Here is a 49,174-nt window from a genome sequence, read left to right as displayed (position 1 = left end):
GTCGCCGTGTGCTAGCGAGCACTCGGCGTCCGAGCCCAACGGGCGAGGCAGCGCCATCGGCGCTGTGGACGGATCCGCCCTGGATTGGGCCGCCCTGGACGGGGGTACCGGTTCGGCCGCGAGGGTTCAGATCCTTCGGCTCTCACCAGCAAGTCGCCGTGTGCTAGCGAGCACTCGGCGTCCGAGCCCAACGGGCGAGGCAGCGGTGAAAGCCGCTGAGGACGGGGGTGAGCCCGCACGACCTGTGCGTGCGGGCCGGGCCGCGTAGGCGAGGGGGGCGCCTTTAGCCCCCCTCGGAAAACAGCACGCGGCTTCCAGCCGCGTGCTAGAAGATGTAGAGGTTGCGGTCCACCTCGTGCTCGAACTTCCACTCGTAGGTGTAGCCCGGGAACTCGGCGGGAATCATGTAGGAAGCTCGCATCTGGATGCGGTCTCCGATGCGCTTCACCACCAGGTTCTTCTTGTCGAGGGGAATATCGAGCTCGGCGGCCTTGCGCAGGATGCGGCGCTTGATGTTCTCTTCCGAGCGATCGTTGGTGGCGATCGCCGCCTGATCGATCATGTAGTCGTAGAACTCGGCAGTGCGGATCTTGATGGGAACCATTTCCCAGGCCACGATCACCGCAATTCCCAGCAGAAGACTCCAAAATAGACAGCCGATTCGGCCCTCTCCACGTTCGCCGGCTCGCTTGTACACGACGAAGCTCCTTTCCCACAAAAAACAAAGAACGGTTATCGCACGACACGGAAGCTACGATCCCAGCGGATCCTCTCCCAGATCCGGCCGAAGACGGAAGATTCCTCGATTCCGACCATTTCTGCCGGTTCCAAAGACCAGTAGATCATGAAAGCCCGGCCACGCACGAATCCCTGCGGTACGGACTCCCAAACTCGCGAGTCGTTGGAGTTGTCGCGATTGTCGCCGAGGCAGAAATAGCCCGCGGCGGGTACCAAATAGGGGCCGTAGTTGTCGCGGAAGCGACGGCTCTCCGGGAGAAACCGTGACGCCGGGTAGACCCTGGGATCGGTGAACAGGGTGTAGCGCGACTCGTCGACCTCGGTCTCGTTGACGAACAAACGCTTATCGACCAGCTCGACGCGGTCCCCCGGAAGGGCGACGCAGCGCTTGATGAAGTCGCGACTCGGGTCCTGCGGGAACTTGAACACGGTGACGTCGCCGCGCTCCAGCGGCCTCACCGGCAGGAGCTTGCGCTCGAGGGCGGTCGGGCTCGGTCCGTAGATGAACTTGTTGACCAGGATGTGATCTCCGACCAGGAGATTCTGCTCCATCGAGCCGGACGGGATCTTGAACGCCTGGACGACGAAGGTCTTGGCGAAGGTGGCGAAGACCAACGCGATCAGAATCGCTTCGACCGCATCGAGAACGCCTGCGAAACGCCGCGCCACGACCTACCGGATGAGGTGAAAGGTGCGCTCCCATCGGGTCCGACTGAAGAAGCCGACCGCGGTGCGACCGAGTTGAGCGAGCTTGCCCCGGAGGCCGGGCCAGCTCTGGGGGGGCGGCTCGCCTCCGTAGGACCAGTAGACGACCACCGCTCGGCCCTTCACCAGGTGTGCCGGCAAGGTTCCCCAGTAGCGCGAGTCGTAGGAGAAGTCGCGGTTGTCCCCCATGCAGAAGTACTCGCCATCGGGCACGACGAGTGGCTTCATGAAGTCTCGGATCGGCCGCATGCGACCGTCGCGATGGCTCGTGTAGGAGGAATCGTCGACCGGTTCGCCGTTGATCCAGAGCTGCTTGCGCACCACCTCGATGCGATCGCCGGGAATCCCCACGCAGCGCTTGACCACATCGGTCTTCTTGTCTTCCGGAGAGCGGAAGACGACGATGTCGCCGCGCTCGATCGGGCGCTGCGGGAACAGGCTGTTCTCGACGCCGGTGGCGGTGGGGCCGTAGAGAAAGCGGTTGACGAACAGGTGGTCCCCGATCAGCAGCGTTTCTTCCATCGAGCCGCTGGGAATGTAGAAAGTCTGCACCACGAAGGTGTTGGCGAAGCGCAGGAAGATGGCGGCGATCAAGATCGCCTCGGAGTACTCCCGAAACAGGCCGAGAAACGAGCGGTTCTTCGCCATGACCGCTCGAATCTACAGCAAGACCCCGACGATTCCAACGCGCTCCAGGTCGGTCGAAGACCGCTGCTGCCGCCCTGGCCGCGGCAGATGTCCAAAGATTTTCCCGCCGTCCAAATCACTGGACATGGTTTTCGAGACCGATGCTCCCTGGTGATTCGACCGGGTCGCGGCCCTTTTTCGGCCCTCGGGCGCAAAGTTCTTTGACCGAACGGAATCTTTTCCAGCTTCGCCAGAATCTCTCAAGTGGTTGAAAAATAAAACTTTATTCCATCTTTGGATGGTGGCAGGGGCCTTGTAGTACCTCCATCCCGTAACCAAGAACGGGAGAAAGGGGGTGTCGGGGAAAGAAGGATGAAGTCACACCGACAAGGCACGAAGGGAGGCCGGGCGGAAGAGCCCGGCCGACCCGATCCCGGGGTCATCGGCCCCGACCAATGAACCATCCATGACCAAGGAGAATACCCATGTTCAAGATTTCCAACCTGCTCATCCAGTTGCTCGCCCTTTCGTTCTTCGCCTGCCTGATGCCGGCCGTCGCGGTGGCCGATTCGGGAGTCGTCAACATCAATCAGGCTGACGCCCAGGAGCTCGCTCTGCTGCCGCGCGTCGGGCCGGCCGTCTCCCAGCGGATCGTCGACTTCCGCGCCGAGAACGGTGAGTTCCGCAGCCTCGAGGAGTTGATGTTGGTTCGCGGAATCGGCGAGAAGACCTTCGAGCAGCTCGCGCCCTACATCACTCTCGAGGGCGAAACCACTCTGGCCACCAAGGTGCGAACTTCGCGGTCGGCCGAGAAGCCCGCGGACGAAGGCTGATCCTCGGGGCCGGGGCGGCAGCCCCGGCCTTTCCCTGCGGTTCGAATACCGCCATCCAGCGAAAGCAGTCGATCCGGTGCCGTCCGGCGCCCAAGGGGGATCTGTGGGCTCTCAGCGTGGTTTCCAGTTGCTCGATGTGGTCATCTCATCGGCCTTGTTGATGGTCCTGCTCACCCTCTCCGTGCCGCCCTTGCTGCGGGCGGTGGCGGGAGCTCGAGTGCGAGCCGGCGCCGCCGAGGTGGCCGGAATCTTTCAGCTCGCCAAGTCCTATGCGGTGCGCTACAGCGCCCATGTCGGGGTGCGTTTTCAGGACGGCTCGCCGGCCTTCTGGCGGCTGTACTACGACGGCGACGGCGACGGCATTCGGGCCGACGACATCGCCGCCGGGATCGATCCCGAGTTCCTCGGCAAACCCCTCGGCCATCTCGGTCCGGCGGCACGATTCGGGTTTCCTCCGGGGCCGGCGCCGCGCGACCCCGGGAATCTCGGCCGTCGCCTCGATCGCCTCGAAGATCCGATTCGCTTCAATCGCTCGAACATCGCCTCCTTCGGGCCCCTCGGCACCGCGACGCCGGGTACCGTCTACCTGACCGATGGCCGGTCACGCCTGTCGGCGGTGCGGGTCACCGGCACCACCGGCCGCATCCGAATCCTGGTCTACGACGAGCGCCGAGAACGCTGGCGCTGAGGGCGCTGGCAGGCTGCTGAAAAGTCGCGTGACGACTTTTTGAGCGCCTGCTAGGGGCCGGCGGAAATTGACTCCCCGGAATCGACTGCAGTATGGTCTCGCCGATGGGTGCAATCGTCGTCGTCACCACCGCCGGAACGGAAGAACAGGCCAATCTCATTGCTCGCGAGCTGGTGGCGCGTCGCAGAGCCGCCTGCGTCAATATCGTTCCAGGAATTCGGTCGATCTATCGCTGGCAGGGGAAGATCTGCACCGACGGCGAGATGATGCTGGTGATCAAGACCGTCGCGGCCGAGTTCGAGGCCGTCGCCAACACCATCCGCGAGCTCCACAACTACGAGCTGCCCGAGATCCTCTCTTTCTCGGTCCAGAAGGGCGATGCCTCCTTCTTGCAGTGGATCGGCGAGAGTGTCGACAAAGACGCCGACTTCGTCGATGAAGAAGAGCGGGTGGCCTTCGCCAACCCCGACGACACCGACTTCTAAGCAGGGCGCCTCTAGCCCCCCTGAGACAAACAGCTAGCAGCGTTGGAAAAGTCGCGAAGCAGACTTTTTGAGCAGCCTGCTTCCGGGACCGGAAGGGCCCGGCGGCGGGGCAGCCGCCGCGACGGGAGAGGAGGCCCAAGAACCGCGCTTCTTGGGCCGGAGAGGGGCGCGTAGCCCCTCTCCGGAAAAATCAGCAGCCTGCTAGTCGTCCAGGGCTTGGCTCAGGTCTTCGACCAGGTCCTCGACGTCTTCGAGGCCGACGGAGATGCGCACCAGGCTGTCGCTCAGGCCGATGGCGGCGCGGCGCTCCGGTGGCACCGAGGCGTGGGTCATCGAGGCGGGATGCGAGATCAGGGTCTCGACGCCGCCGAGGCTCTCCGCCAGGCTCATCACCCGCACCCGGTCGAGGATCTGCTTGGCGACCTCGTAGGAGCCGACCTCGAAGCTCACCATGGCGCCGAAGCCGGAGGCCTGACGCTGCTGGAGGGCATGACCCGGGTGATCCGGCAGGCCGGGATAGAGCACCGACTCGACTCGCGGGTGGGCGGTGAGCAGCTCGACGATGCGGCGGGTGTTGCTCTCGTGGCGATCCATGCGCACCGGCAGGGTCTTGATACCGCGCAGGATGAGGAAGCTGTCGAAGGGCGAGAGGATGCCGCCGGCGGACTTCTGGACGAAGTCGAGCCACTCGCCGAGCTCAGTCCGCGCCGTCGCCACCACACCGCCGATGGAATCGCTGTGACCGTTGAGGAACTTGGTCGTCGAGTGCACCACCAGATCGGCACCGTGCTCGATTGGGCGCTGCAGGTAGGGTGACAGGAAGGTGTTGTCGACGGTGAGCAGGGCCTGGCGCCGATGGGCGATCTCGGCGATGCCGGCGAGGTCGGCGATCTCCATCAGCGGATTGGTCGGCGTCTCGACGAAGACCATGCGGGTGCGGTCCGTCATCGCCCCTTCGACCGCCGCCAGGTCGCTGGTGTCGACCCAGGTGAAGGTCAATCCCTGGCGCTCGAGCATCTGGTGAAAGTAGCGATAGGTGCCGCCGTAGACGTTCTGGGAGACCACGGCGTGGTCGCCGGACTCCAGGAAGGTCATGAGCGCACCGATCGCCGCCATGCCGGAAGCGAAAGCGTGGCCGGTGGCGCCGGACTCGAGCGAAGCGATGTTCTCTTCGAGGGCTTCGCGGGTCGGATTCTGCACCCGGGCATACTCGTAGGTCGGTTCGTGGCCGAGCTCCGGCTGCACGTAGGTCGACGTCTGGTAGATGGGAACGGCCACCGCGCCGGTGCGCGGATCCGGCGCCTGGCCGGCGTGGATGGCGCGGGTGGAAAACCCGCGACCTCGAGTGTCGCCCTTCATGTCGATTCCTCCCCTTCCGCAGAGCAGTGGCGGGCCTCCCCCGGAGACCTGCCGAGAGCATTGGCGACCGATTGTAGCCCTTTCTTCGCAAGCCGGTCACGGCTCCTGGCTCGGGCTTGATTTGCAGTGTTTTTCGCCGCCACCGGGGGGCCGCGTAGAAGCCCGATCGCACGTCGGAGGAGGCTCGCAGGCGACCTCCGATCCGCTAGGATCTCAACCCATGACCGACAGCTCCCATTCCCGCGAAGACTTCTCTCCCATCCGCTGGTCCGAAAGGGGTTTCCTAGAGCTCCTCGATCAAACCCGCCTGCCGGCGGAAGAAATCTGGCTCGAGTGCCGTCGGGTGGAGGATGTCGCCGGCGCCATCCGGCGACTTTCGGTGCGTGGGGCACCGGCCATCGGGGTCACCGCCGCCTACGGTCTGGTGGTCGCCCTCGACGAGTGCGCCGGCGAGGATTGGGCGGACTGCTTTGATCGCCAGGCCGAGCTTCTCGGCGCCACCCGGCCGACGGCCGTCAACCTGCGCTGGGCCCTGCGTCAGGGGCGCGAGCTCTGGGTGCGGCATCGCTCGGCGGGGCGCGAGGCGGTGCGGACGGAGCTCCTTGCCTGGGCCCGGCGGCTGCATCGCGAAGACATCGCCGCCAACCGTCGAATCGGCAGCCATGGAGCCGGCCTGTTCGCCGCCGAGGAGCGGGTCTTGACCCATTGCAACACCGGGGCCTTGGCCACCGCCGGCTACGGCACCGCGCTGGGAGTGATCCGGTCGGCTTGGGACGACGGCAAGGTTTCGCTGGTGTGGGTCGACGAGACGCGGCCGCTGCTGCAGGGCGCCCGGCTCACCGCCTGGGAGCTCGCCGGCCTCGGCATTCCCCATCGGTTGGTCACCGACTCGAGCGCCGGAACCCTGCTCGCCCGCGGCATGGTGGACCGGGTGGTGGTGGGGGCGGACCGCATCGCCGCCAACGGCGATGCCGCCAACAAGATCGGCACCTATCCACTGGCCGTCCTGGCGGCGCGCCACGGAGTGCCCTTCTATGTCGCCGCTCCGCTCTCGACCATCGATCGCGAAACGGCTTCGGGGGATGCGATTCCGATCGAGGAGCGAGCGTCCGGCGAGGTCACGGAGATCCTCGGCCAGACGGCGGCGCCGCGGCAAACGGAAGCGATGAACTTCGCCTTCGACGTCACCCCGGCGGAGCTCATCGCGGCGATCATCACCGATGCCGGTGTGCTCGAAGCGCCCTATGAAGAGAGCATTCGCCGCGCCTTCGAGGCGGTTGAAGAGTAGGGATCTATCAGGAAAGACTGGCGGATGGTGGAGGCGGCGGGAATTGAACCCGCGTCCGAGAAACGCGTTCCGGCGGCTTCTACGTGCGTATCCTTCGTTTTAGGGGATCTCGCCAATCGCGCTTTGGAAGAAGGCCTCCGGCGCGGTGGCCAGCCTCACTGAGTAATCCGGAATCGGCACGAGGCCGACCGATTCCTTAGATCCGCATTAGCGTCGCACCGGCCGGGCGCCGCGGATCAGGCTCCCGGTGGCACGCGCGGCCTCTAGGCCGCGAGAGCGAAGTTGTCGTTCGCAGTTACTTTTTTCTTTTTACGAGAGAAACTCGACACGCTACCGTCGGCCCGCTCTGTTCCCCGTCGAATCCAGTACGCCCCCATCAGTTGCCAAAGAACTCGCAGTCTACAACGGCCGCCCGAGCCTGGAAATTCCGTCTCAGGAGTTTTCGGCTCGAAGGGCGTCTTCGTCCGGTGCTTGTTCATCGGTCGCCATTTCCCGCACCAGGCCGAAGAAATCCTCCGGGGTATTGGTCTGCAACCGGCTGACCACCAGGAACCAACCTCCGAGGGCGAGGATGGCGCCCACCGGTGCCATCGGCAGCAGGCTGGGGAAGAACGGCCAGAGCACCGTCAGCGAGGCCCCGAAGGCGGAGAAGATCAAGATCATGACCGCCGGGGTCTGCAGCCGGTACTGGGTCTCCTCCGCGTCGAATCGTAGGACCGAGGAGTCGCCCGACGCCTGCACCGAGACCTCTCCGCGAGCGAAGCCGACGCGGATTCCGGCGAGCAGGGGAATCACCAGGCGACCGCCGGTGCCGTGACGCTGCCACTCCGCCCCCCAGGCATCGGCGGCGTCGGAAACCGCTCCCAAAACGCGCTCGCGCTCGCTTGCGATGTCGTAAGTCTGGGCCAAAGAAACCGCCTCAGGCCGCCTGCTCGACGGCGATCCGTTCGAAGTGCCGACGCACCGCCGCCATCACCGCCGGTGCGTCGTCCAGCCCGCTGAGCTGTCGCCTCAGGCTCAGACCTTCGGGCAGGCCGTGGCTGTACCAGTTGGTGAAGCCGCGCAGCTTGTGGAGGGCATAGACCGGGTCTTCGCGTTCGATGACGGCGCTGAAGTGATCGAGCATCAAGCGCCGTCGTTCGGCGAGGGTCGGCTCGGGCCAGCGCTCGCCAGCGAGGCGGCAAGCGGTCTGTCGAAAAATCCACGGGTTGCGCGTCGCGCCACGGCCAATCATGACGGCGTCGCAGCCGGTGGTGCGGAGCATCTCGAGGGCATCGTCGGCGGTGCGCACGTCGCCGTTGCCGAAGACCGGGATGTCGAGGCTGTCTTTGAGGCGGGCGATCGGTGACCAGTCGGCCTGGCCGCGGAACATTTCCTTGGCGGTGCGCCCGTGCATGGCGACGCCGTCGACGCCTTCTCCTTGGCAGATTCGCCCGAGCTCGAGGTAGTTGGCGCTTTCGGCGTCGAGGCCGAGGCGGAACTTGACCGTCAGCGGAATGGTCAAGACCTGGCGAACCTGGCGAATGATGCGCTGAGCGAGCTCGAGGTCCCCCATCAAGGCGGCCCCGGCGCAACCCTTCAAGACCTTGTTGGCGGGGCAGCCCATGTTGATGTCGCAGACGTCGGCTCCCATCGCCTCGACCCGGCGCGCCGCCTCCGCCATGGTGTCCGCATCGGAGCCATAGATCTGGATCGAAAGGGGCCGCTCTTCCTCACAGAAATGGAGCAGGCGGAGAACCCGCGGATCCTTGCCGACGAGACCCTTCGACGACAGAAACTCCATGGTGACGATGCCGACGCCTCCGATCCGGCGCACGATGCGGCGGAAGTCACGATCGGTGACTCCTGCCATTGGCGCGAGAATCAGCGGTGGATCGACGGGAACGGTGCCGAGGTGCAGCATGGGCTGATTCTACAGATCTCGAAGCCGCCCTGGATGGGGCCGCCCTGGAGGGGGGTGAAGGCGCACGACCTGTGCGTCGCCGGGCCGCGCAGGCCTGAGGGGGGCACGAGCCCGCCTGAAACTACGACGGCTCGCGGTACTTCAGGGTGGGGTCCTGACGGGCGCGGTCGAGGTAGTCGAGCACCTCCTTCGCCATCGCGATGTTGACCACCTCTTGGCGCGCCGCCTCCTGGAAGAGGATGAGGGCCGCCATCGCTTCCCGGTGGACGTCCTCGGCCTCGAAGATCGGCATCATCTCTTCGGCGAGCTGGCGGATCGGCCTGGCCTGCCCCTGCTGGGCGTAGAGCACGGCGAGGTCGAGGGAGGCCATGGCGGCGTCGTACCCGGAGCCGGCGGCGATGAAGCCCTCCCGAACTTCGAGGAGAGCGCTCTCGGCGGTCTCGGCGTCGTCCAGGTCGCGAGCGATCTTGCCCTCCAGCCAGCGCAGCCGGAGCTGGGTCCAATCGTCGCCGAACTCAACCGCCAGGCGGTGGGCTCGGCGCAGGGTGGCGGCGGCATCGGACTGCTCGCCGGCCTCGTTCTGATAGACCGCGAGGTTGTAGTGGGCCATCAGGAGAAGGCGCGAGTTGTCGCTGCCGGCCAAGGAGGTCAGGGCATCCTTGATCGAGGCGATGGCCTTGTCGAGCTTCTGTTGGTAGTAGTTCAGGTTGGCGAGCTGCAGCAGGGTGCTGGCGACCTTCTCGTCGTCGCGCGCCAAGCGGTAGTGCATGGTGGCCCGGCGCAGCAGCATGTCGGCCTGACGGTAGCGGCGCTGATCGGTTCTCAAAGAGCCTTCGAAGCTGTCGATCTCGGCATAGACGAGCTTGTCCGTGACGCCCTTGGTGCGCATCAGGGAGCGCGCCTGACCGAACAGCTCGTGGGCCTTCTGGGGGTTGCCGAGACAGCGCTGGGCATTGGCCTGGTTGGCGAGAGCCCGCACTTGGCTCTCGGTGCCGAGGGCGGTCGACGGACAGCGGCAGGCGACCAGCTCGGCGAGCTCGGCGAAATGCAGCGCGTGGGCCGGGTCGGCCGGTATTCCCTCCCGGCTCGCAGTCAGGAGGAGGTCGGCGAGGAGGTGGCTGCGGAAGCGCTTGTGGGCCTGAAGGATCTTGTCGCCGCGCTCCGCTGGCGGGACTTTCTGCAGCTCGTCGAAGTCCTGCTGCGCCTCGAGCCGCTCGTCTTCGATGCGTTCCGTCTGGTCCCGGACGCCGGCGATCAGGCGATCGAAAACGCTGCCGTAGTCGGGGTTTTCGCCGGTCGGGTTCTCGCGCCAAGCCTCGATCTCGGTGCGGCACGCGGGGCAAGCCTGGAGCAAGTGCTCGACGATGACCTCGACGAGGGCCGAGGGGTGAATTTCCCCCCGCGTGATGGCTTGTAGCAACTCTCGATTTATATGTACATCAGACAATGAATCAACCCTCCTCTGAATAGGATAACCGATCCTGTCGTCTCTCGAGATGTCGCGGGAGATAATTGTGGGAATTTGAAAGTTTGACTTATTTTAATAGATGAAATTTGAGGACGAGCCTCTGACGGCAATCGAACGCCGTTTCTTTCGACATCGGCCTCCGCCGCGGCGTCGAAGGCGCGCCGCCGACCCTCGACGGGACGACGGGCTGGCCTCGATGTTCGAAGGCGGCCCGGCCTCAGCGGTAGGCGACGCCGTTCGGGTCCATGGTCGGGCCGCGGTCCTGGGTCAGGGTGCGCTGAGCTGGGTGGTCGGAGCTCGGCTGCTGGCCCGGCAAGAGCGCCGAGACGACTCCGTTCCAGGCCTCCTCGAGCCAAGAGACGACCTGTTCGAGCGGGCCGTGAGCGACGTCCTCGGTCGCCGGCGCAGCGGCCACCGGCAGGGCCAGCAGCGTGGTCAAGAGGATCAGAGCCAGGAAGCGGGGCGAGGGGAGCGCATGAAGCATGGAGAATCTCCTATCGGATAAAAGGTCTTCGCGAGGTGCGTCGGCGGTACCGTGACCTCGCCTTCCTCCAATAGAAGTGCTCTCCAAAGGCATCACGGGTCGTCGGAAGGCAATTTCTTGGATTTCTCGCGCCATCCGGTGGCGACGAAGGCACGCTATGATCCGTCCCCATGGCCTGGTATAGAGAATGGTTTGGCCAGGACTACCTGGCGCTCTATTCCCATCGCGACGAACAAGAAGCCGAAAAGAACGTCGACTTCGTCGAGCGTCACTTCGGGCCCACAAAACCGCGGGCGGTGCTCGATCTGGCCTGCGGTGCCGGCCGCCACACGGAGGCGCTGCGGCGGCGTGGCATTCGGGCTCTCGGGGTCGACCTCTCCCTGACTCTTCTCTCGCGCCGACCGGAGCTTCCCAGGGTGCGGGCCGACATGAAGGAGCTGCCCTTTGCGGCCGACTCCTTCGACTGGGTGTTGAATTTCTTCACCTCCTTCGGATACTTCGAGAGTGAACGCGAGAATTTCCGCGTCCTCGAAGAGGTTGTCCGGATCCTGGCCCCTGGGGGCCGTTTCTTGATCGACCTGATGAACCGCGATCGGGTTCTCGATCAGCTGCGCCCCCGGGAGAGTCGCCAGGAGGAGGGCCGTCGGGTCGACATCGAGCGTTGGTATGACCCGGCAACTTGCCGGATCAACAAACGGATCACGCTTCGTCCCGTGGGCGCCGCGCCGCGTACCTATCTCGAGAGTGTGCGCGCCTATGCGCCCGAGGAGGTCACCGTCGGTCTGCGCTGGGCGGGCCTCGAGGTGGCCGAGGTGTTCGGGAACTTCCAGGGAGAACCATTCGATCGTGACAGCGAACGCCTCATCCTTCTCTGCGACAAGCCGCTCTGACGGCCTGCGCGTCGAGCTCGCCGGCAGTGGTCTGCTGCCGGCGATGCCGCGAGCCTTTCTCGAAGGTCGGGAGCGCGACCTGTTGGCGCCGTTGCGCTTTCTGCCGCCGGGCGAGCTGCCCGCGCCGCGCCCACAGCCGGCACCGGATCGCCGCGCCCTGGCGGAAGCCCTGAGGGTTGCCAATCGGGCCTACGGCAATCGCCGCGCCGACGAACTGGCGGATCTCTTGGCGAGGCCCGAGACCCGCGTCGTGGTCACCGGCCAGCAGCCGGGAATTCTCGGCGGTCCCCTCTACACCCTGTCGAAAGCGGTGGCCGCGGCGCGCTGGGCGGCGGCTCTCGAAGCGGCCGGCCAGCCGGCCGTCGCGGTTTTCTGGGTGGCCACCGAAGATCACGACTTTCGCGAGGTCTCGGCCCTCACGGTGCTCGCCCGAGGTGGGTCCCGGAAGCTCTCCCTGGGTGAGGATCCGGAACCGCTGGCGCCGGTCGGAATGCGCACCCTCGGTCGCGGCATCGAGGCCGTTCTCGCCGAGCTCGCGGAGCTCATGCCCGGCGACCGCTATGGCCGTTGGCTCGACGAGATCCGCCACTGGTATCGCCCGGAGGCGCGCTTCGGCGAAGCTTTCTGCCGCCTGATGAGCGGTCTTCTGGGGGACTACAGCCCGCTTTTTCTCGATGCGATGGATGCCGACATCAAGCGGCTCCAGCGCCCCTGGCTCGAGAAGATCGTCGAGCGCCGGGCCGAGGTTGCGGCCGCCAGCGCCGCTGCCGACGAGCGCATCGTGGAGCGTGGCTTTGCGCTCCAGGTCTCGCCCCAGCCGGGGACCTCGCCGCTGTTCTTGTTGCATCGCGGCGAGCGCCGGCGGATCGAGTGGACCGCCGAAGGCTATCGCCTGCGCGGCGGCGACGATGCCGGCGGCTCGATCGCCGAGCTGCTCGAGATCGTGCGCGATAATCCCGCCGTGGTGAGCCCGGGGGTGCTCGCCCGGCCGGCGATTCAAGACGCTTTGCTGGCCAGTGATCTGCAGCTCCTCGGACCCGGCGAGCTGTCCTACATGCCGCAGGTGGCGGCGCTTTATCCGGTGCTCGGGATCACCGCCCCCTGGACGACTCTGCGGCCGCAGGCGATGGTGGTCGAAGGCCATCAGCTCGAGCACCTCGAAGAGCTGTCTCTGCCCCTCGAAAGCCTGCTGGGCGATCGTCGCAGCCTCGATCGCAAGCTTTCCGAGCTCGGTGGCGGCGACCTGCTGGCAGCGCCCCGCCAGCGGGTGGAGGCGATCCTGGCCGAGGTCGGCACGGCCGCTTTGGCGGTGGATGGCAATCTCGAGCGCCCCTTCGACAAGACCCGCGAGCAGATTCTGCGGGCTCTCGACAAATTCTCGGACAAGGTGGCCGCCGCCGCAGTGCGCTCCGACGAGGTGCGTTCGCGGCGCATCGACCGGTTGCGGGAAGCCTTGTTGCCGGATGGCCGGATGCAGGAGCGGGTGGTCTTCTCGGCCCACTTCCGGGGCAAGCATGAGCAGCGCTTCGTCGACAGCCTGTGGCAGCAGATGGATCTCGATGGCGGTGTGCTGCAGGTGATCACGCCATGAACGAAACAGTCGATGTGCTCGCCATCGGGACCCATCCGGACGACGTCGAGCTGTGTTGCGGAGGGACCGTGGCTCGGCTGGCGGCGGCCGGCCGGCGGGTTGGCCTTCTCCACCTGACGCGCGGCGAAGGCGGCACTCGAGGCTCCGCCGAAGAAAGACTGCGCGAGGCCGAGCGGGCGGCGGAGATCCTGGGCGCTGCGCAGCTCGACTTTCTCGATTGCGGCGATGGCGCCTTGCGCACCGGCCCGGCAGAAGAGGACGCCCTCATCGCGGTGCTCCGCCGCCGGCGCCCGGAGGTGGTGCTGGCCCCGCCGCCGCGGGACCGGCATCCGGACCACGGTCGCGCCAGTGCGTTGGTCGAGGCGGCGAGCTTCTATGCCGGCCTCGAGGCCCGCGGTGAAGGCTCTCCGCATCGGCCCGGGGCGGTGTTTTTCTACATGCAACATCATCTCTTCGAGCCGCGCTTCATCGTCGACGTGAGCGCCACCTGGCACCAGCGCAGCGAAGCCCTCGCCGCCTACGGTAGCCAGTTCTATCGCCCTGACGCCTCGGACGGCGAGGCGACCACCAAGATCGCCACCCGGCAGTTCGCCCTCGCCGTCGAGGGCCGAGCGCGACACTTCGGAGAGATCGTCGGTGCCGAGTTCGGAGAGCCCTTCGGCAGCCGCCAACCGCTCGCCGTGGGCGACCTGATGGGCTTGATTCCGGGAGGCGTGCGATGAAGATCGGCATCAGCTGCTATCCGACCTACGGTGGCTCCGGAGTGGTGGCGACGGAGCTCGCCATGGCGCTGGCGGAGGGCGGCGACGAAGTCCACGTGATCAGCTATGCGGTGCCTTCGCGGCTGTCCTTTCTCAACTCGCGTCTGTTCTTCCACGAAGTCACGGTGCCGCGCTATCCGCTGTTCGAGTACCCCCCGTACTCCCTCGCTCTCGCCACCAAGATGGTCGAGGTGGCGCGCCACAATCGCCTCGACCTGCTGCACGTCCACTACGCCGTGCCCAACGCCGTTTCGGCGGTGTTGGCGCGCCAGATGATGGCGCCTCAGCGGCTGCCCGTGGTGACCACCCTGCACGGCACCGACATCACCCTGGTGGGGGTCGACCCGAGCTACCTCGAGACCACCCGTTTCGGCATCGTCGCCAGCGATGCCGTGACCACCGTCTCCGAGTCTTTGCGCCAGACCACCCTCGGAGAGCTCGACCGCGAGCTGCCGATCGATGTCATCCACAACTTCATCGATCCCGAGCGCTTCGATCCCGCCGCCGGCCGTCCCGGGGCGAAGCGCTGGTCCGAGCCCGGGGAGAAGGTCTTGGTGCACGTCTCGAACTTCCGGCCGGTGAAGCGGGTGCTCGATGTCCTCGGCGTTTTTCGGCGCCTCCACGGCGAGATGCCGGTGCGGCTGCTGATGATCGGCGACGGGCCGGACCGCCCCCAGGCGGAGCAGTACTGCCGCGACCACGGCATCTGTCAGTCGATCACCTTCGTCGGCAACATGCCCTTGGTCGAGGAAGGCCTGCTCGGCGCCGACCTCTTTCTGCTGACCTCCGAAACCGAGTCCTTCGGCTTGGCGGTGCTCGAGGCGATGGCCTGCGGCGTGCCGGTGGTGGCGACTCGGGTCGGTGGCGTGCCGGAGGTGGTGGCGGATGGCGAGACCGGCTTTCTTTGTCCGGTCGGCGACGTCGAGGCGATGGCCGCGGCGGCCCTGCGACTGCTGCGCGATCCGGATCTCGCCGGACGCTTCGGCAAGGCCGGGCGCCGCCGCGCCATCGAGTGCTTCAGTCAGCGACAGATCGTGGCCCAGTACCGGCAGCTCTACGAGCGCGTTCTGGCGACCGCTCCTTGAAGACCTATCGCGCTCCACGGGCCGCCGTCCGTGCCGAGCTGCGCGAGAAGGGCTCGAGATTCCTTTGTGTCCTGGCGCCGGCGGACAGCCGGCCCGCTGCCGTCGCCGCCCTCGAGGCGATTCGCCGAGAGTTTCCGGACGCCACCCATCACTGCTTCGCCTGGCGCTTGGGGGCCAGAACCGAGGAACGCTCCTCCGACGACGGCGAGCCTGCCGGCACCGCCGGCCTGCCCATCCTGCGAGTTCTGCAGGGCGCCGAGCTTTCCGACGTCCTCGCCGTCGTGGTGCGTTGGTTCGGGGGCACCAAGCTCGGCAAAGGGGGGTTGGTGCGGGCCTATGGCGGGGCGGCCCGCGAGGCCATCGCCCATCTGGCCACCGTCGAGCGCGCTCCGACGGTGGCCGGCCGGGTCGAGGTTTCCTACGAGCTTCTCGGCGCGGTTCACCGGTTGGTGCGTCCTCCGGCGGTCGAGCGTTTGGGGGAGGAGTTCGGTGAGCGGGTGCGGGTCGAACTGCGAGTCCGCCTCGACGAGCTGGAGGTCGTCGAGGCCAGCCTCGCCGATCTCGGCCTGACCTTCGAGCGGAACAACCCCGCCGGGAATGCGTAGGGGTGTAGGCTAGAGCCACCAAGCATGAACAACCGATCGAACAACTCTCGACGTCTGCGCAGGCGCCGCGGTGTCGAGGGCGGCGCGCGAGTTTGGTTTCCCTCCGCCGTCCTCGGTAGACTGTTCGTGATCACAATCTGAGAAGACAAGGAGAGGACACCTTGAACGACGCAGGAACTCCCCCACCGCCGGGCGACACTCCCCCTCCGCCTCCTCCGTCGCCGCCGGGCGATACTCCGCCGCCACCACCGCCACCCAACCAGGGGGCGGCACCGCAACCTTCACCGCCCGGAAGCCAGCCGTCGAACGGCAGCGTTTCCCAGAACCGCGGCCTGATGATCGCGCTGGCCTACCTCTGGCCGTTGGCGATCATTCCGCTGCTGGTGGAGAAGGACGATCAGGAGGTGCAGTGGCACGCCAAGCACGGGCTGGTGCTGTTCGCGGCCGAGATCGTGCTCTGGATCGGGATCTTCATCCTCGGGGTGATCCTGACCTTCATCGGCGACATCCTCGGTTGCCTGACCACCCTGCTGAGCCTGTTCTCCTGGCTGGCGATTTTGGTGCTCCACATCGTTTGCATCGTCAAGGGAGTCAACGGCAAGCGCCAACTGGTTCCGGGCGTCAGTCACTACGCGGACCGGTTCTAGGGAGCGATCGAGCGGACTCCGATGTCCTCCGACGCTCCATCGGCTGAGCTCCCGCCGGCGCCAGCTCCGACCCCCGCCACGGCGGGGTCGGCGCCGGCCGCCGGCTCGCAGGCCGTCATCGCGCTCATCCTCGGCATTCTCGGCCTGGCTTCTTGTCAGGTCCTGGGGCCGATTGCCTGGTACCTGGGACACCAGGAGCTGCAGGCAATTCGGGCCTCCGGCCGAGGGTCGGCACAGGATGAAGGCATGGCCCTGGCAGGCAAGATCCTGGGCATCATCGCGACCGTGGCCCTGGCGATGGTCTTGGCGGTGGGTCTGGTGTGGATCTTGATTGCCGCCTTGGTGGTTCTTGGTACTCTCTAGGCCGAGCCTGATCTCATTCCGGCCCTGGCTGCTGCCGGCCCTTTGGCTGGTGGCCCTGCCACTGGCGGCGATCGCTCTCGCGGTCGCCGCTGCGGTGGTCAGCCAAGGAGCGGGTGACGCTGCGTCTTCGTGGTGTGCGATCCGTCGTTGGACGGCGGTTCCCTGCCCGGGCTGCGGCATGACCCGAGCCTTCGGTCATCTGGCTCTCGGCGAGTGGTCTCGCGCCTGGCAGCTTCACCCCCTGGCGCCACTGCTCGCCCTCGAGCTCGGGCTGGGCTGGCTGTTTTGGGGACTGAAGCTTCTCGGTCTGGAGCTGCGCTGGCTCTGGTCTCGGCTCGATGAGCTGTTGCTGTCTCACGTAATCGTCCTTGGAGCGCTGTGGCTCGGTCGTTTGGCCACCGGAACGCTCCCCTGGTAATACTGGTCCCGCTGCGGGACCGAGCTTGCGAAGGAGGGAAACCATGACCGATCCGATGTCGACGCCTCCCCCGCCGCCTCCGGGCGGCGAAGGACCACCTCCCTACGGCCCCACCGGCGGCACCGAGGGCAGCTCCCTGCCGTGGGAGAACCGCCAGCGCTCCGGCTTCATGCCGTCCTTGATCGAGACCGTCAAGTTGGTGGCGACGGCGCCGCGCGATGCCTATGGCCGGATGCAGCGCATGGGCGATTTCATGAGCCCGCTGCTCTACGCCATCATCGTCGGCTCCGTCGGCGGCATCATCGGCCAGCTCTGGTCGACGCTGTTCAGCGGCAGCATGCTGACCATGTTGCCGGCCGAGATGCGCGATCAGATGGGACCGATGATGGCGGCTCAGGGAGGCAGCCTGATCATGGGAATCATCATGGCCCCGATCATGGTGGCCGTCGGCGTCTTCGTGTGGAGCGGCATCGTGCATCTCGTTTTGATGATGCTGAAGGGCACCAGCGACGCCGGCTTCGAGGGCACGATGCGGGCGATCTCCTACTCCTACACCGCCAATCTGGCCCAGATCATTCCCTTCGTCGGCGGCTTGATCGCCCTCGTCTGGACGATCTTCCTGCAGATCATCGGCCTCGCCCGTCTGCATCAGACCACCGAAGGCAAGGCGGCCGGCGGCGTGCTGATTCCGATCGCCCTGTGCTGCCTGTGCGTCATCCTGGGTCTCGTCTTGGCCGGTGGCGCGATCATGTCGGCGGTGAGCCAGGCCGGAGGCTGATGACTCCCGGTCGGCAACTCGGCTTCATCTGGGGGACCATGGCGCTGCTCGCCGTGGTCGTCTCTCCCTGGGCCCATCGATTGGCCACCGGGTTGCCGACCTGCCTGTTCAAGGGAGTGGCCGGAGTTCCGTGCCCGACCTGCGGTACGACCCGCTCCGCCCTCTCCCTCGCCGACTTCGATATCGTCGCGGCGCTCACCGTTTCGCCGCTGGCGACCTTGGCTTGGATCGCCGTCATTGGCGGTGGCCTGGTGGCCGGTGGTCTCGCCATGATCGGTCGGGAGCCGCCTCAGCCGCCGGCGACCCTGAGCGATCTCCAGCGTTGGTCGGTGCTCGGGCTGCTGCTGGCCAACTGGGCCTATCTGATCGTCACCGGCGCCTAGGCGATCTCCCTTCGCCGGTGAAAAAAGTCGGGCCAACGCACCGCCAACGCGCCGCCCCGTGACCTCGCGATCGGCGTTTCTCGGCCGCCCTCCCCGCTGGCGGGTCATCCTTTGGTGTGGTTTGCTGCTGTGGTGTGTCGATCTTTCGCGACCCCCGGAACGGCAGTGGACGGTGCATCTCCTGGCCGGCGGAGTGACCGCTTATCAGACCTTCCTCTCGCCCCATTTGGCCCGCTTCGGCGGTCGCTGTCGGTTTCACCCCACCTGCAGCCGCTATGCCGAGATGGCGGTGCATCGCCATGGTGCGCTGCTAGGCTCGGCGATGACCGTGCGCCGGCTCGCTCGCTGTGGCCCCTGGACTCCCCGCGGGACCGAAGACTTTCCGTGAGCGACCCTTGTAGCCATGGAGCGAGCAGGCGTCCCGGGGTCCCGGCGAATTTGCACTACTCCGGTAGGTCTTAAAAGACGCCCATGGCTATAGAGAACCTCCTCTCCAACCCGCGCCGCCGAGGCATTCTTGCGCTGGTGATCGCCGTCACCTTGGTGACGATGGTGGCGGTGCAGGGAATCGAGCGCGCCAAGAGTGCTCAGCGCATGGTCGGGGTAGCCATCGAGCAGTCACCGGTGGGTGGCATCCACCTCCTGGAGGTGGTGGCAGGCGGCGGTGCCGACACTGCCGGTTTGCTCCCCGGTGATCGCGTCCAGCGCATCGGCTCGCGGTTGATCGGTTCGGTGACCGATTGGGACCGGGCGGCGGGCGATTTCGAGCGCGATCAGCCGGTCACCTTCGAGGTCGAGAGAGAGGGTCAGACGGTCCAGCTCGAGGTTCGGCCCGGCGCCGATGCCGATTGGTTCGGTTTCAGCCTGCTGTGCCTGGCCGTCGCCGTCTATCTTTCCTTGATCCTGGTGGTGTTGATGCAGTGGACCGATCGGCTGCGGGCGAAGCTCCTTTTGCTGCTCGCCTTGGCGATCGCCACAGAGATGGCGCTGCCGACCCTGAGCATCGGCAACCATCTGCTCTCGAACGCCACCCTGTGCCTGTTCTACCTCCTCACCGGTCTCGAGATTGGTCTCGAGCTGCATCTCGCCTCGGTGATTCCGGCTCGCTCCCGCTGGCTCAGTAGGCGGCCCTGGCTGGTGCCCCTCTACTACGTGCTCGGCCTCGGTGCGGCGCTGGCCGCGACCCTCACCTATCTGATCGAAGAGATCGCTACGGTCAACCTGTTTCCCTGGACCAGCTACCAAGCGGAACGCCTCCTGCTGACCTACGGGGTCCCTCTCTGGGCGATCGCCGTGGCCTCGATCCTGATCGTCCAGACCCTCAGCTTTCCGGATTCCCGAGGGCGGCGGCAGGCCGCCCTGGTGCTGGCCGGTGTGCTCCCCTGGGTGGCCTTCGTCTTTCTCACCACGCCGTGGGTGATGACCAACGACGAGGTCAACCGCTGGTTGCGCATCGAGCCACTGATCCTGCTCTGCTACCCGCTGGCGGTCTTCGTCGCGATCTTCCGGTACCACCTGCTCGATATCGAGTTGGCGGTTCGCCGGAGCCTGGTCTACACCATTCTTACCGGCAGCCTGCTGCTGTTCTTCTACTCCTCCCTGGGAGCCGGTGGGGCGCTGGTCTCGCAACTCGTCGGCGAGGACGGATCGATCTGGGTGATCTCGGGCGCGACCCTGATCCTCGGGCTGCTGTTCACTCCGCTGCGCCGTTTTCTGCATCGCTCCATCGGACGGCGGTTCTTTCCGGAGCGCGACGAGACCCGCGCCCGGCTGGTGACCCTTGCCGCGGAGCTGCCGGCGGAAGGCAAGCTGCCCTTGATGGGGGAGCGACTGGTCGATGGTCTGGGCGAGATCTTCGCGGCCCGTTCGGTGGCGGTGTGCATCGGCGGGCCGGTCACCGATCTGCTGGCGACCCTCGCTTCCGAGGGGCCCGAGAACCACGAGCCACCGTCGCTGCTCTCGGTGCGCGACGGCAGTGTGCTGGCGGTCGAAAAGGCGGGACGGACCCTGCCGGCGAGCCAGTTGATGAGCTACGACGACCAGTTCGGCCGCTACCTGCGGGTATCGCGGGCCGAGCTGGTGGTGCCCCTGTCGAGTCGAGAGCGCTTGATCGGTTTGATCGTCCTCGGTGGATCGCAAGCTCCCGGCGGCTACTCCTCGGAGCAGGTCGAGCTCCTCGACCTGCTGTCTCACCATGTCGCCTCGGTGCTCGAGAACGCCCGCCTGTTCGAATCCGCCACCTACGAGAATCTGACCGGCCTGCTGCGCCGCGAGGCGATTCTCGAGAAGGCGGCGGCGGAGCTCGACCGGGCGCTGCGCTACGACCGTCCTCTGACCATCGGGATCGCCGACCTCGACCACTTCAAGGGCATCAACGACCGCTTTGGTCACCTCGCCGGGGACGGTCTCCTCAAACGCCTGGCCTACTCGATCGAGGACAGCCTGCGACATACGGACGCGGTCGGCCGTTACGGAGGCGAGGAGTTTCTCTTGGTCTTGCCGGAGACGGATCTCGAGGCATCCGGGGCGGTGGCCGAGAAGCTGCTCGCCGCGGTGCGTGAGACCGGGTTGCCGATCGATGACGAGTGTGAAGCGCGGGTCACCGTTTCGATCGGATTGGCGTCCCTGGCTCAGGTTCGGGAGCAGATCCACGAGCCGTCCATCGAAGACCTCATCGCTGCCGCCGACCACAGCCTCTATCGCGCCAAGGAGGCTGGCCGGAACCGCATTTTCCCGCCGGTTCGGCTGGACTCGGCCCAGACTCGGGGTGCTACGATTCGGGCCTGATCGGGGCCGCTCCGGAGGGGCTCGCGAGCCCGGCCAGTATGCCCAGTCCGCACCTGTCGAGATCACCGTGACGACCGCCGCCAAGATCCTGACCGAGGTTCGCCGTCTGCCTGCCGAGAACAAGCTGCGGTTGACCTGGGCGGACGGTCATTCGGCGGATTTCGATGCCGCTTATCTGCGCGGTTGGTGCCCCTGCGCCGCCTGCCAAGGGCACGCGGCGCTGACCCTTCAATACCATCCCCCGGCCGCCAACGTGCGGGTCGAGAACATCGAGCCGGTGGGCCGTTATGCCTTTTCGGTCCTGTGGTCCGACGGTCACGGCACGGGGATCTATCGCTACGACTTCCTGCGCGACATCTGTCCCTGCTCCGCCTGTGGCGGTGCCTCGCAGCTCGACATCGCTCGGGCAAGGAAGCTCTGACACAGGAGAGAACTCCATGAAGTCCGTGATTCCTTTGCTGATCTTCGGCCTCGCCGCGATCGCCGCGGTCGCTGAGGAGGTGGCGGATGCTCCTGCCACCACCAACCCGCAGGTGGTTCTCGAGACCAGCCTTGGCAACATCGTGCTCGAGCTCGATGCCGAGCGCGCTCCCAAGTCGACGGCCAATTTCCTGGGCTATGTCGACTCCGGCCACTACGACGGCACCATTTTCCACCGCGTGATTCGGAGCTTCATGGTTCAGGGGGGCGGCTTCACCCCGGACTTGAAGCAGAAGAAGACCGGTGAGCCAGTCCCCAACGAGGCCGACAACGGTCTCGACAACGTCCGGGGATCGATCGCCATGGCGCGCACCATGGATCCCAACAGCGCCACGGCCCAGTTCTTCATCAACACCGTCGACAATGCCGCCCTCGACCATCGCTCGAAGGACGTTCGAGGCTGGGGTTACGCGGTGTTCGGCCGAGTTGTCGAGGGTATGGAGGTGGTGGATGCCATCGAAGGCGTCAAAACCGGCACCCGAGCGCGCTATCGGGACGTGCCGGTCGAGGATGTGGTGATCAAGGCGGCGAAGCGCGTCGCCGCGCCCGCCGAGTAGATTCTTCAACCGCCGCGTCGGCGTCCGCTGACGCGGCGGTTGAATCCCACCCACCTCGTCCCGCTCTCCTCATCTGCTCAGTGCGGGAACTCCGGTTCGCTGGCGCTGCCGTGAGGTGGCCTGGGTCGAGGTTCGTCTGCTGTCGTTGGATCAGGCGCCGGTTCCGTGGGCGCGCACGACGTTGCGTGCTTGCAGGCCCTTCGGGCCATCAACCACTTCGAAGGAAACCTGGTCCCCTTCGTTGAGGGTGCGGAATCCCTCCATCGAGATCGAGCTGTGGTGCACGAAAACATCAGCCTCGCCGTCACGAGCGATGAATCCGAAACCCTTGGCGTTGTTGAACCACTTGACGGTCCCTGTTTCTGACATGGTCTTAAGTCACTCCTCGGTCGACCAGGGTCTTGGTGGCGGGTGGGAGCCCGCCGATGTTCGGATGAGCATCAAAGTCTTTCACCGACCAACGCAAAAGGCAAATGTTTTGAACGATTTGATCTCCTCGAGGAGCCGCCTGTACACCTCGAGAGGAGATTGATATCTCCGTTGAAATCTCCCCAAGTCTTTCATTTTTATGGCTTTATCGAGGTAATTCTGCGACGATGGCGAAAACGGGTTGTTATAAACACATGACCGTTTTTTGTTATCTGAATTTTCACAAAAACTGAATTTAAGAGTGCGAACGGCGCCTCTGAGCCCGGGCCGCGGCATGGGCTCCACAGGACCTTTGCGACGGCCCGGTTCTCAGACCCTCGGCGCTGCTGCCGGGGCCGTCTTTCGACGGTGTCGGTTCAGATTTGTGGGAGGAAGGGAATGGTGCCGAAGGCCGGACTCGAACCGGCACGGGTCGCCCCACACGGCCCTCAACCGTGCGCGTCTACCAATTCCGCCACTTCGGCGAGGTCGGCATCCTACCAGGAGGTTCCGACCGGGAAAAGCAGTTTCTCGCGGAGGAGCGGACTCCCCCTACTGGGCCGGTTCGTCGGCCCCGGCGTCGCCTTCGCTGGCGGCCTCTGCGGGCGCAGCGGCGCTGCCGTCGTCAGCGGGCAGGGCCTCGCTCTCGGTTGCCGGAGCAGCGTCATCCTCGGTCGCGTCTCCCGTCGCCTCTGAGGCGGTCGCCTCGATGGGGGCGACATCGCCGATCACCGTCGAGCTACCCAGGCCGCCCTTCAGGACGGCGATGCTGATGGTGGTGAGAATGAATACCACGAAGCTGGCCACGGTGAGCTTGTGGAGCAGTGTCGCCGCGCTGCGGGCGCCGAAGGCCGTCTGGGTGCTGCCACCACCGAAGACCGACAGGTCGGCTCCTTTGCCCTGCTGCAACAAAACCACGAGGATCAGAAAGAAACAGACGATCACGTGGAGGGTATAGAACAAATAGATCACGGTCGCGAACCTCCGCTGTTGAGCTGGCCCGAGGGTCTCCCGTCAGGCGCAAGCGCCTATGATAGCGAGGAACGGCTGCGGGTCAAGGCTTGCGCCTCCAACCAGGAACCCGTCGAGGTCCGGTTGCGCGATCAACGAGGCGGCGTTTGCCGGCTTGGCGGAGCCACCGTAGAGAATGCGGGTTGCCTGAGCCGCTTCCTCAGCCAGCGATTCGGCGAGCAGGGAGCGCAGGAAGGCGTGCGCTTCCTGGGCCAGCTCCGGAGTTGCGGTTTCGCCGGTCCCGATGGCCCAAACGGGCTCATAGGCCAAGGCGAATCGCTTTCCCAGGTGGGGCAGTGCGGAGAGGAGCTGACGCCGAAGCACCTCCATGGTGCGGCCGGCCCGGCGTTCCTCCCGAGTCTCACCCAGGCACAGCATCGGCTCGAGGCCGTGGCGCACGGCGGCGGCCGCCTTGGCGGCCACCAAGGCATCGTCTTCGCCGTGATCTTGGCGCCGCTCGCTGTGGCCGCAGAGGGCCCAGTGGCAGCCCAGGTCGACGAGGTGTCGAGCCGAAGTGTCGCCGGTGTGGGCGCCGGCGTCTTCTGGGTGCAGGTCCTGGCCACCCCAGCGGACGGCGCTTCCGGTGAGGTGGCGCTCGACCGTATCGAGCAGGGGCGCCGGCGGAAAGATGGCGACCTCCGCCGCCGTCGGCGGTTGAGAGAGCAGGCGGTCACAGAAGCTCGCGGCCTCGGACCGCAGCAGATTCATCTTCCAGTTGGCGGCGACCAGCGGTTGGCGAGCCATTACGCCACCACCTCCAGGGCAGAGATTCCGGGAAGGGCTTTGCCGGAGAGGAACTGCAGCGAGGCGCCGCCGCCGGTCGAGACGTGTCCGAGTTCATCGGCGACTCCGGCTTGGCGCACGGCGGCCACCGTTTCGCCGCCTCCGATCACGGAGAACCCGGAGCACTCGGAGAGAGCATCGGCGACGGCGCGGGTGCCGGCGTCGAAGGGGGCCTTCTCGAACACCCCCAAGGGGCCGTTCCAGAACAGGGTGCGAGCCTCCGCCACGGCGCCGGCGAAGCGTCGTCGGGTCTCGGGTCCGATGTCGACGGCGAGATGGTCGGCGGGAACAGCCGCTGGCGAAACGGTGAGCACCTCTCGCGGATTGGCAAAGTCGTCGGTGACCACCAGATCTTCCGGCAGCCAGACGGTGACCCCGCCCTGATCGGCGTCGTGCAGGATCTCGCGGGCGGTGTCGAGGCGGTCTTCTTCGACCAGCGAAGCCGCCATGTCGTGGCCGCGGGCGGCGAGGAAGGTGTTGGCCATGCCACCGCCCACCAGCAGAACGTTCAGGCGGGGTAGGAGGTTGAGCAGCGTGTCGATCTTGCCGCTGATCTTGGCGCCTCCGAGGATTGCCGCGAAGGGGCGGTCCGGTTCGCCGAGCAGGCGGCCGAGGGCCGCGACCTCGCGTTCGATCAACCGGCCGGCGGCCCGCTGTGGCAGGCGCTCGGCGACTCCGACTACCGAGGCGTGGGCGCGGTGGGCGGTGCCGAAGGCGTCGTTGACGAAGACATCGGCGAAGCCCGCCAGGCGCTCGGAGAAGGTTTCGTCGTTGCCGGTCTCGCCGGCATCGAAGCGCAGGTTCTCGAGCACGCCGACCTCGCCCGGCTGGAGCGCCGCCACCATTCGGTGGGCGGACTCACCGACGGTGTCAGTGGCGAAGGCGACGGTCGTGCCGAGCAGACTTCCGAGGGCTTCCGCCGCCGGTCGCAGGCTGTAGCGGGGATCGGCTTGGCCCTTCGGCCGGCCGCAATGGGAGGCCAGGATCAGGCGGCAGCCGGCGGCGCGCAGCTCGCCGATCGTCGGCAGCGCCTCGACGATGCGAGTGTCGTCGAGCACCTCGCCGTCGGCCGACAGGGGAACGTTGAAGTCGACCCGCAGGAAGACGCGCGTTCCGGAGTCGAGGGGGAGGTCATCGAGGGTCGACAGTCGGCTCATGGGGTCTCCGTTCGAAGACTTCGATTGCGGGCGGTGACAGGGTTGCGAGACTTCTACCACAGGCGCCTCAAGAAGCTTGCTCTCCGAGGGCCGCCACCAGCTCGATCAGGCGGTGGGCATAGCCCCACTCGTTGTCATACCAGGCGGCGACCCGCACCAGGCGGCCATCGGTGACCGCGGTGGTCGAGAGGTCGACGATCGCCGACTCGGGGCTGCCGACGAAGTCCGACGACACCAGCTCCTCTTCGCAGACTCCCAGAACTCCGGCCAGCGGTGCGCTGGTGGCGGCTTTGCGAAAGGCTGCGCGCAGGGCCTCGGTGGTGGTCTCGCGCTGGACTCGGGCAACCACCTCGAGCCAGGCGCCGGCGGGCGATGGCACCCGCACCACCAGCCCCGAGATTTTGCCCGCCAGGCTGGGGATCAGCTCGTCGATGGCGCGCGGCGCGGTGGTCGCCAGGGGGACCAGGTTGAGGCCGGCGGCGCGCGCCCGGCGCCCGCTCGCCTGGCTGGCGTCGAGCAGCTCCTGGCTGGGCGTGTAGCTGTGCACCGAAGTCATGGCGCCATGTTCGATGCCGGCGACCTGCTCGAGCACGCGGAGCAGCGGCGCCAGGCAATGGGTGGTGCAGGAAGCGTTGCTGATCAGCCGGTGGCGGCGGGGATCGTAGGCACCCTCGTTGATGCTGCGGCACAGGGTGACGTCCGCCTGCGGGCTGTTGGCGGACCACACCACCCGCTCGACGCCGTTCCCGAGGTGGCCCGCGGCCGACTCGCGGTCGAGAAACTGGCCGCTGCACTCGAGCACGATGCGGGCCGTGCTGCGGGACCAGGGAACGTCGGCCGGACGATCGGACCGAAAGACCGCCACCGGGTGACCGTCGAGCTCGAGGTCGGCGGCTCGGACGGTGACCTTGCCGGCGTATGGGCCGCGCACCGAGTCGTACTTCAGGCGGTCGGCCAACACCGCGACGGGGGCGGGATCGTTGAGTGCCACCAGGCGAACGTCCGAGCGCCCGCGGGCGAGGCGAGCGACGGCGCGGCCGATGCGGCCAAAGCCGTTGATTGCGAAAGGTACGGCCATCGAGGTTCTCTCCACAGCGGGGCCGCGGCGGAAACCCATCCCTTCAGCGGCCCGAGAGTGCAACAATATCTTCCATGAAGGCCTCTGACGAGACCCCATTGGTCCTCGGAATCGAAACCTCCTGCGATGACACCGCCTGCGCTGTCCTCGACGCCGAAGGTCGGGTGTTGGCTTCGGTGGTGTCGAGCCAGCTCGAAGCCCACCGTCCCTTCGGCGGCGTGGTGCCGGAGATCGCCTCCCGTGAACATCTGACCAACTGGCCGGCGGTGTTCGGCGAGGCCCTGGAGCGGGCGGGGGTGGCGGTCGAAGAGCTCGGTGCCGTCGCCGCGACCCGTGGGCCCGGGCTGATGGGGGCGCTGCTGGTCGGTCTCTCCCTCGGCAAATCGATCGCCTACGGGCGAGGTGTTCCGTTCTTCGCCGTTCACCATCTCGAGGGGCATCTCTACTCGCCCTTCCTGGCCCTCGACGGCGAGCCCAGTCGCGAAGTTCCGGAGCGCTTCATCGGGCTGGTGGTGTCGGGCGGACACACCAACCTGTTCGATGTCGATGTCGATCGCGTCACCAGCCTCGCCGAAACCCGCGACGACGCCATGGGCGAGGTCTTCGACAAGATCGGCAAGCGTCTCGGCTTGCCCTACCCGCAGGGTCCCCATGTCGATCGCCTGGCGGAAGACGGTGACGGCGCCAAGGCACCTTTCGCGGTGGCCTCCGTCGACGGCGACTCTCTCGCCTTTTCCTATTCCGGCCTCAAGAGCCAGGTGCTGATGGCGATCGAGCGCCTCGAGCAGCGCGGCATCGCCACCGACCTGTCGACCGGTGCGACACCGGCCGAGGTGCTCGATCTGCTGGCCGGATTCCGCGCCGCCGCCGTTCGTCAGCTACTCGATCGCCTCGATCGTCTGCACCGCCGCCGGCCCTTCGAGCACCTCGCCCTCTCCGGCGGGGTGGCGGCGAACCGTCTCCTGCGGCGTCTGGCGGCCGCCTGGGCCGAGGAGCATCGAGTCAACCTGTGGTCCGTTCCTTTGACCTATTCCGGCGACAACGCCGCCATGATCGCCTTTGCGGCGCTGCGCCGGTGGCGTCGTGGCACCGCCGATGATCCCTTCGAGGTCGAGGCCGCCAGCCGCATTCCCTTTGCGGCAACCTGAGGACTACGCTCGCGTTTGCCGCGCTCGGGCTGCCGCTAAAGGCAAGGGCCGCTGCGGCGTCTGATGATCTGGGCCGGGTGTATGATTCCAGGGTAACTGTGAGTATCTGATTCGCTGGGGGGGACCCATGAGCTACTGCGCCCATTGCGGCAAGCCAAAGGCGGCGGAGCGTGATTTCTGCTCGGTCTGCGGCAAGCCGCGGCCGGGAGTCCGGCCGCAGACCAAAGCCACGACCTCGACAGGTGGCGTGGTCGCCCTGGTGGTCGGCGGCGGCATCGCTCTGATCGCCATTCTCGGTATCGTCTCGGCGATCTTCGTTCCCAACTTTCTCGACGCCCTGCAGAAGGCCAAGCAGAAGCGCACTCTGGCCGAGTTCTACTTCGTTTCCGAAGCCTTGGAAGCGTACTACCTCGAAAACGATACCTATCCCAATGTGACCACCCTGGCGGCCCTGGCAGCGGCCCTCGAGCCGGAGTATCTCGAATCGTTGTCGCGGGTCGATGGCTGGCAGCAGGCCTACCGCTACCAGTGCAGCCAGAGCGAACTCGGCGGTCCCTGCGACGACTTTCGTCTGGTCAGCGCCGGCAAAGACGGCGTCTTCGAGCAGGAAGATCCCTTTGCCTACGAAGAAGAGGGCTACCCGGCGTCCGACTACGATCGTGATCTCGTCTATGGCTCCAGCGGCGAGCTGCTCGCCCCGCAGTAAGGGGTTGAAGAGAAACCTCGACGACCTCGCAGCGGCCTGCGGGGCGATGGGAGAGAGATGATGTACTGCACATCCTGCGGACGAGCCCTCGAAGAAGACGTCGTCACCTGTCCGAGCTGCTTGAACGCGGTGGCCTACAACGGTCCGCGACCGACGGTGCGGAGCTGGCTGGTCGAGTCCATCCTGATGTGTTTCTGTTGCTGCACGCCGCTGGGCATTCCGGCGATCGTCTTCGCCGCCCAGGTCAAGCCCAAGCTCGATCATGGCGACTACCAGGGGGCCGAGATGTCGTCCCGCTACGCCAAGAACCTCTGCTTGGTCGGGTTCGGACTGTGGGCTCTGGGTGCCCTGGCCTACGGCATTCTCATCCTCATTGCGCTGGTCACCGAGGGTGCCTGAACCACTTCTCTGAGTCTTCTCGCGGCATTTCGCGACTTTTGCATTTTGGGGTGAGCACTTTTACCGCTCGCCTTCGTTCTCCTGCTGTGCCCGCCGAGGCGGGCGCTCTGGTCCGGTCCCGTGGGCCGGCCCAGGACGGGCGGATCGCTACCGGTTCGAAGCCGGAGGGGTCCGCAGTGCCTACAAGATCAGGAGACTCCAAAGATGCATCTTCATGCTCGGATTTTCATATCTTCACTGCTTCTCTTCAGCGCCCTCGCGGTTCCCGCCGTGGCGCAGCCGAACGTCGATATCCTCGACATCCAGCCGCGCCAATTCGGTGCTGCCCAAGCCTTTCCGCTGGCAGCGCCGAGCTCGACCGGCGATCGCAGCTTCGAGATCTCCCTCGACGCTCAGATTCGCAACAATGAGCCGGACGCGGTTTCGATCAGCGGTGCCGATCTCGTCTTCGGTGCCGGGTTCACTCCCAGCACCGCCAGTCTGTTCAACAACCTGATGATGCAGTGCGGTGGCGGCTCGGTCACCGCCGTCACCACCAGCGCGGTCATCCAACCGGGCCAGACCTGTCGCTTGCTGCTCACCGACGACCCTCGGCTGACGCCTTGGGTGCCGGAGTGGGTGACCCTCAACCTGTTCTTCAACGGCGAGGACCAGAAGCCGGTGACGGAGACCTTCCAGACGGTGGTCTACGCCAACGACCAGCCGCGGGGTGGATTTCTGTTTCCGGCCTCGGTCGATGATCTCGCGGAGGGCGAGTTCTGGTCCACCCGCAGCACCGGCATCGCCAATTCGCACCGCCAGAGCGCTCGTCAGATGTTTTCCTACGACGCCGGCGTGGTGCGCTGGGACGACGCCACCTCGGCCTGGGTCGATCGTCATCCACTGAGCGATGGCGAGACCAACAACGGCGACGAGAACCAGGACTGGCTGGTCTGGGGCAAGCCGATCTATGCGATGGCCGATGGCGTGGTGGTGAGCTGCACCGACGGCATTGCCGACAACGTGCCGGGGGTGCGCGGCAACACCTCGAACAGCTTCGTCATCGATCACGGCGACGAGCGGGCGAGCTACCTGCATCTGATGCAGAACACCACCAACGGCGCGATTTGCTTTGCCGGCGCCAATGTCCAGGCCGGAGACTTTCTCGGCTTGGCGGGCAACTCCGGCTGGTCGACGGCGCCCCACCTCCACATCCACATCGACCGCTCCGGCCAGGGCTTCCCGCTGCTCTTCCGGGACACCTTCATCGTCGAGCGCGATGGCTTCACGGACCCCCAGGGCAATGCCGACTGGCAGTACGTCGATGGTCTCGGCATGCCGTGGGAGGTGCTCGCCATCTGGCCCTCGCCGCTGCGTCGGCGGGATCGTCTGGTGGTGGCGCCGGGGAGCGACCTCGAGATCCTCGATCTCAGCTCGGACACGGTGGTGACGGCCATGAAGGACGCCGGCGGCAACCTCGACGTGCGCACCTTCGGTCGGATTGGAAACGGTGACCTCGTCGACCTCGAGGTCGACGGGGGCGGCGGCTTCAAGCAGGTGGCGATGGCGAAGCCGTCGGTGACCACCGACTTCGTCACCGCCGTTCGCACCAATACCGACAACCTCAAGATGATCGCCTGGAACAGCAACCTGGACCGCGACAGCAGCTGGACCGCCGGACCGGTGACGGATGTCGCCATCACGCCCTCGCCGCATTTGCCGGGGGTGGTGACGGCGACCCGCAGCAGTGCCGGCAACCTCGAGGTGATCGGCTGGGACGTCAGCCCCTGGAACGATCTCCAGAAGGGTGGCAAGGATCAGGGGGTGGCGGTCAGCGATGTCGCCATCGCCACCGGCTCGAACTTCGCGGGCGTGGTGACGGCGTCACGCAGCAGCGGTGGCAAGCTGGTCATCGATTCCTGGGAAGTGGCCGAGAACGAGGTGCTGGTGGACTGGCGGGACCAGTGGGTCGGCGGCGACATCACGGATGTCGAGATCGCCTATCTGCGGACTCTTCCCGGCCGCGATCGCCTGGTGACCGCGGCTCGTACCGCCGCCGGCAACCTCTTGGTGACGGCTTGGGATGTCTATGCGGACGGCTCCATCCTGGAGGTTTCGCAGGCCGGTGCCGGCCCGGTGAGCGACTTCTCGATCTCCGACGGCGGTGACTTCCACGTCCTGACGGCGGTGCGCACCGCCAGCGGCGACTTCAAGCTGATCGGCTGGGAGATCGCCGTCGACGGCACCATCAGCCGTCACGGCGAGGCCCCCGGCGGGGCGATCTCGGAGGTCGCCCTCGGCAAGGCCATGTTCGTCAATCCGACCAACCGTCGCCAGGCGGTGACGGCGGTGCGGGACTCGAACGGCGACCTCCGCCTGACCTCCTGGGAAGTGGCTCTCGAGCCTGGACCTTAGTCCACGGATTCCTTCTCGAACCTCCTGAAGCTGGTCGCCCGGGGGCTTGCCCCCGGGCTCTTTTTGTTTCCGGCGCTGAGTGGAATGTGGGTCGTCCTTCAGCGGCGGCGAAGGATTTCGCCGGCTCGGCCCCTCTTATGATCGAAGAGGGTGAACACGAGGCTGAAGACGGCGATGACGACGATCCATCTCGACGACAAGATTCTGGTCCAGCGCATGCTCGCGGGCCAGGATCCTGCCTTCGAGGAGTTCTTCGGACACTACTTTCCCAGCCTCTATCGCTTCGCCCTGACACGGCTCGGTGGTGATGCCGATCTCGCCGAAGAGATCGTTCAGGCGTCCCTCTGCCGGGCCATCTCCAAGCTCGTTACCTACCGTGGCGAAGCGCCCCTCTTCAGTTGGCTGTGTACCTTCTGCCGTCGCGAGATCAGCGCCACGGCGCCGCGACGACGCGCCGCTTACCCGCTGATCGAAGATCTCCCCGAAGTGCGGGCCGCCCTCGAGTCACTGATCGCCGCCGAGGGCGATGGTCCCGAGGCTCGGCTCGAGGCGCGGGAGGTCGCTCGCTTCGTTCAGGCGGTACTCGATCGCCTGCCGCGGCGCTACGGCCAGGTATTGACCTGGAAGTACATGCAGGATCGCTCGGTGAGGGAGATCGCGGCACGGCTGGGAGTCGGTCCCAAGGCTGCCGAGTCGCTGCTGACCCGGGCCCGCCGCGCTTTTCGCGACAGCTTGAACGCCGCCCGCGACCTGGGTCCGGGCAGGCTCGGCCTCGCCGAGGAGGCATCCCCATGACCCGTGAGAAACGTCGCGCCGGTGCCGGTCAGGACCAGATCGCACGGCTACTGCGCGCCGTGCCCCAGCCGGAGGAAGCGCCGTCGGAGGTTCGGCAGCGAGTCCACCGAGCGGTGCGCGAGGAGTGGCGCGGCCTGCTGCGTCACCGTCGCCGTCGTCGTTGGCAGCTCACCTTGGCGGCCGCGGCCCTGGCGTTGGCGATCGTCGGCGTTTGGATCGCCAGCGGACCGTGGCGTCCGGGCACCGCCTCTTCCACCGTCGTGGCGACGGTGGAGGCGATGAGCGGATCGGTGGCGGTGGCCGGCGAGGCCCTGCGCTTCGGCGAAGAGCTGATGGCCGATGCGGTGGTGGCGACGACCCCTTCCGGTCGCGCCGCCCTGCGCCTCGCCGGTGGTCAATCTCTGCGCCTGGATGTCGATTCTCGCGTCCGCCTGAGCTCCGATCGCGAGCTTCACCTCGAGCGTGGTGCCCTCTATCTCGACTCCGCCGGCGTGGATGCCGACGAGCTCGCGGTCCATACCGGCTTCGGCGTGGTGCGCAACCTCGGAACCCAGTTCGAGGTGCGGCTGGCCCAGGACGCCCTGCGGGTGCGGGTGCGCGAGGGCCGGGTGCGGGTGGAGCAGGGCCGGCGGAGGCTCGAGGCCGGGGTCGGCGACGAGTTGGTCTTGGCGCGCGATGGCGCCGTGCGGCGTGCTGCCATCGCCCTTCATGGCGCGCCTTGGAGCTGGAACCTGGAGATCGCGCCGCGCTTCGACCTCGAGGGTCGCAAGCTGCGCGAGTTCCTCGACTGGGCGAGTCGCGAGACCGGCTGGCGTCTCGAGTACGCCGATCCTGGCCTCGAGCGGCGCGCCCGCGAGATCACTCTGCACGGGGATCTGCGCGGCCTGACTCCGGATGTCGCTCTGCCGGTGATTCTCCAATCCAGTGGTCTCTCGCACCAGCGGACCGATGGCGTGGTGCGGATCGAAGAGGGAGGCGTCCGATGACCTGCACGGTGACCACTCGCCCCTCGCGGCTCGCACTGCGTTCGCTGGCAATGCTGGCCGTTCTCCTGACGGCAGGCTCAGTCGCCGCCGAGTCCTTCGATGGCAGCCGCTATCTCTGCTGGCAGCTGCGCGATGTCCTCCACGATCTGCGCGATCACGGTCTCAACGTGGTCTACAGCAGTGACCTGGTGCGCGACGACATGCAGATCGCTCGCCCTCTGTCGGCGGCGACGCCGCGGGATCTCCTCGACCAGGTTCTGGCGCCCTTCGACCTGCTGGCCAAGGACGGTGGCCGCGGAGTGCTGGTGGTGGTGCGGGACGGCCGGGGACAGACGACGGTTCCTGCCGCCTCCCGGATTCCGCGCGCCGAAGGAGTGCTTCCGATCTGGGTCGAGCAGGGAGAGGTTTCGGAGGCCACTTTTCCGGGACCCCCGTTCGCGGTGCCTCGACATCACCGCTTCCTCGCCATTCGCATTGCCGGCCAGCAGATCGACGACTGGCAAGGGGCCGCCTTCGAGCTCAAGAACCGCATTCTCGAAGCGCGCTCCGGCGCCAGCCACCTGAAGGTCGCGCTGGAGGGCGATGCCCCGGCGGTGGCACGGCTGGTGAGCTTCGGCTTGGCGCCCTATGTCGATTCCTACGTCCGCAACGATTCGTCGTCGACGGCGGTACCCGAGGTCGATGCGACGGCCCGCCTGTGGTCTCGTGCCGCGGCTCGCCATCGGCCGGTCTTGAGTCACCTGCTCGAGGCCGGGGTTCGGGGAGACGAGGTGGTGATCCTCGAAAACCTGCGCCTGAGCGAGGTTCACCATCTCTTTCTCGAAGAGATTCAGGCCTCGGGTATCGCCGTCCTCGACACCCAGCCGTCGGTGCGCGGCATCGATTCGGAGCGGGTGCGGTTCTTTCTCAAGGCCGAAACCGGCAACCTCTTCCTGGCGCTCTACGCCGCCGGGCGAGAGCAGATCGAGATCGCCCTGGCCGATCGCCTGGAGGCCAGGCTGGTGTTCCCGGGAGGGGCAGGATTCGAGTTCGAGAGCACCGGCAAGGGCTCGACCCTGACCGTCGACGGGCAGTACGACCAGTACCTCTTCGAGCTCGAGCCTCTCGGCCCCAAGACCACCACCCTGGGAGTCGAGGTGAGCGACACGCCCATCGTCAATCCCTACGAGGAGGTGGTCGAAAACCAGGTCTTCCGGGAGCGTCAGCTCGAGCGCTTCGAGTCCCTCGATGTCATGGAATACCTCAGCGGCATGGGGCACTTTCCGGGCGCCGACCGCACCACCTGGACCCATCGCATCATCCAGCGAAAAGGCCGCCTGACGGACTATCACCACCTCCGCTTGAGCATCAATGGCGTGCCCTATCCCGAGGAGAAGCTGCTCAAGGGGCGACTGTTCCGCAGCGAGGCCCTGCTGCAGCTCAACCCTCTGGATGTCGAGCTCGACGAGACCTACGCCTACGACTATCTCGGCGACGAGGAAATCGATGGCCGGCCGACCTACAAGATCGGCTTCCGGCCGCTGCGGGCGAGCACTCGCGAGGATGGCAGCTTCGTCAGTGGGGTGGTGTGGCTGGACCAAGAGAATCACGCCCACCATCGCCTGAGGACGATCCAGAGGGGCATCGACGGCCGCTTCATCAGCCAGGATCGCACCTACTTCTATCGTTGGATCGCCCAGGACGGGCAGTGCTGGTGGGACTGGACCCGGCGCCGCGGCACCCGCACCAGCAGCAGCTTTGGCCGCATGTTCACGGTGCAGACGGACACCGTGCGCGAAGACTTCAAGTTCAACCGGCCGGATATCGAGCAGGTGGTCCAAGAGGCCTACGCCAGCGACATCATGATCCACGTCGAGACGCCGCCGGAGGGGCATCGCTGGCTGGTCAAGGACCGCGGCGGTGATCGTCACCTGGCCGGCTTCGAGGTGGCCGAGCCGGCACCGGCGGCCGCGACTCCTGCGGGCACCTCAACGGCAGGGCAAGCCGAGGCCGCTTCGTCGTCCGAGCCTGCCAGTCCACCGCCGGCGGACTATGGAGATCGCTCCCTGGCGGATATCCATGCCTTCTCGACCCGAACCAACCTTTCGCTCTTCGGGCTGGGGGACGACGAAGATTCCGACTTCTATCCCGGCATCACCATCTCCGATCAGGATTTCCTGGACCGTGGCTACCAGGCCTTCATCGGCTTCTTCCTGGAAGACGCCAACCTCGGACTGAGCATTCCAAACTTCCTGCGCAACGATTGGACCTTCTCGGCCTTTCTGCAGGTCCCCTACTCTTCCGATCGCCGCAACCTGAAGATCCCGACCGCCGACGGCGAGCTCGACGGCTCCCTCGAGATACAGCGGTCCGCCCTCGCCCTCAGCCTCGCCATGCCGTTGAGCCGGCGAACCTCCCTCACCAGCTCACTGGTGCTGACGGACCTGTCCTTCGACGGGACCGACGACACCGACCCGCGGTTCGTGCTTCCCAACGAGACGCAAGAACGGGTCTTGGATCTCGCCCTCACCCGCCGCTGGGGTCATTTCACCGCCGAGGTCGGCTACGAGGCCGCCGAGCGCGACGACTGGCAGCCCTGGGGGATCGACGCCGCGGCGCCCCTGGAGGACGAGTACCAGGTGGCACGCGCCAGCCTCGGTGGGTTCTGGAGGGTCGGTCAGGGCAGCAGCTTGAACAGCGCCATCGGCTACTGGAAGGGTTGGAACCTCGACTACTTCTCGCGTCTGGAGGGCAATCCCTCGCGCCGCGGCCTGGTCGGCTTCGGCTATCCCACCGAGGCCGACGAAGCGGCCGTCGTCAGCCTGGGCTGGGCCACCCACCTGTGGAAGACGCCGGTCAACTGGCGCCTCGACAACAGCTACAAGTGGCTCGACGAGACGCGTGACACGGAAGGCGAAAACCACCGCCTGCGGCTGCAGTTCCGATTTCTCATCAACGGTCCCTTCAAGCTCGATATCTGGCCGTCGATCCGCTACAACATCGTCTCTTCCATCGCCAGTGAGGAAGGCGAGGTCGGCTACGGAGTCTTCATCCGCCGGCGTCAGTAGCTTTCGGCACTCACCCCCCGGGGCGTAGCAGGATTTTGTTGCAGCCCGGGGCGCGGGAGGCGAAGAGCTCGTAGGCGGCGGCCCCCTCGGCCAGCGGCAGGCGATGGGAGATGATCGCCGACAGCTCGTACTTGCCCGCCGCCACCAGCGGTACCAGGCGATCCATGTAAGCCCTTGCCGGGCAGCGGCCGGTGCGGAAAGTGAGGTTCTTGTCGTAGGCCTCGGCGGGGGTGAAGGCGAAGGTTGGCTCGTTGTGCACGCCGACCGCGGCGAGGGTGCCACCGGGACGCAGCAGGTCGACCGCCAGACGGCTGGCGTCGGCGCTACCGACGGCTTCGAGGACGGCGTCGGCGCCGCGGCCGGCAGTGGCCTCGAGGACGAGGTCGCGGGTGGATTCTCCGAGGGGCAGGGGCTCGGCGCCGAGGCGCGCCGCCAGCTCGCGCCGTCCGGCGACGCCGTCGACGGCGAAGACCCGGCCGGCCTCGAGCTCGCAGGCCGCCACCGCCGCCATCAACCCCACCGGCCCGCAGCCCAGGACCACCACGACGGCGCCGGGCTCGAAGGCGGCGAGCTCGGCACAGAAGAAGCCGGTCGCCAGGATGTCGCCGGTGAACAGGGCCACGTCGTCGTCCGCTTCCGGTGGGACGGCCACCAGGGTGGAGTCGGCCAGCGGCACTCGCACCAGCTCCGCCTGGGCGCCGTGCAGCCCGTGGCCGCCCTCCACCCAGCCGTAGAGCTGACCTCGTTCGCAGCGACAGGTGAGACCGCGGTGGCAGTAGAAGCAGGCGCCGCAGCTGGTGGTGAAGGGGCTCACCACGCGGTCCCCGACTCGGAACCGGCTCACCTCCGCTCCCACCGCGACGATCTCGCCGAGAAGCTCATGGCCGAGAATGGTGCCGGTGTCGAGGCCGCGCTCGCGGCCGTGGTAGACGTGTAGGTCGGATCCGCAGAGGCCCGCCAGGTCGACCTGAACGATGGCGTCCGTCGGCTCTTCGAGAGCGGGATCGGGCAGCCGTTCATAGGCGACCGACTCGACGTCGTGAAAGATCAATCCGCGCATGGACCGATGCTAGCTCGAAAATCCCCGCTCATCGGTGTCGAGGAACGGCGGTTCGGTCGTGAATGCCGGTCTCGCGTCGCGACGCCGTGGCGACCGGCGGGCGAATTCGCTACCCTTGCGGCGAACGCTGTCGACCGGTCATGAAAATCCTCGCCTTCCTTCGCCGCGCTGTTCCCCTGGCCACCCTGATCCTGGTGGCGCTGGCCCTGGTGTGGATCTGGGGCGTCGGCGAACGCACCGGCCAAGACCGAGTGATGACCACCAGCCTGGTGGTCTTGCTGACGCTGTTGGTGGGAATCCTCTGGCTGGTTCTGCTCTCCGGCTGGCGTTGGTACCGTCGTTTGCTGGCGCTGCTGGTGTTGGTCGGGGCGGTGGGCCTCATCGTGTCGTCGGTTCGGGTGGTCGGCGTGACCGGCGATCTGGTGCCGATCCTCGACTGGAAGTGGGGCGACTCGCAGCGCGCCACGGTACGTCTCGAGGTGCCGCCGCCGCGCGATCTCGGCGAGATCAGCTTCCCGCAATTCCTCGGTCCGCGGCGCGACGCCACCGTCACCGAGGTCGCTCTGGCCACCGACTGGCAGGCGCGGCCGCCGGAGGAGATCTGGCGGCGACCGGTGGGAGAGGGCTGGTCGGCCTTCGCGGTCGGCGATGGCCTGGCCGTCACCCAAGAGCAACACGACGACGAGGAGCGGGTGGTGGCTTACCGGCTGGAGAGCGGTGAGGAGGTCTGGTCCCACGGCTACGCGGCGCGCTACGCCAGCCCGATCGCCGGGGTCGGTCCACGGGCGACGCCGACTCTCGCCGGCGGGCGGGTCTTCACCGTCGGCGCCACCGGCCGGGTCACCGCATTGCAACTGGCCGATGGCTCGCTGCTGTGGTCGCGCGATCTCTTCGCCGAGCTGCAGGCGCCGCTGCCGGAATGGGGCGTCGCCGGCTCGCCGCTGGTGGTCGACGACCTGGTGGTGGTGAGTGTTGGAGGCTCCAACCGGCGCTCCCTGGTGGCCCTCGATGCCGCCACCGGTGAGCTGCGCTGGAGCGGCGGCGACGACCGCGCCGGATACTCCTCGCCGGTGAGGGTGAATCTCGCCGGGATGGAGCAGATCCTGTCCTTCAATCAGGCCTCGATGACGGCCCATGATCCGGCCGACGGAACCGTCCTGTGGAGTGTCGAGTGGCCACCGGCTCAGCCCAACGTCGCCCAGCCCTTGGTGCTCCCGCCGGATCGGGTGCTGCTGTCGACCGGCTACGGCCAGGGCAGTCGCCTCTACCGCATCGGGCGCTCGGCGGACGGCGAGTGGCAGCCGGAGATGCTCTGGAAGTCGCCCCGGCTGAAGGCCAAGTTCACCACCATCGTGAGCGCTCGCGGTGCCATCTTCGGGCTCGACGACGGCACCCTGGTGAGCCTCGATCCGGAAACCGGCGAGCGCCACTGGAAGCGTGGCCGCTACGGCCACGGCCAGACCCTGCTGGTGGGCGACGTGCTGTTGATCGTCACCGAGAAGGGCGAGGTGGTCCTGGTGGTCGCCGATCCCACCGGTCATCGGGAGCTGGCTCGGATGCAGGCCCTGTCGGGCAAGACCTGGAACAACCCGGCGCTCGCCGGTCCGTATCTCTTGGTGCGCAACAACCGTGAGGCGGTTTGCTATCGGCTGCCCCTCACCGCGGCGGGGGATCTTCCCGTCACGCCGATTCCACGGGAGGAGAGTGAGTCATGATGCGGTGGATCCCTCGTAGTGTCGTTCTGTCTCTCGCCCTGGTGTTCCTGCTCGGCGGTTTGGTCGCTTGTGGTGGCGGCGCCGGGGACGAAAGCTCGCAGGCTTCCGCCTCGGACGAGCGGCGATTCCTTTCGGTCGGAACCGCACCTCCCGGAGGCACCTTCTTCGTGGTCGGAGGGGCGCTGGCGGAAGTCCTCGCCGAGCACGGTGGCGCCGGCTGGCGGGTGACCGCCGAAGCCACCAAGGGCACTCAGGAGAACATTCGTCGGCTGGCCCGCGGCGAGCTCGATCTGGCCCTCGCCAATGCCGCGATCAGCTATTTCGCGGTGCGCGGCGAAGGCCGTTGGGATGAGGCCATGCCGATTCGCTCGCTGTTGACCCTGGCCCCCAACGTCGCCCTCTTCGTCACCCCCGGCGACTCTGGAATCGAGCAGATCGAGGATCTGCGCGGCAAGCGCGTGGTGGTGGGTCCTGCCGGCGCCGGCTTCGAGCACTTCGTCGAGCCGATTCTGGCGGCTCACGGCCTGACCTACGACGATTTCACTCCCCTCAACGCCACCCAGAATGGCGCCGTCGACCTGATGGCCGACGGTGCCGCCGACGCCGCCGTCCTCGGCGGCGGAGTGCCGACGCCGTCGATCACCCAAGCGGCGGCCTCGCGCGAGATTCACTTCCTGCCCTTCACGCCGGAGCGCCGCAATGAGCTGATCGCCGGCTATCCGTTCTTCGCCGCGGCCACCATTCCCGCCGAGACCTACCGCGGCCAGAGCACCGACTTCGAGGGCCTCGACGTCGGTTCGATGCACCTCATCGCTTCCGCCGACATGGACGACGAGACCGCCTACCAGATCGTGCGCACTCTCTGGGAGCAGCGCGACAAGGTGGCCGAGCGTCACCCGGTGGGCCGCGCCATCCGGCCGGGGTCGGCGCAACGCGACACCGGCACCCCCTACCACCCTGGAGCGATTCGCTTCTACCGGGAGGCGGGCCTCTGGCCGGAGGAGTAGAAGCCGCCGCGGCGCCCCCGGTGAGCGGCTGGCTGTCCCGTTGGCGCGATGGGGCGGCCCTGCTGCTCGCCCTGTTCTGCCTCGTCGAGGTCAACTACCCGCTGCTCACCCCTGGCGGTGACCTGGCGGTGTTCGCCCTCTTCGGCGTCGTGCTGGCCTTCCTGCGGCCGACGGCCGACCACCGCGGCGCCTGGGTCTTTCCCTGGGCCGCCGCCGCTTTCGCCGTCGTCGGCCTCTACCTGCTGACTCAGAACGAGCCCTTCTTCGAGTCGCTCTGGCTGGGAGGCCGTGCCCTCGGCGAGCGCGCCGGTGCGGAGCTCCCGGTCGATCTGATCGTCGGCTCCCTCGGCTTGGCGCTGGTGCTCCTGGCGACGGTGCGCTCCGTCGGCTGGCCCTTGCCCATCCTGGCCGGCATCTTCCTCCTCTACGCCGCCTTCGGCAGCTCCCTGCCGGATGCCCTGATGCCCCATCGTGGCTACTCCTGGGAGCGCATCGTGTCGCAGACCTTCCTGCAGAGTCAGGGGGTTTTCGGCGTCGCCCTGCGGGTGATGTTCCGCTATGTCTTCCTGTTCCTGATCTTCGGTGCGGTACTCGAGGCCAGCGGCGCCACCCGCTACATTCTCGACGTGGTGCGGCGGTTGTTCCGGGGGAGCAGCGGCGCCCCGGCGAAGGTGGCCGTGCTGTCGAGCGGCCTGCTCGGCTCGCTCTCCGGCAGCGCCGTCGCCAACACCGCGACCACCGGGACCTTCACCATCCCGATGATGCGCTCGGCGGGCTTCGCGCCGCGCATCGCCGCCGGCCTCGAGGCCGCGGCCTCCTCCGGTGGAGCGCTGATGCCGCCGGTGATGGGAGCCGGCGCCTACATGATGCTCGAGATCGTCCAGCCGGCGGTCACCTATGTCGAGATTCTGCGGGCGGCGCTGCTGCCGGCGGTGCTCTACTACCTCTCCCTGCTGTTGATCGTGCACCTTTTCTCCCGGCGCCAGGCGGCGACGGAAACCGCCGTCGAGAAAGAAGTCGGCCCTGATCCCGGCTGGCGCTACGAAGGGTTGGTGTTCTTGGGTGGCTTCGGGGCGCTGATCGCCTTCCTGCTTTCCGGCACCAGCATCTTTCGCGCCGTCACCCTGGCCCTCGCCGTGGTGCTGGCTCTGTCCTTCGCGAATCGCCGCACCCGGCTCTCTTGGGGCGCCTTGCGAACCGCCTTGGCGGGCGCCGCCCATGCCGGCGTCGCCCTGATCACCGCCGCCGGCAGCGTCGGCGTGATCATCGGCGTGGTCACCTTGACCGGCCTCGGCACTCGCTTGCCGGCGATGATTCTGCCGCTCGCCGAAGGCAACCTGCTGCTCGCCTTGATCGCCATCATGGTGTCGTCGATCATCCTCGGCATGGGTCTGCCGTCGGCGGTTTGCTACCTGCTGATGGCGACGCTGATCGGGCCAGTGCTGGGACAGCTCGGAGTGCCGGCCCTCGCCGCCCACCTGTTCATCTTCTACTTCGGCATGATGTCGATGGTGACGCCGCCGGTGGCCCTGGCCGCCTACGCCGCCAGCTCGATCGCCGGCTCCGGCCTGCTGGAAAGCGGCCTGGCCGCCTTTCGCTTCGCGCTGGCCGGCTTCACCCTGCCCTATCTGTTCGTTTTCCGGCCGGAGCTCTTGATGCTCGCCGGCGATGGTGGTCCGGCGACACTGGGAGCCATCGCCCTGGCGGTGTGTGCGGCCCTCCTCGGCATCCTGCCGCTGGTGGCTTCGGTGGCCGGCTACCTGCGCTTTCCGCTCGGGCCGGCGACCCGCACCCTGCTGATGGTCGCCGCCCTCCTGGCGCTCTTCCCGCCGGCCTCGGGAGCCGGCTTCTCGGCCCTCAACCTGGTGGGGGCGGGCCTGGTGGTGGCGGTGGCGGCGGCCACCCTGGCGGGGCCTCGTCTCGTACGTTTGTAGGTTTTGCTCCGCAACCTGACGCTTAGTGTTTCGTAACTGGCTGCGGAAGGAGCTCCCGCGCCAGACCGGGATGGGCCGGAACATCGCTCTCCGGTGTTCGCCGTCGACGAAGTCGGCAGGCAGGCCGGCTCCAGGCAAGCAACTGCAGAGAGGAGGACGCATGAACATCCAGAGGAAAAGCCTGTGGGCTGTCGGCATCATGGCCCTTGCCCTGCTCACCGCGCCGGCCGCCGTGGCCCAGCTTCAGGGCATGCCCGAGGCGAGTCCCGATGCCAGCGTGAGCCAGGTCATCGGCGTGTCCAAGATCACCATCGACTATCACCGCCCGGCGGTTCGTGGCCGCACCATCATGGGCGCCCTGGTGCCCAACGATCAGGTTTGGCGTGCCGGCGCCAACGAGAACACCACCATCACCTTCAGCGATCCCGTCAAGGTCGAGGGTGAAAGCCTGGCGGCCGGCACCTACGGCCTCCACATGATCCCCGGGGAAAAGGACTGGACGGTCATTTTCTCGACCAACTCGACCTCCTGGGGCAGCTTCTCCTACGACCAGGAGGAAGATGCCCTGCGGGTGACCGCTCAGGCCGAGAAGGCGTCCTTCGAAGAGCGCGTCACCTTTGGTTTCGACAGCCTCGACAACGATTCCGGTCGGGTCTACGTCCACTGGGAGGAGACCAAAGTGCCCTTCGAGGTGGAGTTCGACACCACCGCCCTGGCGCTGGCCGAGATTCGCAATCAGCTGCGGTCGCGGGCCGGCTTCGACTGGCGGGGCTTCGTGGCGGCGGCAAACTTCTGCTTGCAGAATGACACCAACCTCGAGGAGGCGCTGCAGTGGGCCGACCAGGCCATCGCCCGCCAGGAGAACTTCAACACCTTGTTCGTCAAGGGCCGCCTGCTGCAGCGGATGGGCGACGGCGAAGCCGAGGCCATGATGGCGAAGGCCCTGCCGCTGGGTAACGAGCAGCAGGTCAACTTCGCCGGCTACCAGTATCTGCAGGCCGGCCAGGTCGAGCGCGCCATCGAGATCTTCCAGAAGAACGTCGACGATCACCCCGAGTCCTGGAACGTTTACGACAGCCTGGGCGAGGCCTATGGCGCCAAGGGCGACACTCAGTCCTCCCGTCGCCTCTACCAGAAGGCTCTCGAGATGGCACCCGAGAACCAGAAGCCTCGCATCGAGGGCATTCTGAACTCGATGAGCTGAACCTGGTCGAGCTCGCAACCGGCTCCGGCTCAGGCCGAGCCGGTTGCGAGCTAAGGCGGCGCGGGCAGGGAATCTGCGCCGCCTTCTGCCCGCCGCAGCTCATCGGTCCACAACCCCCGCCAGCTCTTGCCGTCATCGTCGGAGACCGCCATGGTGCGCCGCCAACGGTCGGTGCCGAGGCGCTCCGAGGTGAGGCGCGACTCGCGGGTCCGTTCGCGGGCCGCCCCGCGCCAAACACTTCGGCCGTCGGCCTCGATCTCTCCTTCGAGGCGGGTGAATCGCCCGCGAACCTGGTTGGCGTACTGCCGCACCCACTTGCCGAGGCGGTGATCGAACAGCTGGACCGAGTAGCCGCGGTAGACGCGATCGTCGAGACGCACCTCGAGGTGGCGCTGCTGGCCGGCACCGCCGAGGATGGGCTCGACCCGCAAGGTCATCGCTTCCTCGCTGCCGTCGGCGGCGTCACGGCGCACTCCTTCCCAGGTGCCGAGGGTCCAGTCGAAGGGCGCCGTTTCGACTTCGGCGGCGAGGGGGCTGGCGGCCAGCAGGAGCATCCAACCCATGAGTCGCCACCGGCAGCGCTGGCGAGGGCTCACTTGGCCGCCGGCTTCGGTTGCGGATGGCCGATCGCGAGCAGGTGCCCGGCGGTGCGGAAGTACCACACGCCGTCGACCGCCGCCGGCGAGGCGAGGACGTTCTCGCCCAGCTCGTTGACCCGCAGGATCTCGAACTTCGGTCCGGTGGCGAGGACGAAAGTCTCGCCTTCGTCGTTGGTGAAGAAGACCTTGTCGTCGGCCAGCACCGGTGAGGCCGAGAAACCTTCGCGCCGGGCCTTGCCGAGGCGCCCTTGCCAGACCACCTCGCCGCTCTTCGCCGCGTAACAGGTGGCGATGGCGGCCATGTCGTTGACCATGTAGAGATAGTCGCCGGCGAGCTGGGTGGAGGGCACGAAGGGGGAGCCCTTCGGCGCTTGCCAGACGATGTGGCTGTCGGTGACGTCGCCCTTACCGCCGGGGCGGATGGCGAGGGTCGGCCCGCCGCGGCCGGAAGAGGCGAAGAGCAAACCGTGGCCCACCACCGGGGTGGGGATGGCTTCGAAGGTGTTGCCGCGGGCAGTCCACAGCTCCTTGCCGTTGGCCGGGTCGTAGGCCTGCACTTGCTGCTGGCCGCTGACGATCAGCTCGTCGCGCTCGCCGACGCGAACGGCGATGGGCGTGTTCCAGCCGACCTTGGCCTGGCGCGGTGTGCGCCACAGTGGGTTGCCGGTTGCCGGCTCGTAGGCGGCGACGAAGGAGCCCCCGGTACCGCGGTGATCCTGCACCAGGAAGAGTCGTCCGTCATGCAGCAGCGGCGAGGAGGCGGTGCCGTGGAAGGCGTCGAAGGTACCCACCGGACGATGCCAGGCGAGCTTGCCGGCGAAGTCGACGGCGAGCAGGCCGTGGTTGCCGAAGTAGGCGTAGATGCGCTCACCGTCGGTGGTCGGCGTCGAGGAGGCGAAGCCGTTCTTGGCGTGGGCGCCTTCGGGCTGGGTGTCCGGGGCGAAGGTCTCCCAGAGCTGGCGGCCGGTGGCGCGGTCGAAGGCGATCAGCGAGCGCCGTTTGCCGCCGTCGTAGGCGGTGGTGAGGAAGATCTTGTCGCGCCACAGAATGGGCGACGAGTTACCGCGGCCGGCCACCGGCACCTTCCACCGGACGTTCTCGGTGGCGGACCAGCGATCCGGAAAGCCGCTACCCACCGCCTCACCTTGTCCGCCAGGACCGCGCCAGCGCGGCCAGTGCTGCTGTCCTTCGCCGTCGCTCGGCAGCAAGTAGGTGGACTCTGCTCCGGGGGCCGCCACCATGACCGAAGGCAGGGAGAGCGCGAAAAGGACGGTGAGCACTGGGCGCATCATGACGGATCTCCTCGAGGTCGGACGGCGGAAAGAAAGAGTCGGTCTGCTGGGATTATCCCTCTGCGGGTCGCCGTCTCCGGGGGCGGCCCTCGCCTCCTGGTACGCGGGTCGAACAGGAGAGGTTGTCCGCCCGCTTGGTGCCGACCGCGGCCGTGGGTGAGAATGGCGCCATGGCGAAAGCGAATCCCTCTCCCGGTGCTCAAACCCTGGCAAGCTGGCAGCGCCTGAGCTCGCTGCCCTTGGGGCGGTGGATGTTCAGCCGCGCCGTGGCCTTCTCCGTTCCCTATACCGGTACCGTCGGGGCGCGGGTCGAGAGCCTCGAGCCGGGGCATGTGGTGGTGTCCCTCCGCGACCGCCGCAAGGTGCGCAACCACCTGGCGTCGATCCACGCCGTCGCCCTGGTCAATGTCGGCGAGTTCGCCAGCGGTCTGGCGATGCTCACCGGTCTGAAACCGTCGGTGCGCGGCATCGTCACCCGACTTTCCGCCGACTACCTCAAGAAAGCCCGCGGGCGGCTGATCGCCGAGTGCCGCTGCGAGCCGCCGGAGGTTGTCGAAACCCAGGACTTTCCGGTGGTAGCGGAGATTCGCGATGATGCCGGCGACGTGGTGGCGCGGGTGACCGCCCACTGGAGGTTGAGCCCGAAATGAGTGATTCGCCGATTGCGACGTCCGCCCTCGAAACGGAGCTGACCCGCCAGCTCGGCATCGAGGTGCCGCTGATCTGCGGGCCGATGTATCCCTGCAGCAATCCGGAGCTGGTCGGAGCGGCGTCCGCCGCCGGCGGGATGGGGGTGCTGCAGCCGATCTCTCTGACCTACGTCCACGGTCACGACTTCCGCGCCGGAGTGCGCCTGATCCAGCAGCTCGCCGGTGGCCGTCCGATCGGCATGAACGCCCTGATCGAGAAGTCCTCGAAGACCTACTTCGAACGTATGCAGCGCTGGATCGACATCGCCCTCGAAGAAGGGGTGCGCTTCTTCGTCACCTCCTTGGGCAATCCCCGTTGGGTGGTGGAGAAGGTCCACGCCGTCGGCGGCTTCGTCTACCACGACGTCACCGAGCGCAAGTGGGCCCTCAAGGGGGCCGAGGGTGGAGTCGATGGCCTGATCGCCGTCAACGGCCGTGCCGGCGGCCACGCCGGCGACCGCACCCCCGCCGAGCTCCTCGACGAGATCGGTGACCTCGGCCTGCCGGTGGTCTGCGCCGGTGGAGTCGGCAGTGAAGAGGATTTCGTCGCCGCCCTGCGCCTGGGCTATGCCGGCGTGCAGATGGGCACACGCTTCATCGCCACCGAGGAGTGTCGCGCCGCGGCCGCCTACAAGCAGGCCATCATCGACGCCGGCGAAGACGACATCGTGCTCTCGGAGCGCATCACCGGCGTGCCGGTGGCGGTGATCAATACGCCCTACATCGAGCGCATGGGGCTCAAGGCCGGGCCCTTCGCCCGCTGGATGCTGCGCGGACGGCGCCGCAAGCACTGGATGCGCACCTTCTACGCCCTCAAGTCCGTCTGGCAGCTCAAGCGTGCCTCCCTCGACGAGAGCGCTTCACGCGAGTACTGGCAGGCGGGCAAGAGTGCTGCCGGGGTTCACCGCATCGAACCCGCCGGCGACATCATCCGCCGCTTCGCTGCCGCAGCGGTGGAGCAGGCGGCGGTCGCGACGGCGCCTGCGGTAGGCGCCTCCGAGCCTGCGGCAAGCGTCGCCCGCGAGTGATGTCCGTCATTGCCGTGGCGAGCCCGCGAGGCGAGAACTTTCGGCCGCGGGGTTTCTCTTTCGCCGGCTCGTGCGTCCAAGGGGCGTGATCGACAGAGCGGCCTACGATTCCCACCAACCTACCCGCGATCGCGGCGGCGACCCTCTCGATGGGGCGACCGAGCGGCGCCTGTCGGCGGCCCTCGCCGCCGGCGATGGAGACGCCGCCGAGGCCTTGGCCCGCGGCTGCTATCGCCGGGTCTTCGTCGCCTTGGTCAAGCTGTGTGGTGAGCCGGACCTGGCTGCCGACCTGACCCAGGACACCTTCCAGCGCGCCTGGGCCGCCATCGGCAAGTTCGACGGTCGATCCTTGTTTTCGACCTGGCTCTACCGCATCGCCTACAACACCTTCATCAGCAGTCGCCGCCGGCCGCGCTTGGTGGCCGCCCTCGACTCCGAGGGTGAGGCCGATCTCGCCGCGCCCGGTGCCGGGCCGCAGGGAAACCTGGAGCGTAGTGAACGGGCAACTCGCCTGCGTCAGGCGGTGATCGCCTTGCCGGAACCGTTGCGCTTGACGGTGACGGCGCGCTTCTGGGGCGAGATCTCGGTGGCCGAGATCGCCGAGCTCGAAGGGGTGACGGCGGTGGCGATTCGAAAACGTCTGAAGCGCGCCGAGGCCCTGCTGCGGCAGGCGATGGCCGAGGAGAAGCGATGAGCAGCCGAAGTGAGCAACGCCTCGAGCGACTGATGAGCGTCGACCTGCCGGCCGAGCCGCCGCCCGGACTGATCGACGAGATCGTGGCGCGTATACCGGCCAATCTGCCGTCCTTCGAGCTGGTCGAGGCGGCACCGGTCGAGGAGCGCTTCCTGCCCCTCTGGGCGACTCGCCTGGCGGCTGGCCTGGGCAGTGCGGCCTTGGGCGCGATGCTCTTCTGGGCTTTGGCATCTTCGGTTCCCAAGCAACCGCAGGGGACCGAGAAAGCGTGGGTCTTCGAGCCTGCCGTGTCTTCTCCGGCGATTGACGAGACGACGGTCCTGTCCGATGAGGTCTTGGCGCCCGAGCCCGCCATGCCGCCAAAAGTCGTGATCGCTGCGCCGCGGCAGCCCGCCACGATCCGCGACGAAATCACCGTGGCCGAGATGGCGCCGGTGTTCGACCGGACGTCGATGACCGCCGGAGCGAGCTTCACGACCAACCCCACCTACCTGCCGGGCAACGGCCTCGGCCGGGTCGACGCTCCCTACCCCGACATGTTCTTCCAGACCTGGGGGACCAATCCCTTCGTCAACACGGCGGATGATCGCCTGTCGACTTTCGGATTGGACGTCGATACGGCGTCCTATGGCGTCGTGCGCAGGTATCTCCGCGACGGCTACTTGCCGCCGCGTGAAGCGGTGCGGGTCGAAGAGTTGGTCAATTCACTGAGGCTCGATCCACTGAGGCCCTGGCGGGAAGGCCCGCGGGATGGCGACATCGCCCTCGCCGTCGACGGTGGCCCGAGCCCGTTCCTCGGACCCGGCGTCGGTGCGGCCGGCGTGCGGGCTCGCCTGCTCCGCATCACGGTCCGGGCGCGCGACGTCGTCGCCGAGAACCGCAAGCCGGCGGTGCTCACCTTCGTGGTGGACGTCTCCGGGTCGATGGACCTGGAGAACCGGCTCGGTCTGGTCAAGCGGTCGCTCCGTCTCCTGCTCGAACAACTCACCGCGGAGGATCGAGTCGCGCTGGTGGTTTACGGCAGCGCGGGGCGAGTGGTGCTCGAGCACACTTCCGATCTCGAGGCGATTGGCGAAGCGATCGATCGCCTCGAGAGCGAAGGCTCCACCAATGCCGAGGAAGGTCTCGTCCTGGGCTATCGGCTGGCGTCCGAAGGTTTCGTCGAGGGGGCGATCAACCGCGTCATCCTCTGTTCCGACGGCGTCGCCAACGTCGGTGCGACGGGTCCCGATGCGATCCTGCAGCGGATCTCCCTCGAGGCGGGGCGCGGTATCGAGCTGTCGACCGTCGGTTTCGGCATGGGCAACTACAACGACACCCTGATGGAGCAGCTCGCCGATCGCGGCGACGGCGACTACGCCTACGTCGATTGCCTCGAGGAGGCGCGCCGGATCTTTGTCGAGGAGCTCACCGGAACGCTCCAGACGGTGGCCGAAGAGGCCCGCATCCAGGTGGAGTTCCGGCCCTGGGCGGTGCAGCAGTATCGACTCCTCGGCTATGAGAATCGCGATATCCCGGATGAGTCCTTTCGCGACGACGGAGTCGATGGTGGCGAGGTCGGAGCGGGTCAAACGGTGACCGCCCTCTACGAAGTGCGTCTACGGCGTCGCCTGCCCGGCAGGGGACTACTGGGCACGGTTCGGCTGCGCTACCGTCCTGTCGGAGATTCTGAATTCGTCGAGCAGGAGCTCCCCATCCGCCGGCGCGATCTCGTCCGCCGCTGGTCGCAACTCGCTCCGGACGCCCGGCTGGCGGCGATCACGGCCGAGTTTGCGGAGATCCTGCGCCGTTCCTTCTGGGCCCGGGGCTCCTCCCTCGACGATCTTCTCCTCGAGGCCGAAGCCCTCAGTCCGCATTTTGCCGGTAACCAGTCCTATGACGATCTCGTGGGCTTGATTCGTCGGGCCGCCGTGCTTCAGGTGGAAGAGGGGGAGGAGAGTCTCTTTTCCGAGGCCAACGACTGATTGCGGCGCCGCTCCCTGGGCTGGTGGTGTCGAGCCCGGGGGGGGGGGGGAACCCCCCCCCCCCGCGGCCCCCCCAAAAAAACAAAGGGCAAAAACCGGGGGGTTAGGAAATTTATTAAAAACGCCGGCCCGACGGGGTGGGGGTGGGGGGGT

General features: G+C 67.0%; 49 protein-coding genes, 1 tRNA gene and 1 other RNA gene. 33 read left to right on the top strand and 18 right to left on the bottom strand.

The genetic code is table 11. The features are described 5' to 3' along the window. Positions 1 to 325: 325 nt before the first annotated feature. Genes AAF604_18605 through lepB (AAF604_18595) form a run of 3 tightly spaced genes read right to left on the bottom strand, consistent with a single transcriptional unit; the run spans position 326 to position 2,091 of the window. The gene (locus AAF604_18605; GenBank protein MEM7051685.1) at positions 326 to 697 is read right to left on the bottom strand and encodes a hypothetical protein; all 372 of its coding nucleotides are present in this window, start codon (positions 695 to 697) and stop codon (positions 326 to 328) included. Between the two features lie 35 nt (positions 698 to 732). Further along, entirely contained in the window at positions 733 to 1,407 is a 675-nt protein-coding gene (lepB, locus tag AAF604_18600) for a signal peptidase I (GenBank protein MEM7051684.1), read from the bottom strand. A gap of 3 nt (positions 1,408 to 1,410) precedes the next feature. Continuing rightward, the gene (lepB, locus tag AAF604_18595) at positions 1,411 to 2,091 is read right to left on the bottom strand and encodes a signal peptidase I (protein ID MEM7051683.1); all 681 of its coding nucleotides are present in this window, start codon (positions 2,089 to 2,091) and stop codon (positions 1,411 to 1,413) included. A 464-nt stretch (positions 2,092 to 2,555) separates the two neighbouring features. Here lepB (AAF604_18595) and AAF604_18590 point away from each other — a divergent pair, with 464 nt between their 5' ends. The 3 genes from AAF604_18590 to cutA all read left to right on the top strand — a co-directional run bounded on the left by AAF604_18590 (position 2,556) and on the right by cutA (position 4,076). Beyond that, entirely contained in the window at positions 2,556 to 2,903 is a 348-nt protein-coding gene (locus tag AAF604_18590) for a helix-hairpin-helix domain-containing protein (protein ID MEM7051682.1), read from the top strand. A 103-nt stretch (positions 2,904 to 3,006) separates the two neighbouring features. Then, on the top strand, positions 3,007 to 3,591 hold the full coding sequence (locus AAF604_18585) for a GspH/FimT family pseudopilin (protein ID MEM7051681.1): 585 nt from the start codon (positions 3,007 to 3,009) through the stop codon (positions 3,589 to 3,591). A gap of 104 nt (positions 3,592 to 3,695) precedes the next feature. Further along, positions 3,696 to 4,076, top strand: coding sequence for a divalent-cation tolerance protein CutA (gene cutA, locus AAF604_18580; protein MEM7051680.1), 381 nt, complete (start codon positions 3,696 to 3,698; stop codon positions 4,074 to 4,076). Positions 4,077 to 4,277: 201 nt separating this feature from the next. Here the strand turns inward: cutA and AAF604_18575 are convergent, their stop codons facing one another. After that, positions 4,278 to 5,435: a PLP-dependent aspartate aminotransferase family protein gene (locus tag AAF604_18575; GenBank protein ID MEM7051679.1), complete on the bottom strand. Its 1,158-nt coding sequence runs from the start codon at positions 5,433 to 5,435 to the stop codon at positions 4,278 to 4,280. Positions 5,436 to 5,655: 220 nt separating this feature from the next. Between AAF604_18575 and mtnA the strand changes: the two genes are divergently transcribed. Continuing rightward, positions 5,656 to 6,723, top strand: a complete 1,068-nt coding sequence (gene mtnA, locus AAF604_18570) for an S-methyl-5-thioribose-1-phosphate isomerase (protein MEM7051678.1) — start codon at positions 5,656 to 5,658, stop codon at positions 6,721 to 6,723. Positions 6,724 to 6,748: 25 nt separating this feature from the next. Here the strand turns inward: mtnA and ssrA are convergent. From ssrA to AAF604_18545, 5 genes are all read right to left on the bottom strand, one after another. Continuing rightward, positions 6,749 to 7,098: a transfer-messenger RNA gene (gene ssrA / locus AAF604_18565) on the bottom strand. A gap of 57 nt (positions 7,099 to 7,155) precedes the next feature. After that, a complete protein-coding gene (locus AAF604_18560) occupies positions 7,156 to 7,632 on the bottom strand; it encodes a hypothetical protein (protein ID MEM7051677.1) in 477 nt (158 codons plus the stop codon). Between the two features lie 10 nt (positions 7,633 to 7,642). Continuing rightward, a complete protein-coding gene (gene dusB, locus AAF604_18555; GenBank protein MEM7051676.1) occupies positions 7,643 to 8,626 on the bottom strand; it encodes a tRNA dihydrouridine synthase DusB in 984 nt (327 codons plus the stop codon). Between the two features lie 121 nt (positions 8,627 to 8,747). Then, entirely contained in the window at positions 8,748 to 10,046 is a 1,299-nt protein-coding gene (locus AAF604_18550; protein ID MEM7051675.1) for a hypothetical protein, read from the bottom strand. Between the two features lie 265 nt (positions 10,047 to 10,311). After that, positions 10,312 to 10,578, bottom strand: a complete 267-nt coding sequence (locus AAF604_18545) for a hypothetical protein (protein ID MEM7051674.1) — start codon at positions 10,576 to 10,578, stop codon at positions 10,312 to 10,314. 170 nt (positions 10,579 to 10,748) lie between these two features. Between AAF604_18545 and AAF604_18540 the strand changes: the two genes are divergently transcribed. From AAF604_18540 to AAF604_18475, 14 genes are all read left to right on the top strand, one after another. Beyond that, positions 10,749 to 11,468 carry a class I SAM-dependent methyltransferase gene (locus AAF604_18540; protein ID MEM7051673.1) on the top strand — a complete coding sequence of 240 codons (720 nt, stop codon included), beginning with the start codon at positions 10,749 to 10,751 and terminating at the stop codon, positions 11,466 to 11,468. Beyond that, positions 11,425 to 13,059, top strand: a complete 1,635-nt coding sequence (gene bshC, locus AAF604_18535; protein ID MEM7051672.1) for a bacillithiol biosynthesis cysteine-adding enzyme BshC — start codon at positions 11,425 to 11,427, stop codon at positions 13,057 to 13,059. The genes AAF604_18540 and bshC overlap by 44 nt, the downstream gene beginning before the upstream one ends. After that, positions 13,056 to 13,781, top strand: coding sequence for a bacillithiol biosynthesis deacetylase BshB1 (bshB1, locus tag AAF604_18530; protein ID MEM7051671.1), 726 nt, complete (start codon positions 13,056 to 13,058; stop codon positions 13,779 to 13,781). The genes bshC and bshB1 overlap by 4 nt, the downstream gene beginning before the upstream one ends. After that, the gene (bshA, locus tag AAF604_18525) at positions 13,778 to 14,905 is read left to right on the top strand and encodes an N-acetyl-alpha-D-glucosaminyl L-malate synthase BshA (protein MEM7051670.1); all 1,128 of its coding nucleotides are present in this window, start codon (positions 13,778 to 13,780) and stop codon (positions 14,903 to 14,905) included. Before bshB1 ends, bshA begins: the two co-directional genes overlap by 4 nt. Then, complete coding sequence (locus AAF604_18520; protein ID MEM7051669.1) at positions 14,902 to 15,510, top strand: YigZ family protein; 609 nt, start codon at positions 14,902 to 14,904, stop codon at positions 15,508 to 15,510. The genes bshA and AAF604_18520 overlap by 4 nt, the downstream gene beginning before the upstream one ends. 161 nt (positions 15,511 to 15,671) lie before the next feature. Next, positions 15,672 to 16,157 (top strand): hypothetical protein, encoded by a 486-nt coding sequence (locus AAF604_18515; protein ID MEM7051668.1) that lies wholly within the window; start codon positions 15,672 to 15,674, stop codon positions 16,155 to 16,157. 21 nt (positions 16,158 to 16,178) lie between these two features. Beyond that, complete coding sequence (locus AAF604_18510) at positions 16,179 to 16,520, top strand: DUF4190 domain-containing protein (GenBank protein ID MEM7051667.1); 342 nt, start codon at positions 16,179 to 16,181, stop codon at positions 16,518 to 16,520. After that, positions 16,489 to 16,938: a DUF2752 domain-containing protein gene (locus AAF604_18505; protein ID MEM7051666.1), complete on the top strand. Its 450-nt coding sequence runs from the start codon at positions 16,489 to 16,491 to the stop codon at positions 16,936 to 16,938. Before AAF604_18510 ends, AAF604_18505 begins: the two co-directional genes overlap by 32 nt. 43 nt (positions 16,939 to 16,981) lie before the next feature. Next, a complete protein-coding gene (locus AAF604_18500) occupies positions 16,982 to 17,716 on the top strand; it encodes a YIP1 family protein (protein MEM7051665.1) in 735 nt (244 codons plus the stop codon). Continuing rightward, on the top strand, positions 17,716 to 18,099 hold the full coding sequence (locus AAF604_18495; protein MEM7051664.1) for a DUF2752 domain-containing protein: 384 nt from the start codon (positions 17,716 to 17,718) through the stop codon (positions 18,097 to 18,099). Before AAF604_18500 ends, AAF604_18495 begins: the two co-directional genes overlap by 1 nt. Before the next feature lie 172 nt (positions 18,100 to 18,271). Then, on the top strand, positions 18,272 to 18,487 hold the full coding sequence (gene yidD, locus AAF604_18490) for a membrane protein insertion efficiency factor YidD (protein MEM7051663.1): 216 nt from the start codon (positions 18,272 to 18,274) through the stop codon (positions 18,485 to 18,487). Positions 18,488 to 18,570: 83 nt separating this feature from the next. Continuing rightward, on the top strand, positions 18,571 to 20,886 hold the full coding sequence (locus tag AAF604_18485) for a diguanylate cyclase (protein MEM7051662.1): 2,316 nt from the start codon (positions 18,571 to 18,573) through the stop codon (positions 20,884 to 20,886). A 67-nt stretch (positions 20,887 to 20,953) separates the two neighbouring features. Further along, positions 20,954 to 21,307: a DUF971 domain-containing protein gene (locus tag AAF604_18480; protein MEM7051661.1), complete on the top strand. Its 354-nt coding sequence runs from the start codon at positions 20,954 to 20,956 to the stop codon at positions 21,305 to 21,307. A gap of 16 nt (positions 21,308 to 21,323) precedes the next feature. Continuing rightward, the gene (locus AAF604_18475; protein ID MEM7051660.1) at positions 21,324 to 21,923 is read left to right on the top strand and encodes a peptidylprolyl isomerase; all 600 of its coding nucleotides are present in this window, start codon (positions 21,324 to 21,326) and stop codon (positions 21,921 to 21,923) included. Positions 21,924 to 22,073: 150 nt separating this feature from the next. On the opposite strand, the gene AAF604_18470 is transcribed toward AAF604_18475, so the two are convergent. The 6 genes from AAF604_18470 to AAF604_18445 form a co-directional block, all read right to left on the bottom strand. Continuing rightward, positions 22,074 to 22,292 carry a cold shock domain-containing protein gene (locus AAF604_18470; protein MEM7051659.1) on the bottom strand — a complete coding sequence of 73 codons (219 nt, stop codon included), beginning with the start codon at positions 22,290 to 22,292 and terminating at the stop codon, positions 22,074 to 22,076. A 439-nt stretch (positions 22,293 to 22,731) separates the two neighbouring features. Continuing rightward, positions 22,732 to 22,816 (bottom strand) — tRNA-Leu (locus tag AAF604_18465). Between the two features lie 67 nt (positions 22,817 to 22,883). Then, the gene (secG, locus tag AAF604_18460) at positions 22,884 to 23,303 is read right to left on the bottom strand and encodes a preprotein translocase subunit SecG (GenBank protein MEM7051658.1); all 420 of its coding nucleotides are present in this window, start codon (positions 23,301 to 23,303) and stop codon (positions 22,884 to 22,886) included. Between the two features lie 42 nt (positions 23,304 to 23,345). Further along, positions 23,346 to 24,086, bottom strand: a complete 741-nt coding sequence (tpiA, locus tag AAF604_18455; protein MEM7051657.1) for a triose-phosphate isomerase — start codon at positions 24,084 to 24,086, stop codon at positions 23,346 to 23,348. Continuing rightward, positions 24,086 to 25,282, bottom strand: coding sequence for a phosphoglycerate kinase (locus AAF604_18450; GenBank protein ID MEM7051656.1), 1,197 nt, complete (start codon positions 25,280 to 25,282; stop codon positions 24,086 to 24,088). Before AAF604_18450 ends, tpiA begins: the two co-directional genes overlap by 1 nt. Positions 25,283 to 25,349: 67 nt before the next feature. Next, positions 25,350 to 26,360 (bottom strand): glyceraldehyde 3-phosphate dehydrogenase NAD-binding domain-containing protein, encoded by a 1,011-nt coding sequence (locus AAF604_18445; GenBank protein MEM7051655.1) that lies wholly within the window; start codon positions 26,358 to 26,360, stop codon positions 25,350 to 25,352. A 74-nt stretch (positions 26,361 to 26,434) separates the two neighbouring features. On the opposite strand from AAF604_18445, the gene tsaD reads away from it, so the two are divergent. The 7 genes from tsaD (at position 26,435) to AAF604_18410 (ending at position 35,835) form a co-directional block, all read left to right on the top strand. Further along, positions 26,435 to 27,508: a tRNA (adenosine(37)-N6)-threonylcarbamoyltransferase complex transferase subunit TsaD gene (gene tsaD, locus AAF604_18440; GenBank protein ID MEM7051654.1), complete on the top strand. Its 1,074-nt coding sequence runs from the start codon at positions 26,435 to 26,437 to the stop codon at positions 27,506 to 27,508. A 127-nt stretch (positions 27,509 to 27,635) separates the two neighbouring features. Then, entirely contained in the window at positions 27,636 to 28,214 is a 579-nt protein-coding gene (locus AAF604_18435; protein ID MEM7051653.1) for a type II secretion system protein GspG, read from the top strand. A gap of 57 nt (positions 28,215 to 28,271) precedes the next feature. Further along, positions 28,272 to 28,613: a CD225/dispanin family protein gene (locus tag AAF604_18430; GenBank protein ID MEM7051652.1), complete on the top strand. Its 342-nt coding sequence runs from the start codon at positions 28,272 to 28,274 to the stop codon at positions 28,611 to 28,613. Between the two features lie 204 nt (positions 28,614 to 28,817). Continuing rightward, positions 28,818 to 31,007 carry a M23 family metallopeptidase gene (locus tag AAF604_18425; protein MEM7051651.1) on the top strand — a complete coding sequence of 730 codons (2,190 nt, stop codon included), beginning with the start codon at positions 28,818 to 28,820 and terminating at the stop codon, positions 31,005 to 31,007. 174 nt (positions 31,008 to 31,181) lie between these two features. Continuing rightward, positions 31,182 to 31,802, top strand: coding sequence for a sigma-70 family RNA polymerase sigma factor (locus AAF604_18420; protein MEM7051650.1), 621 nt, complete (start codon positions 31,182 to 31,184; stop codon positions 31,800 to 31,802). Then, the gene (locus tag AAF604_18415) at positions 31,799 to 32,788 is read left to right on the top strand and encodes a FecR family protein (protein ID MEM7051649.1); all 990 of its coding nucleotides are present in this window, start codon (positions 31,799 to 31,801) and stop codon (positions 32,786 to 32,788) included. Before AAF604_18420 ends, AAF604_18415 begins: the two co-directional genes overlap by 4 nt. Continuing rightward, complete coding sequence (locus AAF604_18410) at positions 32,785 to 35,835, top strand: hypothetical protein (protein ID MEM7051648.1); 3,051 nt, start codon at positions 32,785 to 32,787, stop codon at positions 35,833 to 35,835. The genes AAF604_18415 and AAF604_18410 overlap by 4 nt, the downstream gene beginning before the upstream one ends. Positions 35,836 to 35,845: 10 nt before the next feature. Here the strand turns inward: AAF604_18410 and AAF604_18405 are convergent, their stop codons facing one another. Further along, entirely contained in the window at positions 35,846 to 36,895 is a 1,050-nt protein-coding gene (locus AAF604_18405) for an alcohol dehydrogenase family protein (protein ID MEM7051647.1), read from the bottom strand. 140 nt (positions 36,896 to 37,035) lie between these two features. Here AAF604_18405 and AAF604_18400 point away from each other — a divergent pair, with 140 nt between their 5' ends. The 4 genes from AAF604_18400 (at position 37,036) to AAF604_18385 (ending at position 42,755) form a co-directional block, all read left to right on the top strand. Continuing rightward, entirely contained in the window at positions 37,036 to 38,610 is a 1,575-nt protein-coding gene (locus AAF604_18400; GenBank protein MEM7051646.1) for a PQQ-binding-like beta-propeller repeat protein, read from the top strand. Next, positions 38,607 to 39,617 (top strand): TAXI family TRAP transporter solute-binding subunit, encoded by a 1,011-nt coding sequence (locus AAF604_18395; protein ID MEM7051645.1) that lies wholly within the window; start codon positions 38,607 to 38,609, stop codon positions 39,615 to 39,617. The genes AAF604_18400 and AAF604_18395 overlap by 4 nt, the downstream gene beginning before the upstream one ends. 20 nt (positions 39,618 to 39,637) lie before the next feature. Next, positions 39,638 to 41,551 (top strand): TRAP transporter fused permease subunit, encoded by a 1,914-nt coding sequence (locus AAF604_18390; GenBank protein MEM7051644.1) that lies wholly within the window; start codon positions 39,638 to 39,640, stop codon positions 41,549 to 41,551. Positions 41,552 to 41,711: 160 nt separating this feature from the next. Beyond that, positions 41,712 to 42,755 carry a DUF2911 domain-containing protein gene (locus AAF604_18385; GenBank protein MEM7051643.1) on the top strand — a complete coding sequence of 348 codons (1,044 nt, stop codon included), beginning with the start codon at positions 41,712 to 41,714 and terminating at the stop codon, positions 42,753 to 42,755. Between the two features lie 50 nt (positions 42,756 to 42,805). Here the strand turns inward: AAF604_18385 and AAF604_18380 are convergent, their stop codons facing one another. Then, positions 42,806 to 43,318: a hypothetical protein gene (locus AAF604_18380; GenBank protein MEM7051642.1), complete on the bottom strand. Its 513-nt coding sequence runs from the start codon at positions 43,316 to 43,318 to the stop codon at positions 42,806 to 42,808. 29 nt (positions 43,319 to 43,347) lie between these two features. Next, on the bottom strand, positions 43,348 to 44,646 hold the full coding sequence (locus tag AAF604_18375; protein ID MEM7051641.1) for a PQQ-binding-like beta-propeller repeat protein: 1,299 nt from the start codon (positions 44,644 to 44,646) through the stop codon (positions 43,348 to 43,350). 170 nt (positions 44,647 to 44,816) lie between these two features. On the opposite strand from AAF604_18375, the gene AAF604_18370 reads away from it, so the two are divergent. The 4 genes from AAF604_18370 to AAF604_18355 all read left to right on the top strand — a co-directional run bounded on the left by AAF604_18370 (position 44,817) and on the right by AAF604_18355 (position 49,021). After that, positions 44,817 to 45,296 carry a hotdog fold domain-containing protein gene (locus tag AAF604_18370; protein ID MEM7051640.1) on the top strand — a complete coding sequence of 160 codons (480 nt, stop codon included), beginning with the start codon at positions 44,817 to 44,819 and terminating at the stop codon, positions 45,294 to 45,296. Beyond that, positions 45,293 to 46,363 carry a nitronate monooxygenase family protein gene (locus AAF604_18365; GenBank protein MEM7051639.1) on the top strand — a complete coding sequence of 357 codons (1,071 nt, stop codon included), beginning with the start codon at positions 45,293 to 45,295 and terminating at the stop codon, positions 46,361 to 46,363. Before AAF604_18370 ends, AAF604_18365 begins: the two co-directional genes overlap by 4 nt. Before the next feature lie 85 nt (positions 46,364 to 46,448). Then, entirely contained in the window at positions 46,449 to 47,057 is a 609-nt protein-coding gene (locus tag AAF604_18360) for a sigma-70 family RNA polymerase sigma factor (protein MEM7051638.1), read from the top strand. Further along, a complete protein-coding gene (locus tag AAF604_18355) occupies positions 47,054 to 49,021 on the top strand; it encodes a von Willebrand factor type A domain-containing protein (protein ID MEM7051637.1) in 1,968 nt (655 codons plus the stop codon). The genes AAF604_18360 and AAF604_18355 overlap by 4 nt, the downstream gene beginning before the upstream one ends. Positions 49,022 to 49,174 lie beyond the last annotated feature (153 nt).

It is taken from the genome of Acidobacteriota bacterium (genome assembly GCA_039028635.1).
GTDB lineage: Bacteria > Acidobacteriota > Thermoanaerobaculia > Multivoradales > JBCCEF01 > JBCCEF01.
This window is presented reverse-complemented; position numbering and strand designations above follow the sequence as displayed.

Coding starts and splice junctions, on each gene's coding strand:
- lepB (MEM7051683.1), bottom strand. CDS start 2,091: ATGGCGAAGAACCGCTCGTTTCTCGGCCTGTTTCGGGAGTACTCCGAG.
- AAF604_18590 (MEM7051682.1), top strand. CDS start 2,556: ATGTTCAAGATTTCCAACCTGCTCATCCAGTTGCTCGCCCTTTCGTTC.
- cutA (MEM7051680.1), top strand. CDS start 3,696: ATGGGTGCAATCGTCGTCGTCACCACCGCCGGAACGGAAGAACAGGCC.
- AAF604_18575 (MEM7051679.1), bottom strand. CDS start 5,435: ATGAAGGGCGACACTCGAGGTCGCGGGTTTTCCACCCGCGCCATCCAC.
- mtnA (MEM7051678.1), top strand. CDS start 5,656: ATGACCGACAGCTCCCATTCCCGCGAAGACTTCTCTCCCATCCGCTGG.
- dusB (MEM7051676.1), bottom strand. CDS start 8,626: ATGCTGCACCTCGGCACCGTTCCCGTCGATCCACCGCTGATTCTCGCG.
- AAF604_18545 (MEM7051674.1), bottom strand. CDS start 10,578: ATGCTTCATGCGCTCCCCTCGCCCCGCTTCCTGGCTCTGATCCTCTTG.
- AAF604_18540 (MEM7051673.1), top strand. CDS start 10,749: ATGGCCTGGTATAGAGAATGGTTTGGCCAGGACTACCTGGCGCTCTAT.
- bshB1 (MEM7051671.1), top strand. CDS start 13,056: ATGAACGAAACAGTCGATGTGCTCGCCATCGGGACCCATCCGGACGAC.
- bshA (MEM7051670.1), top strand. CDS start 13,778: ATGAAGATCGGCATCAGCTGCTATCCGACCTACGGTGGCTCCGGAGTG.
- AAF604_18510 (MEM7051667.1), top strand. CDS start 16,179: ATGTCCTCCGACGCTCCATCGGCTGAGCTCCCGCCGGCGCCAGCTCCG.
- AAF604_18500 (MEM7051665.1), top strand. CDS start 16,982: ATGACCGATCCGATGTCGACGCCTCCCCCGCCGCCTCCGGGCGGCGAA.
- AAF604_18495 (MEM7051664.1), top strand. CDS start 17,716: ATGACTCCCGGTCGGCAACTCGGCTTCATCTGGGGGACCATGGCGCTG.
- AAF604_18485 (MEM7051662.1), top strand. CDS start 18,571: ATGGCTATAGAGAACCTCCTCTCCAACCCGCGCCGCCGAGGCATTCTT.
- AAF604_18475 (MEM7051660.1), top strand. CDS start 21,324: ATGAAGTCCGTGATTCCTTTGCTGATCTTCGGCCTCGCCGCGATCGCC.
- AAF604_18470 (MEM7051659.1), bottom strand. CDS start 22,292: ATGTCAGAAACAGGGACCGTCAAGTGGTTCAACAACGCCAAGGGTTTC.
- tpiA (MEM7051657.1), bottom strand. CDS start 24,086: ATGGCTCGCCAACCGCTGGTCGCCGCCAACTGGAAGATGAATCTGCTG.
- AAF604_18450 (MEM7051656.1), bottom strand. CDS start 25,282: ATGAGCCGACTGTCGACCCTCGATGACCTCCCCCTCGACTCCGGAACG.
- AAF604_18445 (MEM7051655.1), bottom strand. CDS start 26,360: ATGGCCGTACCTTTCGCAATCAACGGCTTTGGCCGCATCGGCCGCGCC.
- tsaD (MEM7051654.1), top strand. CDS start 26,435: ATGAAGGCCTCTGACGAGACCCCATTGGTCCTCGGAATCGAAACCTCC.
- AAF604_18435 (MEM7051653.1), top strand. CDS start 27,636: ATGAGCTACTGCGCCCATTGCGGCAAGCCAAAGGCGGCGGAGCGTGAT.
- AAF604_18430 (MEM7051652.1), top strand. CDS start 28,272: ATGATGTACTGCACATCCTGCGGACGAGCCCTCGAAGAAGACGTCGTC.
- AAF604_18425 (MEM7051651.1), top strand. CDS start 28,818: ATGCATCTTCATGCTCGGATTTTCATATCTTCACTGCTTCTCTTCAGC.
- AAF604_18420 (MEM7051650.1), top strand. CDS start 31,182: ATGACGACGATCCATCTCGACGACAAGATTCTGGTCCAGCGCATGCTC.
- AAF604_18415 (MEM7051649.1), top strand. CDS start 31,799: ATGACCCGTGAGAAACGTCGCGCCGGTGCCGGTCAGGACCAGATCGCA.
- AAF604_18410 (MEM7051648.1), top strand. CDS start 32,785: ATGACCTGCACGGTGACCACTCGCCCCTCGCGGCTCGCACTGCGTTCG.
- AAF604_18405 (MEM7051647.1), bottom strand. CDS start 36,895: ATGCGCGGATTGATCTTTCACGACGTCGAGTCGGTCGCCTATGAACGG.
- AAF604_18400 (MEM7051646.1), top strand. CDS start 37,036: ATGAAAATCCTCGCCTTCCTTCGCCGCGCTGTTCCCCTGGCCACCCTG.
- AAF604_18395 (MEM7051645.1), top strand. CDS start 38,607: ATGATGCGGTGGATCCCTCGTAGTGTCGTTCTGTCTCTCGCCCTGGTG.
- AAF604_18385 (MEM7051643.1), top strand. CDS start 41,712: ATGAACATCCAGAGGAAAAGCCTGTGGGCTGTCGGCATCATGGCCCTT.
- AAF604_18380 (MEM7051642.1), bottom strand. CDS start 43,318: ATGGGTTGGATGCTCCTGCTGGCCGCCAGCCCCCTCGCCGCCGAAGTC.
- AAF604_18375 (MEM7051641.1), bottom strand. CDS start 44,646: ATGATGCGCCCAGTGCTCACCGTCCTTTTCGCGCTCTCCCTGCCTTCG.
- AAF604_18370 (MEM7051640.1), top strand. CDS start 44,817: ATGGCGAAAGCGAATCCCTCTCCCGGTGCTCAAACCCTGGCAAGCTGG.
- AAF604_18365 (MEM7051639.1), top strand. CDS start 45,293: ATGAGTGATTCGCCGATTGCGACGTCCGCCCTCGAAACGGAGCTGACC.
- AAF604_18355 (MEM7051637.1), top strand. CDS start 47,054: ATGAGCAGCCGAAGTGAGCAACGCCTCGAGCGACTGATGAGCGTCGAC.